The following is a 55,015-nucleotide window of genomic DNA, read 5'->3' as shown; positions in this document are numbered from 1 at the left end:
TCGTTCACAGTGGGAGACAATTCCAGTATAGGGTCAAATGCGGTCGTCTTGCGGCCGGTGCCGGAAAACTGTACGGTAGTCGGCAATCCGGGACGCGTCGTAAGGCGCAACGGGGAAAGAGTCGGCGACAGGCTCGACCATACGCAGCTGCCCGATCCGGTTATCGAAATGTTTAGGGCGATGCAAAAAGAAATAGACGGTCTGAAGTCGGAGCTGAATTGGCTTCGGGAATCGGAGTTTGGAGGGAATACGGAATCATGACGGTATCTATTTATAATTCATTGACGCGTTCGAAAGATAGCTTTCAGCCGCAGGAGCAGGGCAAAGTCAAGATGTATGTTTGCGGGCCGACAGTTTATGATTACATCCATATAGGAAATGCGCGTCCGGTCATCTTTTTTGATGTGGTGCGCCGTTATTTGGAGCATGCGGGCAATAAGGTCGACTATATCGTGAATTTTACCGATGTAGACGACAAGCTGATTCGCAAAGCGGAGGAGCTGGGCACGACGGTTCCGGAGGTGGCGGAGCGTTTTATCGAGGCGTTTAATGCCGATATCGAATCGCTCGGAGTGCGCAAGGCAACGCTGAATCCGCGTGTAACCGAGCATATGGACGAAATTATCGCGTTTGTGGCGGGGCTTGTGGAAAAAGGCTATGCCTATGAAAGCGAAGGTGATGTCTATTTCAGAACGGCTAAGTTCGAGGAATACGGCAAGCTTTCGCATCAAAATATTGAGGAGCTGCAATTCGGCATCCGTGTCGAAATTGGCGACCGCAAAGAAAACCAGGGCGACTTTGTGCTTTGGAAAGGCGCGAAGCCAGGCGAAATCAAATGGGATAGCCCATGGGGACCGGGGCGTCCGGGCTGGCATATCGAATGCTCGGCGATGGCGCGCAAATATTTGGGCGATACGCTCGATATTCACGGCGGCGGGCATGATCTTCAATTCCCGCATCACGAATGCGAGGTTGCTCAATCGGAGTCGCTTACAGGGAAGCCTCTGTCCAACTATTGGATGCACAACGGCTTCGTTAATATCAACAACGAAAAGATGTCCAAATCGCTGGGGAACGGCGTTACGGTGAACGAGCTGGTAAAGAGGATCAAGCCGCAGGCTATCCGCTACTTCATGCTATCGTCTCATTACCGCAGCCCGCTTAACTTTAGCGACGATACGATTGCCCAAGCGGAAAACAGCGTGGAGCGCATCGCGAACTGCTATGCCAACTTGAAGCATCGTTTGGATGCGGTAAAAGCGGCGGGAGGGGAAGCTGCGGCTGGCGATTCCGCTGGACTTAAGGAGAAGCTGTCCGCAATCGAAGCCCAGTTCGCAGCGAAAATGGGGGACGACTTCAATACGCCTGACGCGATTACGGCGCTGTTTGAGCTTGTGGCCGAAGCCAACCTTTATTTGAAAGGCGAAGCTGTTTCCGAGGAAGGGCTTGCTTTGCTTCTTGCGTCGTTTGACCGCATCGACAATGTACTGGGGCTGCTTCCGTCGGCTTTGGGGAACGATCTGCTGGATGAAGAGATCGACGGTCTTATTCAGGAGCGGACGGAAGCCCGCAAATCCAAAAATTGGGCGCGGGCCGATGAAATTCGCGACCTGTTGAACGAAAAAAACATTGTTCTTGAGGATACGCCGCAAGGTATCCGCTGGCGGCGCAAATGACGCGGCCTTTGGATGAGGCGGGACTCGTTCCCGCCAACCCTCTGGCGTTGCACGTTCCGCCGCTCAAAACGGGGCTGATCAATCCCGTCGTGCTGGCGTATATGGGGGATGCCGTGTTTGAGCTGCTGGTGCGGCAATACTTGATTTCGTTGCCGAACAACAAGTCGCACCATCTCCATAAGGAAGCGACCAAGCTGGTGTCGGCGAAGGCTCAGCGGGAGACGCTTGAGCGCTTGCAGCCGCATTTAACGGAGGAGGAGCAGGATATCGTCCGGCGCGGGCGGAACACAAAGTCCGGCGCGCCGCCGAAAAACGCCGATCCCGCCGATTATCGGATGGCCACCGCGCTGGAGTGTTTGGTCGGCCATTTGTATTTTGAAGGCCGGCTGGACCGCATCGGCGAGCTGTTTCAAATCGCTTTGGCGGAGCGCGAACAGTGATAGCCACATAGCGCTTTAAGGCTTAATGGCGAAAAAGAAATTCAACGAGATTACAACATCATTTTGAACAGGAAGCAAGGAGGGCTATTATGTCCATTGAAGAAAACCAGGAAGAGCTTATTGCAGGGAAACATCCTGTACTTGAAGCGCTGCGTTCTGGACGGGAAATTAATAAAATTTGGATTGCCGACGGCGCGCAAAAAAGTTTGACGCAGCCGATTACGGCTGAGGCTAAGAAACAAGGCATTATCGTTCAATTTGTGGACAAGCGCAAGCTGGACGGCATGGCCGCCGGCGTCGCCCATCAAGGCGTTATTGCGCAGGCTGCCGCATTTGAATATGTGGAAGTGGAAGAACTGCTTGATCGGGCGAAAAGCCGCGGCGAAATGCCGTTTATACTGCTGCTGGATGAAATCGAGGACCCGCACAATCTCGGTTCCATTCTTCGTACTGCTGAGTGTACGGGAGCGCATGGCGTCATTATTCCAAAACGGCGTTCCGCGGGGCTTACGGCAACGGTTTTGAAAACGTCGGCCGGGGCGGCCGAGCATGTGCCGGTGGCGCGGGTGACGAATCTGGCTCAAACGATAGACAAGCTGAAGGAAGCGGGCGTATGGGTAGCCGGTACAGACGTCAGCGCCAAGCAGGATGTGTACAAAACAAAGTTTGATATGCCGCTTGCCATCGTCATTGGAAACGAGAGCAAAGGGATGGGGCGCCTAATCAAAGAAAAATGCGATTTTTTAGTGAAGCTTCCGATGCTTGGACAGCTTAACTCCTTGAATGCTTCCGTTGCCGCGGGCGTGCTCATGTACGAGGTTGTCAGACAGCGCCGGAGCGAATAGGCCATGAGCCGGCGCAACGACGTTTTGCTTGTGGATGGCTATAACATAATCGGAGCCTGGCCGGAGCTGGAAAAGTTGAAAGAACATGATCTGGAGGATGCCCGGGACAAGCTGCTGGATATGCTGGCGGATTATCAGGGGTTTACCGGCATGGGAGTATACGTTATTTTTGATGCCCATCAAGTTCCGGGCCTGGGCGCGACATTCAAGCAGCACAAGCTGACTATCGTCTATACGAAAGAGAAGGAAACGGCGGACGAATGCATTGAAAGGCTGTGCAACGAGTTCATTACGAGAAGGCGCAATGTTTATGTGGCAACCTCAGATTTGGTCGAGCAGCACGTCGCGTTCGGCAAAGGCGCGCTGCGCGTATCCGCTCGCGAGCTTCTGATTGACATTGGGCAGAACCGGCGGCAAATCGAGCATACGATCCGAGAGGAAGGGCCAATCAAGCGCAACTCGCTGGACCAAAATATAAGCCTGGATGTCTGGAGTAAGCTGGAAAGGCTTAGACGAGGGGAAAAATAGGAAAAGTGAACTGAAGTGAAGCGCTTACAACTAGTTCCACAAAGTTACATTTTTGCTAGAATATCGATACTTTTTAGGGTTGCGATTGGTTGACGGTGCAAGGTTACATAATGTATACTGACTCTATGTTTAAAGATAAGAAGATATAAGATTCCTCCTGATGGAAGTCTTATATGATCGCGTAGCTGGATTGCCTGATGGTGGGCGGATGCCGGTTGTCTACGCGTGCAATCTTATGAATCTAGCGCGGTGTACGCCTTGCAGGCCGGAGGGATAGTGTGTGAGTATCGACCTCAAAGAATGGAGTACGCTCGAATACGAATGCAGCTCAGATGAGGAAATTGTAGAGGCGGTCCGTAACGGCGACAGCATGGCGCTGGAATATTTGATCAACAAATACAAAAACTTCGTGCGCGCCAAGGCGCGGTCCTATTTTCTAATCGGGGCCGATCGCGAGGATATCGTGCAGGAAGGGATGATCGGCCTGTACAAAGCGATTCGGGATTTCAAGGGCGACAAGCTAGCCAGCTTCAAAGCCTTCGCCGAATTGTGTATCACGAGGCAAATCATTACCGCCATTAAGACGGCTACCAGGCAGAAGCATATTCCCCTTAATTCTTACGTTTCTTTAGATAAACCTATCTATGACGAGGATTCGGACCGAACGCTGCTCGACGTTATTTGCGGAACGAGAGTGTCGGATCCCGAAGAGCTCATCATCAACCAAGAAGAGTTTGTCGGCTTAGAGGACAAGATGTCCGAGATTTTGAGCGATTTGGAGCGCAAGGTTCTGATGCTTTATTTAGACGGGCGTTCTTATCAAGAAATCGCAGTCGATCTGGACAGGCATGTCAAGTCGATTGACAACGCTTTGCAGCGCGTCAAGCGCAAGCTGGAGAAGTATTTGGAAGTTCGGGATTTCGGCGGCTTATAGCCTTTATTCGGCTCATCCTTTTTTGCGAAAATGTTCGATAGAGGTTTTCTGACAACGGACTGTCTTTTCTGTCTGACGTTTTTCAGGCAGTGAAGACAGTCCATTGGTTTTAAAAGAAGAGTTGTCGTCCATACTGGTAGAATCCAAATCCGGATCCGATGCCAAATATTCGCAGGCTGCGCCCCCTATTCATTGATTGACACAGGATAGGCCGTATGATAAAGTGTTTTAGGTAGGCCTAAATTCGAGGTTTTTTTCGTATTGGCGATGGAATCAATGAAAATCATATAGAGCTTCATGATTCGTATTTTTGAGCAGTTCGGGAGGTGTAATTCAATGCGGGTAATTATCACGTTGGCATGCACAAACTGCAAACAAAGAAACTATGCGACGACAAAGAACAAGCGCAATCACCCCGACCGCATCGAGTTGAAGAAGTTTTGCAAGTTCTGTAACGAGCAGACTCCTCATCGCGAGACGCGATAGTCCATTGGAGGTGTGACCGTGGCTTTTTTGGCGAAACTGAAGCAAGGCTTTGGTACAACGTTTAGTTTTTTTGCCGACAGCTGGGCGGAGCTGAAGAAGGTTCGCTGGCCAAGTCGTAAAGAGTTAACTAGCTATTCTCTAATCGTACTTTGTACGGTAGTAGCAGTAACGATTTACTTCTGGCTTCTTGACATCGGGATCTCGGAATTGGTTCAGCTGATTGTCTAAGAAGGGACCAAAGGTGGATTATTGATGGAAAAAAGATGGTATGTCGTGCATACGTACTCCGGCTATGAGAACAAGGTGAAAGCCAACTTGGAGCGCCGGGTTGAATCAATGGGCATGGAAGACAAGATCTTCCGCGTGCTCGTTCCTATGGAGGACGAAGTCGTAGAGAAGGACGGGAAGAAAAAGACCGTTCAACGTAAAGTCTACCCTGGCTACGTTCTTGTAGAAATGGTTCAAACCGATGATTCCTGGTATGTTGTTCGCAATACGCCGGGCGTAACGGGTTTCGTTGGTTCGACAGGATCTGGCTCTAAGCCGACTCCTCTGCTGCCTGATGAAGTGGAACAGATTTTGAAACACATGGGCATGGAAGAGCCGAGGCCGAAGATCGAGTTCGAACTGAAGGAAACGGTACGCGTCAAGGTAGGACCTTTTGCAGATTTTGTCGGTTCAGTAGAAGAAATTTTACTCGACAAGGCAAAACTGAAGGTTCATGTCAATATGTTTGGCAGGGAAACCCCGCTTGAGCTGGATTATACTCAAGTGGAGAAGATATAACTATCTGGTTTCCGGAGCAGGCGCATGAGAATGCGTGTGTATATCAAGGCAAGGAGGTGTGACTCATGGCAAAAAAGGTCATCAAGATGGTCAAGCTTCAAGTTCCAGCAGGTAAAGCGAACCCTGCGCCGCCAATCGGTCCGGCACTAGGTCAAGCAGGCGTTAACATTATGGCGTTCTGTAAAGAGTTCAACGCTCGTACTGCGGATCAGGCAGGTCTGATTATTCCAGTCGTGATCACTGTATTCGAGGACCGTTCCTTCACTTTCGAAACAAAGACTCCGCCGGCAGCAGTATTGCTCCGCGTAGCAGCTGGTATCGAAAAAGGATCTGGCGAACCGAACAAGAAAAAAGTCGCAACGGTTAAACGTGATAAAGTTCGCGAAATCGCTGAGACAAAAATGCAAGATCTAAACGCGGCTTCCGTTGAAGCAGCAATGCGTATGGTTGAAGGTACTGCGCGCAGCATGGGCGTTACTATCGTCGACTAATGCGGATTCGTCCGTTCAGGACGAGGATGCTTGCGATGTCTTCGGACATCTCGCTTTGCGAGGCTTTCGAGCTCTCGCGGGTGGGAGGATCATCCCTTTGAGGGTGTTCCGCTATAACCACATAAGGAGGAACTTACAATGGCTAAACACGGTAAAAAATATGTAGAAGCTGCTAAGCTGATTGACAGCGAAGCAACTTACGAGCCGGCACAAGCGATTGAGCTTGTGAAAAAGGCAGCGACAGCTAAGTTCGACGAGTCCGTCGAAGTAGCGGTTCGTTTGGGTGTAGACCCACGTAAACAAGACCAAGCGGTACGCGGCGTTGTCGTACTTCCGCATGGCACAGGTAAAACTAAACGCGTTCTCGTTTTCGCAAAAGGCGAAAAAGTGAAAGAAGCGGAAGCTGCTGGCGCTGACTATGTTGGCGACGCAGACATGATCAACAAAATCCAACAAGGCTGGTTTGACTTCGACGTTTGCGTAGCAACGCCGGACATGATGGCTGAAGTTGGTAAGCTCGGCCGTATCCTGGGCGGTAAAGGTCTTATGCCTAACCCGAAAGCAGGTACTGTAACGTTTGACGTTGCAAAAGCCGTTCAAGAAATCAAAGCAGGTAAAATCGAGTACCGTCTGGACAAAGCGGGTCAAATCCACGCTCCAATCGGCAAAGTATCGTTCGACGCTGAAAAGCTGAACGAAAACTTGAAAGCTCTGATCGACGCTCTAGTTCGCGCTAAACCAGCTGCAGCTAAAGGCGTTTACCTGAAAAACATTGCTGTTTCTTCCACAATGGGCCCTGGCGCTCGTGTATCGACTGCAACTTTCCGTTAAGTCGAGAAGAAACGCTGCTTAAATTCGAATACGCATACCGTAGACAGTAGGTGCCTGATGAAGGCTTAATTTCCTACCGAGGTGTTATGATAAACGTTTAGGAATGCGGCAGGGCCTTGGCCTTGCTCGCGATCGACAACGACTTCATGGCCTTCGCATCGTCTGCGAAGGCCTTTCTCATGCACCAAAGGAAAGGAATATCTTTCGTATTTACGGGATGTATAATATTACGGGAGGTGTACAGAATGGCTAACGCAAAGATCATCCAAGCGAAACAAGAAGCGGTTGAAGTAATCGCATCGAAGCTTACTTCCAGCTCCAGCACAGTAGTAGCTGACTATCGCGGATTGAACGTTGCGCAAGTAACTGAACTTCGGAAACAGCTCCGCGAAGCGGGCATCGAATTCCAAGTTTTGAAAAACTCGCTCGTTCGCCGCGCTACCGAAGGTACAGAACTTGCGGGACTTAACGATATTCTTACAGGACCTACAGCAATTGCATTCAGCGGCGAAGACGCTGTTGCTCCAGCTAAAATCCTTAATGATTTCGCTAAGAAAAACGACGCATTGAAGCTGAAAGGCGGCATCGTAGAAGGTAAAGTGGTTGGCACAGAGCAAATTAAAGCTCTTGCTGAGCTTCCTTCCCGCGAAGGTTTGCTTTCCATGCTCCTCAGCGTGCTTCAAGCTCCAGTTCGCAACTTCGCGCTTGCGGTTAAAGCAGTTGGAGAGAAGCAAGAAGCTGGCGCTTAATATCGCCTAGCAGCAACAATCGAAGCACGGTAATCCGGCTTCGCTATATTAGCAACACCCAACCAAAACTAAACCATTTTCGGAGGTATATACCATGTCTAAAGAGCAAATCTTGGAAGCAATTAAAGGTATGACTGTTCTTGAACTGAACGATCTTGTTAAAGCAATCGAAGAAGAATTCGGCGTAACTGCTGCAGCTCCAGTTGCAGTTGTAGCTGGCGGCGGCGCTGCTGAAGCTGCTGTTCAAACAGAATTCGACGTTATTTTGACAAGCGCTGGCGCTTCCAAAATCAACGTAATCAAAGTTGTTCGCGAAATCACAGGTCTTGGCCTGAAAGAAGCGAAAGAACTGGTTGACGGCGCTCCAAAACCAATCAAAGAAAAAGTTGGCGAAGACGAAGCTAACGCTGTTAAAGCTAAGCTTGAAGAAGCTGGCGCTAACGTTGAAGTTAAGTAATTTGACTTCACTATATGGCCGATTGGCAGGCTAACATGCAGGCTGCGGCCGACGAACCCCTTGAAACTTGCCGTTTCAAGGGGTTCGTTTCATGTTATGCGTCAATAATGTTAAGGAGGCGAAGGAATGTCAGGTCACTATTATTCCAAAACGCCAAATGTAGACCATAATCGGCAAGACCATAACGATTCGCTGAGAGGGTATGCCATGACTTTTGTCACGGATTCAGGGGTCTTCTCCAAAGCGGGAGTCGATTACGGAAGTCGTGTATTAATAGAAGCAATGGAATTAGGCGAGCGGGATCGGGTTTTGGATGTTGGCTGCGGCTATGGGCCGATCGGTCTGACGGCGGCAAAGCTTTCGAGCGAAGGCCATGTCACGATGATCGATATTAATGAACGCGCCGTGGAGCTGGCAAAGGAAAACGCAAGGAAAAACAAAATCGGCAACGTAACGGTATTGCAAAGCGATTTGTTCGAAGCGGTCAAAGGTAAGCAGTTTGATGCCATTTTGACCAATCCTCCTATTAGAGCGGGGAAGGCGGTCGTTCATCGTATTTTTGAAGAAGGATACGAACAGCTTGCAGAGGGCGGCAGCATGTGGGTTGTCATTCAGAAGAAGCAGGGCGCTTCTTCCGCTATGGACAAGCTGCAGTCTATTTTTGGAGAAGTAGAGGAAGTAACGAAAGATAAAGGCTATCGCATATTGCGGGCGCAAAAAGCAGGTAGAAATGATTTGACTTGACATTTTGAATATGGTAATATTATAAAATGTCAGCATAAAATTGCTTGAAATCTCTTTAGTCAACTAAAATGTCAAGTGCAAATTTTCAGCGCGGCATGCATATTTTTATGGCATTTGACGTATAATGTTTACATTTTGGGCAAAATTACTTGATATGAGGCCATTGCGCCCGCGCTGCGCATGGTAAGCTGCCGGAACATGCTCTTCTTTCGAAAACCATTCGATAAGGGCTTTTCTTTATTTATCTATATAGGCGGCTGTTGCTGCTGGTAGGTACCGCAGTAAGTATCGATGCTGTGAGACAGACATGAGGGGTGAGGTTAAGTTGGCAGGACAACTTGTTCAGTATGGTCGGCGGACGCGGAGAAGCTACGCTAGGATCAACGAGGTGCTGGAAGTCCCGAACCTGATTGAAATCCAACAAAAATCGTACGAGAAATTTTTGGATAGCGACTTAATTGAGTTGTTCCAAGATATCTCGCCGATTTCGGACTTTACGGGCAATCTATCGCTTGAGTTTATTGATTACAACTTGGGCGAACCGAAATATTCGGTGGATGAATCAAAAGAACGCGACGTGACATATGCGGCTCCATTGCGTGTAAAAGTACGTCTGTTCAATAAGGAAACGGGCGAGGTTAAGGAACAAGAAGTGTTCATGGGTGATTTCCCGCTTATGACGGAAACAGGCACGTTTATTATTAACGGCGCCGAACGCGTTATCGTCAGCCAATTGGTTCGCTCCCCAAGTGTGTATTTCAGCACGAAGGTGGATAAGAACGGGAAGAAAACATACACGGCAACAGTTATTCCAAACCGTGGAGCTTGGCTCGAGCTTGAAACCGATGCTAAGGACATCATTTACGTTCGTATCGACCGGACCCGGAAAATACCGGTAACGGTGCTTTTGCGTGCTCTCGGCTTTGGAACAGACGCGGAAATTTTGGATTTGCTCGGCCATGACGAGTATATCCGCAATACGCTGGACAAGGATAGCACGGATTCCACGGAAAAAGCGCTTATCGAGATTTATGAGCGTCTTCGTCCGGGCGAGCCGCCTACTTTGGACAACGCGAAAAGCTTGCTTGTTGCACGCTTCTTCGATCCAAAACGATATGACCTGGCCAATGTCGGCCGTTACAAAATAAACAAAAAGCTTCATATTAAAAATCGCTTGTTCAACCAGCGTCTTGCTGAAAATCTCATCGACCCGTCCACGGGCGAGATTATCGCAGAATCCGGCCAAATGATCGACCGCCGTCTGCTGGATGAAATCCTCGACAAGCTCGAGAGCGATGTAGGCTTTAAGACATACCATGTCGCTAACGGAGTGCTGGATGCAGATAGTATTCCACTACAAGCGATCAGCGTATTCTCTCCGCTTGATGAAAGCAAAGTGATTAAGGTGATTGCCAACGGCATCATCGACAAATCCGTGAAGCATGTTACGCCTGCGGATATCATTGCTTCGATCAACTATTTCATTAATTTGCTGCATGGCGTCGGCAGCACGGACGATATCGACCATTTGGGCAACCGTCGTCTGCGTTCCGTCGGCGAATTGCTGCAAAACCAGTTCCGTATCGGCTTGTCCCGTATGGAGCGTGTCGTACGCGAAAGAATGTCCATTCAGGACGCGAACGCGATTACGCCTCAAGCGTTGATCAACATCCGCCCTGTTATCGCGTCGATTAAAGAGTTTTTTGGCTCGTCACAGCTGTCCCAGTTTATGGACCAAACGAACCCTCTTGCCGAGCTTACGCACAAACGCCGTCTATCGGCACTCGGACCGGGCGGTTTGACGCGTGAGCGCGCGGGCTTTGAAGTACGTGACGTCCATCACTCTCACTATGGCCGTATGTGTCCAATCGAGACGCCGGAGGGACCGAACATCGGTTTGATCAACTCCTTGTCTACGTTTGCGCGCATTAACGAATATGGCTTCATTGAAGCTCCATATCGTTGGGTCGATCCGAAGTCGGGTGTTGTAACCGATCAGATCGCTTACCTGACGGCAGACGAAGAAGACAACTACGTCATTGCGCAAGCGAATGCTAAACTCTCAGAAGAGAGCAAGTTCGCGGAAGCGCAAACGATCGTACGTTACAATAAACAGGCTGACAACATTCTAACAATGCCGAGCGAGCGCGTTGACTACATGGACGTATCGCCTAAGCAGGTAGTGTCGGTTGCGACCGCTCTAATTCCGTTCCTGGAAAATGACGACTCCAACCGCGCCCTCATGGGATCGAACATGCAACGTCAGGCCGTTCCGCTTCTTATTCCAAAGGCGCCGCTTGTCGGCACAGGAATGGAGCATAAGGCTGCCAAAGACTCCGGCGTTTGTATCGTGTCGAAGTACGACGGCATCATCGAGCGTGCGTCTGCAAACGAGATTTGGCTGCGCCGTGTCGAGATGATCGACGGCAAGCCGGTCAGCGGAGATTTGATCAAGCACAAATTGCATAAGTTTACGCGTTCCAACCAAGGCACTTGCATCAATCAGCGTCCGCTGGTTCGCAAAGGCGATGTCATTAAAAAAGGCGACATCATGGCAGACGGACCGTCCACGGAAATGGGCGAGCTGGCTCTTGGCCGCAACGTTGTCGTAGCTTTTATGACATGGGAAGGCTACAACTACGAGGATGCGATTTTGCTCAGCGAGAAACTAGTGAAAGAGGATGTTTACACCTCTATTCATATTGAAGAATATGAGTCCGAAGCTCGTGATACGAAGCTTGGACCGGAAGAAATTACACGCGACATTCCGAACGTAGGCGAAGAAGCGCTTCGCAATCTCGACGAGCGCGGTATTATCCGCGTCGGCGCCGAAATTAGCGCAGGCGACATCCTCGTCGGCAAAGTAACGCCAAAAGGTGTAACGGAGCTTACGGCGGAAGAAAGATTGCTTCATGCGATCTTTGGCGAAAAAGCGCGTGAAGTTCGCGATACGTCGCTGCGCGTGCCGCATGGTACGGACGGTATCGTCGTAGACGTAAAAGTATTTACCCGCGAGAACGGCGACGAGTTGCCTCCTGGCGTAAACCAGTTGGTTCGTGCTTACATCGCACAAAAACGTAAAATTTCCGAAGGCGACAAGATGGCGGGACGCCACGGCAACAAAGGTGTTATCGCCCGTATCATGCCGGAAGAAGACATGCCGTTCCTGCCGGACGGAACACCTGTAGAGGTCGTTCTTAACCCGCTGGGCGTACCTTCCCGGATGAACATCGGTCAGGCGCTTGAGGTTCACCTTGGCATGGCGTGCAAACACCTGGGTCTTCATGCCGCTACTCCTGTATTCGACGGCGCTCGCGAAAACGACGTCTTTGATACGATGGAAGAAGCCGGCATGCAGCGAAATGGTAAAACGGTCCTTTACGATGGACGCACAGGCGAGAACTTCGAACGCGAAGTAACGGTCGGCGTCATGTATATGATCAAACTTGCGCACATGGTTGATGATAAAATTCACGCCCGTTCGACAGGTCCTTACTCTCTCGTTACGCAACAGCCACTCGGCGGTAAAGCCCAGTTCGGCGGACAGCGTTTCGGTGAGATGGAGGTTTGGGCGCTTGAAGCTTACGGCGCTGCCTACACGCTTCAAGAAATTCTTACGGTTAAATCCGATGACGTGGTCGGCCGCGTAAAAACGTACGAATCCATCGTCAAAGGCGAAAACGTACCGGAACCGGGTGTTCCGGAGTCGTTCAAAGTTTTGATCAAAGAGCTTCAAAGCTTGGGTATGGACGTTAAAATCCTGTCCGAGAACGAAGAAGAGATCGAAATGAAAGAAATCGACGATGACGACGAGGCGACAGGCGATAAGCTGAACCTCAATCTAGAAGGCGCAGAAGCAGGCGCCGAATAAGTGATAACAAATGGCTGAGCTTCAGTCGGGTGCCGCTTTTGCAGGGCCGCGGTTGAAGTTCAGCGTTTGATAAGACACAGTCATACATGACGAAGGAGGGTTGCTCCTTGTTGGACGTGAACAACTTCGAGTATATGAAAATTGGTCTGGCTTCGCCGGATAAAATTCGCTCGTGGTCCCGCGGAGAAGTCAAGAAGCCGGAAACCATTAACTACAGAACGCTCAAGCCTGAGAAGGAAGGTCTCTTCTGCGAGAAGATTTTTGGACCGACCAAAGATTGGGAGTGCCATTGCGGCAAATATAAGCGCGTTCGTTACAAAGGCGTAGTTTGCGATCGCTGCGGAGTTGAAGTTACTCGCGCGAAAGTACGCCGTGAGCGTATGGGTCACATCGAGCTTGCCGCTCCTGTATCCCACATCTGGTATTTCAAAGGTATTCCAAGCCGCATGGGTCTTGCGCTGGATATGTCCCCTCGCTCCTTGGAGGAGATTATCTATTTTGCATCTTATGTCGTAACGGACCCTGGCGATACGCCTCTTGAGAAGAAACAGCTTCTTTCCGAGAAGGAATACCGCAGCTACCGTGAAAAATACGGATTTGGATTCCAAGCTGGCATGGGTGCCGAAGCGGTCAAAAAGCTGCTTCAAGACATCGATGTCGAGAAGGAATTGGAGCAGCTGAAGGAAGAGCTTCGTACGGCGCAAGGTCAACGCCGCAACCGTGCGATCAAGCGTCTGGAAGTCATTGAAGCATTCCGCAATTCCGGCAACGCTCCGGAATGGATGATTCTTGATGTGCTGCCGGTTATTCCGCCGGAGCTTCGTCCGATGGTACAGCTGGACGGCGGACGTTTTGCAACATCCGACCTGAACGACCTGTATCGCCGTGTAATTAACCGGAACAACCGTTTGAAGCGTCTTCTTGACCTTGGCGCTCCGGACATTATCGTACAAAACGAGAAACGGATGCTTCAGGAAGCAGTTGATGCCCTGATCGACAACGGCCGTCGCGGCCGTCCAGTTACAGGCCCAGGCAACCGTCCGCTTAAATCTCTCAGCCACATGCTGAAAGGTAAGCAAGGCCGTTTCCGTCAAAACTTGCTCGGTAAACGTGTCGACTATTCCGGTCGTTCCGTTATCGTCGTAGGTCCAAACCTGAAGATGTTCCAATGCGGTCTTCCGAAGGAAATGGCGCTGGAACTGTTCAAGCCTTTTGTTATGAAAGAGCTTGTCAATAAAGGACTCGCCCACAACATTAAGAGCGCGAAACGCAAAGTTGAACGCGTTAGCCCTGAAGTTTGGGACGTTCTTGAAGAAGTGATCAAGGAACATCCGGTATTGCTGAACCGTGCCCCGACGCTGCATAGACTCGGTATCCAAGCATTCGAGCCTATTTTGGTAGAAGGACGCGCGATTAAGCTTCACCCGCTCGTATGTACGGCTTATAATGCCGACTTCGACGGTGACCAGATGGCCGTTCACGTTCCGTTGTCCGCTGAGGCGCAAGCCGAGGCTCGCCTGCTTATGCTGGCGTCGGGCAACATTTTGAACCCTAAAGACGGCAAACCTGTCGTTACGCCTTCCCAGGATATGGTTCTCGGAAGCTACTATTTGACGATGGACAACACGGAAGCAAAAGGAACAGGTTCTGTGTTTGCATCGATCAATGAAGCGATTTCCGCTTACCAGCGCGGCATTGTATCCTTGCATGCTCGTATCTTTATCCCTGTGAAAGTGCTGAAGAAAACAATCTTTACGGATCAGCAGCAAGCTTCGCTTTTGGTCACGACGGTTGGTAAGGTTATCTTCAACGAAATTTTCCCTGAAGATTTCCCTTACATCAACGAAGCGACAAAAATAAACCTGCTGCAAGGTACGCCTGATAAATATTTTGTCTACGAGAAAGGCGCGGATCTTCAGAAGTTTATCGACGATCTCGCAACGCCTGGCGCGGTAGGCAAAGACTACTTGGCGCTGATTATTGCGGAATGCTTCCGTCAATATCACACCACGCTTACTGCGGTTATCCTTGACCGTATCAAGCAGCTCGGCTTTACGTACTCCACAAAAGCAGGTATTACGATCGGCGTATCCGACGTTATCATTCCACCTGAAAAAGTGGAAATTATGAAAGCTTCCGACGAGAAGGTTGCTACCGTTATGAATCAATACCGTCGCGGTTTGATTACAAACGAAGAGCGTTATGACCGGATTATCGGCATCTGGAGTAAATGTAAAGACGAAATTACGGAAATCCTCATGAAATCGATGGATCGTTACAACAACATCATGCTCATGGTGGACTCCAAAGCACGGGGTAACAAATCGCAGATTACGCAGCTTGGCGGAATGCGCGGTCTGATGGCGAATCCATCCGGCCGTATCATCGAGTTGCCGATCAAATCGAACTTCCGTGAAGGCCTGACGGTCCTCGAGTACTTTATCTCGACGCACGGTGCGCGTAAAGGTCTTGCCGATACAGCACTTCGTACAGCTGACTCCGGCTACTTGACTCGTCGTCTGGTAGACGTAGCTCAGGACGTAATCGTCCGCGAAGACGATTGCGGCACAGATAAAGGCTTCTCCGTCAGCAAGATCCAAGACGGTAAAGAGGTTATCGAGGATCTGTACGATCGTATCGAAGGTCGTTATGCGTTCGAAACGGTTCGCAATCCTCAAACCGGCGAAGTTATCGTGAACCGCAGCGAGCTAATCGATGCGGGCAAAGCGGACGCTATCGTAGCGGCTGGCGTAGAGCGCCTGCAAATCCGTTCCGTACTGAGCTGCCGCGCGCGTCATGGCGTGTGCAAAATCTGTTACGGACGCAACCTGGCGACTGGCAAGCACGTTGAGATTGGCGAAGCGGTTGGCATTATCGCGGCGCAATCGATCGGCGAGCCGGGAACACAGCTCACGATGCGTACGTTCCATACCGGCGGCGTTGCCGGAGACGATATTACGCAAGGTCTTCCGCGTATTCAGGAGCTTTTCGAAGCCCGGAATCCGAAGGGCCAAGCGATCATCTCCGAACTCGACGGCGTGATCAAAGAAATTCGCGAAGCGAAAGACCGTCGCGAAATCGAAGTTCAAGGCGAAGCCGAGTCCAAAGTATATGCAGTTACTTACGGCTCGCGTATCCGCGTAGCTCAAGGCCAGCAAATTGAGGCGGGCGACGAGTTGACGGACGGTTCTATCGATCCGAAGGATATGCTTCGCATCAAAGGCATCCGCGGCGTGCAGAACTATATCCTTCAGGAAGTTCAGCGCGTATACCGTAACCAAGGCGTTGAAATCAACGATAAGCACGTTGAGGTTATGATCAAGCAGATGCTTCGCAAAATCCGCATTGTCGATGCTGGTGACACGACGCTGCTGCCGGGCGCATTCGTAGACATTCATGAATACGAAGCAGCCAACAGCGAAGCGATCTTCTCTGGCAAAGAACCTGCGGTTGCGAAACCGGTATTGCTCGGTATTACAAAAGCTTCCCTTGAAACGGATTCGTTCTTGTCCGCAGCTTCCTTCCAGGAGACGACTCGTGTCTTGACGGATGCAGCGATCAAAGGCAAGGTCGACCAACTTCTCGGTCTGAAAGAGAATGTTATTATCGGTAAGCTGATCCCGGCTGGTACGGGTATGCAGCGCTACCGCAACATTCGCTTTGCAGGCATGGAAGAAGCAGCAGCTGAAACGGCTGAGCCGACTGAAGCTTCTGAAGCGGTTGTAGTAGAATAAAGCCCTGTTAAAGCGGCTAGCTATACAACGAAAGGCTCTACCTCACATTTGTGAGGTAGAGCCTTTTTTGATTGATGGAATGCCGGAAGCGGCTGGTTACGACCGGAGTCGAGGCTTTATATAGACTGTAGTCCAGAGGAAGATGAGACCCTTTATGTTAAAATTAGGATGTTTCTAATACAAAAAGAAGGGATGGGAGTGTGTGAAAAGAGGAGAAACCATACGTAAAAAAACATCGAAATGGGCGATGGCCGCACTGGCCGTCACTGTAGCTTGCTCCGTTGCGCTTACCCCTCATGGGACGGCAAAAGCGGCAGCGTCTACCGGGCCGAAGGATGCGAAAGAGGTGGAGGCTTTTGCCGACGCATTTTTTCAAAACCCTGAAATAAAAGACCATATGGCCGGAGGTGCCTTTGTTGTAGTAGCAGACAATAAAGTGCTTCTTAACAAGGGCTATGGTTACGCCGATGTAAAAAGCAAAAAGCCGGTCGTCCCAGACACAACCGTATTTCGAATGGCTTCCGTTGGAAAAGTTTTTACGGCCGCAGCTGTTATGCAGTTAGTGGAAGAGGGAAAAGTTAATTTAGATGAGGATATCCATACTTATTTGGGCGGGGTTAAAATCCCGAATCAGACAGGCGGCAAGCTGACGATGCGCCATCTGCTTAGCCATACATCAGGATTCAATTATACAGACGTAGAGCAAGGCGTAACAAGCGCTCCATCCGACTATACGCTGGGGCAGTACGTTACTGATAATACGCCTACCGTTGTACGCAAGCCGGGGGAGGCTTATCGGTACGACAATATGGCTTATGCCATTGCAGGCTATGTCGTGGAGAAAGTGAGCGGCAAACCTTTTGAGCAATTTGTGAAGGAACGAATTTTTGGACCCCTGCAAATGAAGGGAAGCAGCATTGAGCTAACCGATTCCGCTGCCAAAAACTTGGCCACCAGCTACAAATATAATGACGAGCCTTATGAGCTGTACTACGAATCTCCGCCGGTCAGACCGGAGGGCAGCATGGTGGCGACCAGCTCCGATATCTCTAATTTTATGCTGGCCTACTTAAACGGGGGCAAGCTCGGCGACAGCCAAATTTTGAAGCCGGAAACCGTAAAGGAAATGAGTAAAACGCAAGTGGCGATCAACCCGGTCATTCCTAACTCCACACTCGGCCTAGAAATGGCGGATTACGAAAGCTTCAACGGCCAAAACTTTATTCAAAAGGGCGGGGACGTTCCCGGCTTCCATTCTATGATGTGGTTGCTTCCCGATCAGAAGGTCGGCGCTTTTTTTATCACAAATGACGATGGGGTTGAAGTAAGAGGCAAGCTGGTCAAAGCGTTTATGGATCATTACTATCCTCACAAAGAAGAACCGCGCAAGGTTGTTCCGATGACCAAGCAGCAGTTGTTGCCGTATGAAGGAGTATACAATTACCTTCGCATTCCATTGTACAGATTCACAGTGGAAGCCAAGGACGGCTACTTGTCCGTAAAGGCGCCTTCGGCTCTTGCAGGGCCGGAACCCGTCAAGTTGTTCCCGGTGGGAGACGGACTGTTCCAAGATGAGCAAGGCAGGCTCGGCGCATTTAAGCAAAATGAAGCGGGCCAAGTGGAATACCTTCACTATTTGATGCCTTATTCATGGACGGGGAAAGTGCTGAACAAGCCAACCTATCGTGATGTTCCAAACAATCATCCATATGCGACAGCCATCCAAGAATTATTTTATCTCGGAGCGGATTTAAACCCTAAGGCGGATAAGTTTCAGCCGGATGCCGTTACAACCCGGGCTGAATTTGCAGCCCAAATTACGAAAGCTTTTTCGCTTAAACCATCTGTGCGTTCAGCCGTCTTTAAAGATGTGAAAGGCCATCGTTACGCGGGAGAAGTTCAAACGCTTTTTGATTTAGGCGTCATTCAAGGCAATTCAAAAGACAAATTTCATCCCGATCGTCCTATCAAAAGGGAAGAAGCAGCCGTTCTCATTCATCGTATAATGGTACTTAACCAGTTTCCCGCTGCGGATGCGGACTTAACCGGAAAAACATCGCCTTGGGCGGTGGAAGCGGTAAAAAATGTCGTCGGGTATACATTTTATGGTCCCGATGTTATCCAAAATGAAAAAGGTGTCGATTACCGTTCGAAAGATACGTTATTGCGAAAAGAAGCGGCATTGCTGCTCACAAAATTTACTAATAGTCTAATGTAATTTTATAAACAGATAGAGGTATGCCTTCTCTCTAGAAGCAATATAGAGAGGGGCATGCTTTTTTATATTAAATTTTAGAAAAGGATCAACCAATGGAGCGGTATTGGTGTTTAATAATAGAGAGAACAATCGTTGGCTTTCGTGAATGCGGCCGACGAGCCCGAAACGGAGATGGCGGCCATGATCCAAGGGAATGAAATTGACGAAGTGCTTGATTTTATTAGAAGCAGCATGGGAATTCCGAATGGGGACGAACCGTTTGAGAAAGAGCTGGCAGGGATACGGATCGAGCTTGAGAGACTTCAAAAGATGAATGTGCTGCTGTCTATAAGTCGGGATGAGGAGTGGAAACAGCTAGAGCCAGGGGAGCCGGTTGACGCTGTAGAAGAGAGCCGAGTTTAGGGCCGATTAGGCGTTAATGCGCAGAAAGGCTTTGATATATGAGAGGACGCTATATTTCACGCTTGACATGCGCCTACGCAAAATGATAATATATCGAAGTGTGCCTGACGACTAGGCTTTAGAAATTGTCATGTTCAATTATGAACCGCCTGGGTCTGTGGGCTTAAATACGGGGTAAAATGTCTACCATCATAAAGACATGAATTAAGGAAGGGGGTGGCAACATGCCAACTATTAACCAGCTCGTTCGCAAAGGCCGTCAAGCGAAAGTCGTTAAATCGAAATCGCCAGCCTTGCAAAAAGGTTTCAACGCTCTGAAACGTGAAGCAACTGACATCAGCGCTCCTCAAAAACGCGGTGTGTGCACTCGTGTAGGTACTATGACTCCTAAGAAACCGAACTCCGCGCTTCGTAAATATGCGCGTGTACGTTTGACTAACCGTGTTGAGGTTACTGCGTACATTCCAGGTATCGGTCATAACCTTCAAGAGCACAGCGTCGTTTTGATCCGCGGCGGTCGTGTAAAAGACCTTCCAGGTGTTCGTTACCATATCGTTCGTGGCGCATTGGATACTGCGGGTGTTAACAACCGTAACCAATCCCGTTCGAAATACGGTACGAAGCGTCCTAAAGTTAAGAAGTAAGATAGGGGCTCGAACGAGCCGCTTGCAAACTAGATTAAGCCACTATTAGAAGAAAGGGGGACTTTCTCATGCCACGCAAAGGTCCTGTAACAAAACGCGATGTGCTTCCAGATCCGGTTTATAATAGCAAACTGGTTACTCGTCTGATCAACCGTATTATGGTTGACGGAAAAAGAGGCGTTGCACAAACTCTGTTGTATGATGCTTTCAAACTGATTCAAGAGCGCTCGGGAAATGATCCGATGGAAGTGTTCGAAGCAGCTATGAAAAACATCATGCCAGTTCTTGAGGTTAAAGCTCGCCGTGTAGGCGGCGCTAACTACCAAGTACCAATCGAGGTTAAGCCTGAGCGCCGTACGGCTCTTGCTCTTCGTTGGCTCGTTAACTACTCGCGTAACCGCGGGGAGAAAACAATGGTAGAGCGTCTGGCTGCCGAAATCTTGGATGCATCCAACAACACTGGCGCATCTGTTAAGAAACGTGAAGACACGCACAAAATGGCTGACGCTAACAGAGCGTTTGCTCACTACCGTTGGTAGTATAACCATAAACGAGAGGAGACAATTTCATGTCAAGAGAGTTCTCCTTGAACAATACGCGTAACATCGGGATTATGGCGCATATTGACGCTGGTAAAACCACGACAACTGAACGGATCTTGTTCTTCACAGGCCGTACCCACAAAATCGGCGAGGTGCACGAAGGTGCAGCGACGATGGACTGGATGGAGCAAGAACAAGAGCGCGGTATCACGATTACGTCTGCCGCTACAACCGCTCAATGGAAGGGTAACCGCATTAATATCATCGACACCCCGGGACACGTTGACTTCACAGTTGAAGTTGAACGTTCCCTACGCGTACTGGACGGGGCTGTTGGGGTTTTCAGCGCGAAGGAAGGCGTAGAGCCACAGTCTGAGACTGTATGGCGTCAAGCTGACCGTTACGGCGTTCCACGGATCGCTTACGTTAACAAAATGGATATTATCGGTGCAGACTACCTGAATGTCGTTAAAGACATGCGCGAGCGTCTGCAAGCGAACGCAGTTGCGATCCAGCTCCCTATGGGCGCTGAGTCCGACTTCATCGGCGTTATCGATATCATCGAGCGCGTGGCTTACACGTACAAAGATGATCTCGGCAAAGAGCCAATCGCTGGCGAAATTCCTGATCAATATAAAGACCAAGTAGAAGAGCTTCGCCTTGAGCTGGTAGAGAAAGTTGCCGAGCTTGACGAAGAACTGATGATGAAGTATCTGGAAGGCGAAGAAATTACGATTCCTGAGCTTAAAGCAGTTCTACGCAAAGGCGTTTGCGAAGTTAAAATCTTCCCGGTTGTTGCCGGTTCTTCTTACCGTAACAAAGGCGTTCAGCTGGTTCTGGATGCGGTTGTTGACTTCCTGCCTTCCCCTGTTGACGTACCAGCTATCAAAGGTACGCTTGAAGACGGAGAAGAAGCAGTACGTCCATCTTCCGACACTGAGCCGTTCGCGGCTCTAGCATTCAAAATCATGACTGACCCTTATGTAGGACGTCTGACGTTCTTCCGTGTATACTCCGGTATCCTGAAGTCCGGTTCGTACGTTCTTAACGCAACTAAGGGCAAACGTGAGCGTATCGGCCGTATCCTACAGATGCATGCTAACAGCCGTCAAGAAATTTCCGAAGTTTACTCCGGTGATATCGCGGCTGCAGTTGGTCTGAAAGATACGACTACAGGCGACACGCTGTGCGACGAGAAGTTCCCAATCGTTCTTGAATCGATGAACTTCCCTGAGCCGGTTATCCAAATCGCGATCGAGCCTAAGACGAAAGCAGACCAAGACAAACTTGGCGTTGCGATCTCCAAGCTTGCCGAAGAGGATCCAACTTTCCGCGCTTACACGGATGAAGAAACGAACCAAACGATCATCGCAGGTATGGGTGAGCTTCACCTTGAAATTCTCGTTGACCGTATGTTCCGTGAATTCAAAGTTGAAACGAACGTAGGTAAACCTCAGGTTGCTTACCGTGAAACTTTCCGTCAAGCAGCTAAAGTTGAAGGTAAATTCGTTCGTCAATCCGGCGGTAAAGGCCAGTTCGGTCATTGTTGGGTTGAATTCGAACCACAAGAAGCTGGCGCAGGTTTCACCTTCGAAAGCAAAGTTGTCGGTGGTGCGATTCCGCGTGAATTTATTTCTCCAATCCAAGCTGGTATCGAAGAGTCCATGAAAAACGGCGTTATCGCCGGCTTCCCACTCGTTGATATCAAAGCAACCGTAGTCGATGGTTCTTACCATGACGTTGACTCCTCGGAGATGGCGTTTAAGATTGCTGGTTCCTTGGCTCTTAAAGCAGCAAAAGAAAAATGTAAGCCAGTTCTTCTTGAGCCAATCATGAAAGTTGAAGTTACGGTTCCTGAAGAGTACATGGGCGACGTTATGGGTATGTTGAACTCCCGTCGTGGTCGTATCGAAGGTATGGATTCCCGCGCAGGCGCGCAAATTATCCGTGCTAAGGTACCTCTCTCCGAGATGTTCGGTTACTCCACAACTCTTCGTTCCGGTACACAAGGCCGCGGAGTATTCTCGATGGAGCTTTCTCACTACGAAGAAGTTCCTAAGTCGATCTCCGAAGAAATTATCGCTAAGCACAAAGGCGAATAATTCATTTTCATTTGCAACAAAAGTTTGTACTTGGCCGTCATCAGTTGTGCTCGCACTTGCGGTGCCGGCCTAAACATAAAATTAATTGATATTGAGGAGGATTCAGTTCAATGGCTAAGCAAAAATTTGAACGTAATAAACCGCATGTTAACATCGGTACAATCGGTCACGTTGACCATGGCAAAACTACTCTTACAGCTGCTATCACAACTGTACTTTCCAAAAAATACGGCGGTGTAGCTACAGCATTTGACCAAATCGACAAAGCTCCAGAAGAGCGCGAGCGCGGTATCACGATCTCGACAGCTCACGTTGAGTATGAGACGCCTAACCGTCACTACGCTCACGTTGACTGCCCAGGTCACGCCGACTACGTTAAAAACATGATCACTGGTGCTGCACAAATGGACGGAGCTATCTTGGTAGTATCCGCTACTGACGGCCCAATGCCACAAACTCGTGAGCACATCTTGCTGTCCAAGCAAGTTGGCGTTCCTTACATCGTTGTATTCCTGAACAAATGCGACATGGTTGAAGACGAAGAGCTTCTTGAGCTAGTTGAAATGGAAGTTCGCGACCTTCTTTCCGAGTATGAGTTCCCAGGCGATGACACTCCAATCATCCGTGGTTCCGCTCGTGAAGCTTTGCAAAACCCAGAAGGAGACTGGGCTGGTAAAATTATCGAATTGTTCGACCAAATCGATACTTTCATCCCAACTCCAGAGCGCGACACAGCTAAGCCTTTCCTTATGCCTGTCGAGGACGTATTCACAATCACTGGCCGTGGTACAGTTGCTACAGGTCGCGTAGAGCGTGGCGTTATCAAAGTAGGCGACGAGATCGAAATTATCGGTCTTGCTGAAGAGTCCCGCAAATCCGTAGTAACAGGCGTAGAAATGTTCCGCAAATTGCTTGACTCCGCTCAAGCTGGCGACAACGTTGGCGCATTGCTTCGTGGTGTTGACCGCAGCAACATCGAGCGTGGTCAAGTTTTGGCTAAACCGGGTTCCGTTAAGCCACACACGAACTTTACAGCTCAAATCTACGTTCTGACTAAAGAAGAGGGTGGCCGTCACAAGCCTTTCTTCACTGGCTACCGTCCACAATTCTATTTCCGTACAACTGACGTAACAGGTATCATCAACCTGCCTGAAGGTACTGAAATGGTTATGCCTGGCGACAACATCACAGTTACTGTTGAACTGATCGCTCCAATCGCAGTTGAAGAAGGAACTCGCTTCTCCATCCGTGAAGGCGGCCGTACAGTAGGCGCTGGCGCTGTTGCAACTATCCAAAAATAATGCCATGCGGCTTTGAGCCGCATAGCGTGCAAAACCCTCACTTCGGTGAGGGTTTTTTGCATTCTTTTGCAAGGAATAGGCTTAACGGAATTTAACAAATAAATATGCATTGACTGTATGCCGCATGTCCAATTAAGATAAAAGCTAAAGATGAAAAAGTTATTCTGTTGCTTTTTTGCGACGTGAATCTGTCATGTCTTTTTGCTTTAATGACCAAAAGCGATAAAGCTTCGACGTGACACGGGTTTACAGGGGCAAAAGAACGGTTAACAAAAGATGAGAGGGGTTATTGATATGAAAAAGAAGTTTTGGCTTGGTCTGGCGTTAGCTTCCTTAATGGTTGTAACGGCGGCTTGCGGCGGCAATAGCGGCAAAACGGAGCCGTCGAGCAGCAGTCAGCCGACAGCCGGCGGAGATGTTCCAGAGGGCAAAACGTATACGATCGGTATTTCGCAAATTGTAGAGCATCCGTCTCTGGATGCGACACGCCAAGGCTTTTTGGCCGCGTTGAAAGATGCCGGCTTCGAAGAAGGAAAAAACTTAAAGATCGATTACAACAATGCGCAAGGCGATCCAAACAACTTTAAAGCCATCGCCGAAAAAATCGCATCGGACAAGCCTGACTTGGCTTTTGGCATCGCCACTCCAAATACACAGGTGCTTGTAGATGAAATTAAAGACTTCCCTGTATTGTTTGCAGCGGTAACGGACCCTGTCGATGCTAAGATTGTACCGAAGTTGGAGGCGCCTGGCGGCAACGTAACAGGAGCTTCGGATACGAATCCGGATGCGATTGTACAAACGATGGACTTTATTGCAAAAGAGTTCCCTAACGTCAAAAATGTCGGCATGGTTATCGACGAGTCTCAAGATAATGCCGTCATCATGAGCAAAGTCGCCGAAGAAGCACTTGCCAAACATAATATCAAATTGGTGAAAGCTCCTGTTGCCAACAACTCGGATATTCAACAAGCAGCTGAATCGCTTATTGGCCGGGTAGAAGCGATTTATATCACTCTGGACAATACAGTAGTTGAAGGTGTTGAAGCGGTCATTGATGTTGCCAATGAAAACGATATTCCGTTTTTCTCCGCTGACCGCGATACGGTGGAAAAAGGGGCATTCGCTACAGTCGGCTTTAGATACTACGACCATGGTTATGAAGCTGGGCAAATGGCCGTTGAAATTTTGAAAGGGAAAAACCCTGGAGAAATGAATGTCACAAAGCCGCAAAAGCTGGACTTCATTCTTAACCTAAAAGCTGCAGCAGAACAAGGCATTACCGTAACGGACGCTATGAAAGCTTATGTAAAGGATCCAGCAAACAATATTATTCAATAAAAGAAAGATGTACGAATACAATTGGGGTGATCGGGCATCCGATTCACCCCTTTACTATGAGAAAGGGAGGCGATTCATTTGCTGGAATCGATGATTGGAGCTGTTGAAAGCGGATTGTTGTATGCACTCATGGCTCTTGGCGTATACATCACCTTTCGCATACTGGATTTCCCCGATTTGACGGTTGACGGAAGTTTTACGACGGGAGCGGCTATCGGCACAATGATGACCATTAACGGGAGTCCACCGTGGCTCGCTGTTGTTTATGCTTTTATTGGGGGCGGCCTTGCGGGGATGTGTACCGGCTTGCTTCATACGAAAGGGAAAATTAATGGATTGTTGTCCGGCATTATTATGATGATTGCTCTGTATTCCATCAATTTGCGCATTATGGGCAAACCATCCGTATCTTTAAGAAATGAACCAAACTTATTTGAAAATGTTTCTGAACTGGCTGTCGGCATTGGTTTAGTTGTTTTTGTTTCAGTTTTGCTGGTGTTGTTTTTCAAAACAAATCTAGGGTTAAGCTTGCGAGCGACTGGAGACAATAGCCGGATGATTCGCAGCTTTGGAGCTAATACCGATACAACGACCATTATGGGCGTAGCGCTTTCGAACGCGTTGGTTGCTTGCTCCGGTGCTTTAATCGCATTTTCGAACAATGCAGCCAACAATAACATGGGGATAGGCATGATTGTGGTGGGGCTGGCATCCGTTATTATCGGCGAAGCCGTTGTGGGCTCCAAAACGATATTAAGAGCCGTTATAGCCGTTGTTTTTGGCGTTATTATATATAGAGTCATTTATGCGCTTGCACTGCGCGTGCCTGGGCTTGATTCGCAAGATATGAAGTTGATTACGGCGATTATCATTATTTGCGCTTTGGTCATCCCGACGATTCGTAGAACATGGGCACAAAAAGCAATGGCCAAAAAGAGAACCCAAGAAGTTATGGCTTCCCTTCAAGCGAACGGAGGTGAGCGGTAATGTTGAAGATTGAAGATGTTTCGAAGCTGTTCAACCCCGGAACCGTCGATGAAAAAATCGCTTTGTTGAATGCAAATCTTCAAATGAAGGAAGGCGACTTTGTTACGGTTATCGGAAGCAACGGGGCGGGCAAATCGACTTTAATGAATATTATTTCCGGAGTTCTAAAACCCGATGCTGGCAAAATTCACATTGACGGAAACGATGTCGGTCAGCTTTCCGATTACAAACGGAGCCAATGGATCGGACGGGTGTTTCAAGATCCGATGGCCGGCACTGCGCCGCGCATGACGATTGAAGAAAACTTGGCTATCGCCTATAAGCGTGGGAAAAGCCGCGGATTTTCTTTAGGTGTAACCGTTAAAACGCGCAAAGTATTTCGTGAAGAGCTGTCACGGCTTGGCATCGGTCTTGAAAATCGGATGGGAGCAAAAGTTGGCCTTCTGTCCGGCGGAGAGCGGCAAGCGCTAAGCTTGCTGATGGCGACATTTACGCGTCCGCAAATTTTGCTGCTGGATGAGCATACGGCGGCGCTCGACCCGGCTCGTGCGGAGCTGGTCACGACGCTGACGGAAAATATCGTTCGGGAGCTGAATTTGACTACGTTAATGGTTACCCATAACATGGAGCAGGCGATTCGTCTCGGCAACCGTCTCATTATGATGGATAAAGGGAAGATCATTCTTCAAGTGAACGAAAACCGCAAAAAGGATTTAACGGTTGAGCGCTTGCTTGGCGAGTTCGAGCAGATTAGCGGCAAGAAGATGGCTGATGACCGGGTAGTGCTAGGCTAGACAGTCGCGGGGCTGCGTGCTTGGTTAAAATGAAGGGATGACAATGCGGGGCTGCGCGCTTGCGAGAAGGTATGGCCTTCGGCCGCTGTTAAACATCGCGTTCCTTCTTAATTGGACTAACAGGGTGGAACACGACGTTTAAAGGCGGACGTAAACTCCTTCGGCCATACCTTCTCTCCAGCACTCCGCTACGCTTGTTCAATAGGTGCAAACGATGCTAACTCCTAGCCTCGGTTATAGGATCTATATAATAGAAGAAACACATTAGCTGGCATGATTTGCACATGTGCAGACCAGTCGAATGGAGTGTAAAAAAAGCCAATCCCCGCGCGGGATTCGGCTTTTTTTATTTTTATGCGTGGGATAAAAGGTTTTAGTTGCAATTGCCCGCCCAATCCGATATAATATTGACTGTTGGTCTGACGTTGCGTTGATGTGAGAGGTTGCCGACACACCCGGCTCCTTTGCCATGGGGCTTGTGGCGGGTTATTCTCACGGAGTATGTCCGATTAAAAAATTGGGCGATAGAAGGAGGGACTTATATGGCAAAGCAAAAGATTCGTATCCGCTTGAAAGCATACGATCACAGAATTCTTGACCAATCCGCTGAGAAAATCGTGGAAACTGCAAAACGTTCCGGTGCAGGCGTATCCGGGCCGATTCCGTTGCCGACGGAAAAGCAAATCATCACTATTCTCCGTGCGGTGCACAAGTACAAGGATTCCCGTGAGCAATTCGAAATGCGCACACACAAGCGCCTTATCGATATTGTGAATCCTACGCCGCAAACCGTTGATGCGCTTATGCGTCTGGATCTGCCGTCCGGTGTAGATATCGAAATCAAACTGTAAGAAACCGTATATACGATCATAGTGAGGAAATGAGGTGTCAACATGAAAGGTATCTTAGGGAAAAAACTTGGAATGACTCAAGTATTTACTCCTGAAGGTAACGTAGTACCAGTAACGGTAATCGAAGCTGGACCTAACGTTGTTCTTCAGAAAAAGAACGTAGAAACTGACGGCTATGAAGCTGTTCAACTTGGTTTCTCCGATAAGAAAGAAAAGAGATCGAACAAGCCAGAGATCGGCCACGCTAAGAAAGCTGGAGCGACTCCTAAGCGCTACGTTCGTGAAATTCGCGGGATTAACCTTGGTGAGTACGAAGTTGGCCAGGAAGTTAAAGCTGACTTGTTCGCAGAGGGCGAATTCGTTGACGTAACAGGTATTTCGAAAGGTAAAGGCTTTGCCGGCGTTATCAAACGTTGGGGACAAAGCACTGGACCAATGTCTCACGGTTCCCGTTACCACCGCGGACCAGGTTCCATGGGTTCCATTCAAGCGAACCGCGTACCAAAAGGCAAACGCCTTCCAGGTCACATGGGCCACGAGACAATCACGATTCAAAAACTTGAAGTTATCCGTGTAGACGCAGAACGCAACGTCATTCTGGTCAAAGGTTCCGTACCGGGCCCTAAAAACGGCTTCGTTAAAGTAAAACAAACTATTAAGAACTAATTGCTCTTGAAGAAAGGAGGAACACGAAATGCCTAAAGTAACAGTATTTAACGTGAGCGGTTCGCAAGTTGGCGAATTGGAATTAGCGGATAGCGTATTCGGTATCGAGCCTAATGCTCATGTTATGCATAGCGCTGTTGTTTTGCAGCAAGCTGCAGAACGTCAAGGAACGCACAAAACAAAAGGACGCTCCGAAGTACGCGGCGGCGGACGTAAGCCTTGGAAACAAAAAGGCACAGGCCGTGCACGTCAAGGCAGCATTCGCTCCCCGCAATGGGTTGGCGGCGGTACAGTATTTGGTCCAACGCCACGCAGCTACGGTTTCAAATTGCCTAAGAAAGTTCGTCGTTTGGCTATCAAATCCGCTTTGTCTTCCAAAGTGATTGCGAACAGCATCATCGTTTTGGATCAACTGACATTCGCGGCTCCTAAGACGAAAGAATTCAAAGTTATCCTGAACAACCTGAAAGCTGACCGCAAGGCTTTGGTTGTTACAGCTAACTATGAGGATAATGTAGCATTGTCCGCTCGCAACATCCCTGGCGTGAAGTTCGTCGCAGCTGACGGCATCAATGTTCGCGATGTGCTTGTATACGACAAGCTGATTATCACTAAAGAAGCAGTAGAGAAAGTACAGGAGGTGCTTGCGTAATGAAAAATCCACGCGATATTATCAAGCGCCCGGTTATTACGGAACGTACGAGCGATTATATGGCTGCCAAACGTTATGTGTTTGAAGTAGACCTTCGCGCGAACAAAACCGAAATCAAACAAGCTATTGAACAAATCTTTAACGTAAAAGTAACCGGCGTTAACACAATGCGTGTAGCGGGTAAACCTAAACGTTATGGTAAACATAGCGGTTATAGACCTGACTGGAAAAAAGCAATCGTTCAATTGAGCGATGACAGCAAAGAACTTGAGTTCTTTGAAACGTCTGTATAGAAAAGGAGGGAATACAAGTGCCAATCAAAAAGTACAAACCGACCTCTCCTGCTCGTCGTAATATGTCCGTATCCACTTTTGAGGAAATCACGACAAGCACACCGGAGAAATCGTTGCTTGCTCCGCTTTTCAAAAAAGCAGGCCGCAACAACCAAGGTAAAATTACGGTTCGTCACCACGGCGGCGGACACAAACGTAAATATCGTATCATTGATTTCAAACGTAACAAGGACGGCATTGTAGGTAACGTTGCAACGATCGAATACGATCCAAACCGTACATCCAACATCGCTCTAATCCACTACGTTGACGGCGCGAAAGCTTACATCATCGCACCGAAAGGCCTTAAAGTAGGCGATCAAGTCGTATCTGGACCAGACGCGGACATCAAAATCGGCAACGCATTGCCGCTTAAAAACATCCCTGTCGGTACAGTTATCCACAACATCGAGTTGAAACCAGGCAAAGGCGGCCAATTGGTTCGCGCTGCAGGTACTGAAGCTCAATTGCTGGGTAAAGAAACTGACTATGTATCGGTACGTTTAAGCTCTGGCGAAGTTCGCCGCATCCTGAACACTTGCCGTGCAACAATCGGTTCCGTTGGCAACGAAGATCACGAACTCGTGAAAATCGGTAAAGCCGGCCGTTCCCGTTGGCTTGGCAAACGTCCTGAAGTCCGCGGCGTAGTAATGAACCCGAACGATCACCCACACGGTGGTGGTGAAGGCCGTGCTCCAATCGGACGCAAGTCGCCTTTGTCTCCTTGGGGCAAACCGACTCTGGGCTACAAAACTCGCAAGAAAAAGAAAGCATCGAGCCAGTACATTATTCGTCGTCGCACGAAGTAATCGTTGCTTGATACAATCCGCGTGATGGTGTCATCACGCTAGCGTTTATGCGAAGGGAGGATTACACATGGGTCGCAGTTTGAAGAAAGGTCCGTTCATCGACGGTTACCTGCTTAAGAAAGTCGAGGATCTGAACGAAACGAACAAAAAGGTCGTTATTAAAACTTGGTCCCGTCGCTCGACCATTTTCCCGCAATTCATCGGCCACACTTTTGCAGTATACGATGGTCGCAAGCACGTGCCGGTATATGTGACTGAGGACATGGTTGGACATAAGCTTGGCGAGTTCGCGCCGACGCGTACGTACAAAGGCCATGCCAGCGATGACAAAAAAACGGGCAGACGTTAATTTGCCCTTAACCATTTTTTCAATGAACGAGAGGAGGTTCCCACATGCCAGAAGCTAAAGCGCACGCTAAATTCGTACGTATCGCTCCTCGCAAAGCACAGCTCGTAGCGGACTTGATTCGCGGCAAGCAAGTTGGCGAAGCGATTGCGATTTTGCGTCATACGCCTAAGTCGGCTTCCCCGATTATCGAGAAGCTGCTTAACTCCGCGATTGCGAATGCTGAGCACAACTATCAGCTAGACGTGAACAAATTGGTCGTATCGCAAGTGTTTGCGAACCAAGGACCAACAATGAAACGTTTCCGTCCTCGTGCAATGGGACGCGCAAGCCGCATCAACAAAAGAACCAGCCACATCACTTTGGTGGTATCTGAAAAATAAGGAGGGATAACGTGTGGGTCAAAAGGTAAATCCAGTCGGCCTTCGTGTCGGGATTATCCGTGATTGGGAATCCAAATGGTACGCTGGCAAAGACTTTGGCGATCTTCTTCTAGAAGACGTAAGAATCCGTGAATACTTGAAAAACAAGCTGAAAGATGCAGCTGTTTCCCATATCGAAATCGAGCGCGCGGCTAACCGCGTAAACGTGACGATCCAAACGGCTAAGCCGGGTATGGTTATCGGCAAGGGCGGTTCCGAAGTAGAAAACCTGCGTACGGAGCTTGGCAAGATTTCTAAAGGCAAAAAAGTTCACATCAACATCTCTGAAATCAAACAAGCCGATCTGGACGCTATCTTGGTAGCTGAAAGCATCGCACAACAATTGGAGCGTCGCGTATCTTTCCGCCGCGCACTGAAACAAGCGATCCAACGCTCGATGAGAGCTGGCGCTAAAGGAATCAAAACTGCGGTTAGCGGACGCCTTGGCGGCGCTGAGATCGCACGTACGGAAGGTTATAGCGAAGGTACAGTACCTCTTCATACGCTTCGCGCAGACATTGACTACGGAACAGCAGAAGCTCATACAACTTACGGCCGTATCGGCGTAAAAGTATGGATCTACCGTGGCGAAGTCCTTCCTACGAAGAAGAAAGCTCCCCAGGAAGGAGGCAACTAATCATGTTGGTACCTAAACGTGTAAAACACCGTAAGCAACAACGCGGTAATATGAAAGGTCGCGCTAAAGGCGGCACTACAGTAGTATTCGGTGAATACGGCCTCCAAGCGCTTGAGCCATCATGGATTACGAACCGTCAAATCGAAGCGGCTCGTATCGCGATGACGCGTTATATCAAGCGTGGCGGTAAAGTTTGGATCAAGATCTTCCCTGACAAGCCAATTACTCAAAAGCCTCTTGAGGTTCGTATGGGTAGCGGTAAAGGTAACGTTGAGAAATGGGTTGCTGTTGTTAAGCCGGGCAAAATTATGTTCGAGCTAGCTGGCGTACCTGAAGAAGTAGCTCGTGAAGCAATGCGTCTTGCGGCTCACAAACTGCCTGTCAAAACGAAGTTCGTGAAACGCGAAGAAGTGGGTGGTGAAGCAAATGAAGGCTAGTGAATTTCGCAACCTAACCTCTGCTGAGATTGAACAACAGATCGCTGGTTTCAAAGAAGAGCTGTTCAACCTTCGTTTCCAATTGGCTACTGGCCAGCTGGACAACCCGACTCGGATTCGTGACGTGCGTAAGGAAATAGCTCGTGCTAAAACCGTTTTGCGTGAAAGAGAACTCGGAATCAGCAGCTAATAAATCCTTGCCAAGAAAAGTACGATCACGGATGAAGGAAGGAGGAAGAACATGAGCGAACGCAATGCCCGCAAAGTTCAAATCGGCAAAGTCGTAAGCGACAAAATGGACAAAACAATCGTGGTGGCTGTAGAAACTTACAAAAAACATGATTTGTACCATAAACGCATCAAATACACGAAGAAATACAAAGCGCACGATGAAAACAACCAAGCGAAAATCGGCGACATCGTAAAAATCATGGAGACTCGTCCACTATCCAAAGACAAGCGCTTCAGACTGGTAGAAGTTGTTGAAGTAGCGGTTGTTCTGTAATGAGCATGCAGTAACCTAGCATTTTTTCCGAAAGGAGGACGTCAGAAATGATTCAACCATTTACACGTTTGAGAGTTGCCGACAACTCCGGCGCTAAGGAATTGATGTGTATCCGCGTTTTGGGCGGCACTGGCCGTCGCGTTGGTCACATCGGCGATCTGATCGTTTGCTCCGTCAAACAAGCAACACCAGGCGGCGTTGTCAAAAAGGGTGACGTAGTAAAAGCGGTTATCGTTCGTACTAAACGTTCCGTTCGTCGTAAAGACGGTTCCTACATCTCGTTCGACGAGAATGCAGCGGTAATCGTTAAAGAAGATAAGAGCCCGCGTGGTACACGTATTTTCGGACCAGTTGCTCGTGAGCTTCGCGATAAAGATTTCATGAAAATCGTATCGCTTGCACCGGAAGTAATTTAATTGATCAACCAGATAAAACCTGAAAGCTTAAGTGAGCGGGAGGTGTAACAAATGCCAAGGCTGAAAAAAGTATTGGAATCCCACAATAACAAGCTGCACGTGAAGAAAGATGACAAAGTTATGGTCATTAGTGGCCAAGACAAAGGCAAAAAAGGCCGCGTCATCGCAGCTTATCCGCGTGAAAATCGCGTACTTGTAGAGGGCATCAACATGGTGAAGAAGCATACGCGTCCTTCCCAAGCTAATCCGCAAGGCGGGATCATCGAGCAAGAGGCTCCAATCCATGTGTCGAACGTTATGCACCTTGATCCTAAGGATAACGATAAAGTAACTCGCATCGGATATAAGGTGCTCGACAACGGCAAAAAAGTACGGATCGCTAAAAGATCTGGAGCACAGATCGACTAATTGTTAAAGTAGGAAAGGAGGTCCATGATCAATGACAGCAAGATTGAAAGGTCGCTTTCTTAATGAAATTACTCCTGCTCTGATGCAGAAGTTCAACTATACTTCGGTTATGCAAGTACCGAAAATTGAGAAAGTTGTAATCAACATGGGTGTTGGCGAAGCGGTTTCCAACTCCAAAATTCTCGATGTTGCAGTTGAAGAGCTGCGTATCATCACCGGTCAAAAACCGGTTGTCACTCGCGCGAAAAAGTCCATCGCGGGCTTCAAGCTTCGTGAGAACATGCCGATTGGGGTTAAGGTTACACTGCGCGGCGAGCGTATGTACCACTTCCTAGACAAGCTGTTCAACATCTCGCTTCCACGTGTACGTGACTTCCGCGGTGTATCGACTAAAGCATTCGACGGACGTGGCAACTACACGCTGGGCCTTAAAGAGCAATTGATCTTCCCAGAGATCGAATACGATAAAGTTGATAAAGTTCGTGGTATGGACATCGTCATCGTGACGACGGCAAAAACGGACGAAGAATCTCGTGAATTGCTGACCCAAATGGGCATGCCGTTCACGAAGTAATCCACTTTTAGGAGGTGTAATACCCAGTGGCAAAAACTTCGATGAAAGTGAAGCAACAACGCACACCTAAGTTCAAAGTGCGCGCGTACACGCGCTGTGAGCGTTGCGGCCGTCCGCACTCTGTTTTGCAAAAGTTTAAAATTTGCCGGATTTGTTTCCGCGAATTAGCATACAAAGGCCAGATACCTGGCGTTAAAAAAGCAAGCTGGTAATCAAGCCTAGTTCGGGAAGGAGGTTCACATAAATGGTTATGTCTGATCCGATTGCAGATATGCTGACTCGTATTCGTAACGCGAATATCGTTCGTCACGAAACGGTTGAAATGCCTGCTTCGAAAGTGAAGAAGCAAATCGCTGAAATTTTGAAGCGCGAGGGTTTTATCCGCGACGCTGAATATATCGAAGACAACAAACAAGGGATTATCCGTATCTTCTTGAAATACGGCCCTAACCAAGAGCGCGTAATCACTGGTCTTAAGCGTATCTCGAAGCCTGGCCTTCGTGTATACACTCAATCCACTGAGATCCCTCGCGTACTTGGCGGACTTGGAATCGCGATTATTTCCACGTCCAAAGGCGTTATGACAGACAAAGAAGCTCGCCAAGTTAAATCCGGCGGCGAAGTCGTCTGCTACGTTTGGTAATATAAGTTAGAAAGACAGGAGGTGTAACAATGTCCCGTATTGGTCGTAAACCAATCCAAGTACCTGCTGGAGTTTCCATCAACTTGGACAACACAGTTATTACTGTAAAAGGACCTAAAGGTACGCTTTCCCGTGAACTTCACAAAGACATGAAAGTGAACGTAGCGGAAAACGAAATCGTAGTCGAACGTCCTTCCGACAATAAATTGCATCGTTCCCTTCACGGAACGACGCGTAGCGTTATCGCAAACATGGTGACAGGCGTTACTGAAGGCTTCGTAAGAAACCTTGAACTAGTAGGCGTAGGTTACCGTGCAAGCAAATCCGGCGAAAAAATCGTGCTTAACGTTGGTTACTCTCACCCGGTTGAGATTGCTCCCGAGAGCAACATCGAGTTTGAAGTTCCAGCTAACACGAAAATTATCGTTCGCGGTATCGACAAAGAGCGCGTAGGCGCTGTTGCCGCTCAAATCCGTTCCGTACGTGAGCCTGAGCCTTACAAAGGCAAAGGAATCAAGTATGAAGGCGAGCGCATCATCCGCAAAGAAGGTAAAGCTGGTAAGAAGAAATAAGGAACCTGAGGCGTTCCTTGCTATAGCTTCCTAAGGCATAAGGAAAGGAGTGAACCCAAGCATGATTACGAAAGGCGACAAAAACAAGGCTCGTCTGAAAAGACACCTTCGTGTTCGTAAGAAAATTAACGGAACAGCAGCACGTCCGCGTCTGTCTGTATTCCGCTCCTCCAAGCACATGTACGCACAATTGATCGACGACGTAGCAGGCGTAACATTGGCATCCGCGTCCACAAAGGACAAAGAGCTAGTTGATGCTATCGGAAACGGCGGCAACGCTGAAGCTGCTGCTAAAGTTGGTGAATTGATCGCGAAACGCGCTCAGGCAAAAGGTGTAACTGAGGTCGTATTCGACCGCGGCGGTTACTTGTATCACGGCAGAATTCAGGCGCTAGCTACTGCAGCTCGCGAAGCAGGCCTGAACTTCTAATCATTTAATAAGGAGGTAAATCGACTTGCGTGTAGATCCTAATACGTTAGAACTGACTGAAAAAGTTGTTCATATCAACCGTGTTGCTAAAGTTGTAAAAGGCGGACGCCGTTTCAGCTTCAGCGCACTTGTAGTAGTAGGCGACGGTAAAGGCTACGTTGGCGCAGGGATCGGTAAAGCGGGCGAAGTACCTGATGCGATTCGCAAAGGTATTGAAGACGCTAAGAAAAACCTGATCCACGTACCACTCGTTGGAACTACTATCCCGCATCTTGTCCTCGGACATTTTGGCGCAGGTGAAGTCCTTCTGAAGCCAGCTTCCGAAGGTACTGGTGTAATCGCAGGCGGCCCGGTTCGTGCAGTGCTCGAACTTGCTGGCGTAGGCGACATTTTAACGAAATCTCTTGGTTCTTCGAACTCCCTGAACATGGTAAACGCGACGCTTGAAGGTCTTTCCCGTTTGAAACGTGCGGAAGATGTTGCTAAGCTTCGTGGAAAAACAGTCGAAGAGCTGTTAGGTTAAGGAGGGACATACGATGGCAAAATTGCAAATCACCCTCGTTCGCAGTTTGATTGGCCGCAACGAGAAACAACGTGCAACGGTTGAATCGCTCGGCCTTCGCAAAATTCGTCAATCGGTCGTTCTTAACGACAGCCCGGCTATCCGCGGCATGGTTAACCATGTCGGCCACTTGGTCAAAGTTGAAGAAGTTTAAGGCATAGCTCGGATATTCACGAAATCTATAAGGAGGTGCACGAACGATGAAATTGCATGAGTTAGCACCAGCACCGGGTTCTACCCAGGCGCCTAAGCGCAAAGGTCGCGGTATCGGCTCCGGCAACGGCAAAACTGCCGGCAAGGGCCACAAAGGTCAAAACGCTCGCTCCGGCGGCGGCGTTCGTCCAGGATTCGAGGGCGGACAAAACCCATTGTACCGTCGCGTTCCGAAACGCGGCTTTAACAACCCTTTCCGTACCGAATATGCGATCGTCAACATTGAAGAGCTAAACAGCTTTGCAGCAGGTACAGAAGTTACACCAGCGGTTCTCCTTGAGCAAGGTATTGTAAAAAATCCTTTGGCAGGAATCAAAATCTTGGGTAACGGCGAGTTAAATGTAGCTCTAACTGTAAAAGCGAAAAAGTTCTCTCAATCTGCGGTAGAGAAGATCCAGGCTGCCGGCGGTAAAACCGAGGTGATCTAATTGTTCACAACCGTGTCCAACATATGGAAAGTGACGGATCTGAGAACAAGGATCCTCTTCACGCTTTTCATACTATTCATTTACCGGATCGGTTCCTTTATCCCGGTTCCGGGCGTCAATAAAGATGTATTCAAAAATATGAATTCGGCAGGCGCCGACTTGTTCGGCCTGCTGAATACTTTCTCCGGCGGAGCGCTTTTCCAATTCTCCATCTTCGCAATCGGGATTACGCCTTACATTACAGCTTCCATTATCGTGCAGCTGTTGTCGATGGACGTTATTCCTAAATTTGCGGAGTGGGCGAAGGAAGGCGAAAACGGCAAGCGCAAGCTTGCTCAAATTACGCGTTACGGTACAATCATTCTAGGTTTGGTGCAAGGTTTTGCTACCGCGATCGGCTTTAACCGTTCTTTCGGCCTAGAAATGATCCCTGGCGCAACCTTCGTAGATTACTTGGTCATTGCTATCATCCTGACTGCTGGTACAGCTTTCTTGATGTGGCTAGGCGAGCAAATTACGGAAAGAGGCATCGGCAACGGTATCTCGATCCTCATCTTCGCAGCGATTGTAGCCGGTATTCCTGGTCACATCCGTACGATCTATGAAAGCCAATTCGTTGGCGCTCAAGATCAAATGTTCTTGAACATTGCGAAAGTGGTCGTAATCGCGATCTTCATTATCGCGATCATCGTTGGCGTTATCTTCATTCAGCAAGGGGTTCGGAAAATTCCGGTTCAATACGCAAAACGTGTTGTCGGACGCAAAATGTACGGTGGACAATCGACGCATATTCCGATGAAGGTTAACGGTGCAGGCGTTATACCGGTTATCTTCGCGGTATCGCTCATTATGTTCCCGATTACGATTGCGAACTTCTGGTCCACACACACTTGGGCGAAATGGATTATCGAAAATATGAACTATGACAAGCCGCTTGGCATGGTCTTGTACGTATTGCTGATTATCGGTTTCACCTTCTTCTACACATTCGTGCAAATTAATCCGGTGCAAATGGCGGATCAGATGAAGAAGAATGGCGGATACATTCCGGGCATTCGTCCTGGCAAACCGACATCGTCTTACCTAACTCGCGTTATGTCGCGGATTACTCTGACGGGTGCGATTTTCCTTGCGCTAATCTCTATTCTTCCAGTGTTCTTCGGAGCACTAGCAGGATTGCCGAAGTCGGTACAACTTGGCGGCACTTCCTTGCTGATCGTTGTCGGCGTTGCGCTTGACACGATGAAGCAAATTGAGAGCCAGTTGATCAAACGCCATTACAAAGGGTTTATCAATAAATAACATTAGGTTCGAATGCGGGCTGCAGGCGCGGTTTCCGCGGGTAGCCCGAACGGACCTATTGTGTTTAAAGTGAGGATCACGGTAATGAACATTTTATTCATGGGCCCTCCTGGAGCCGGCAAAGGAACACAAGCCGAGCGCATCGTAGAAGAATTCAACATACCTCATATTTCAACGGGTGACGCATTCCGCCTTGCCATGAAACAAGGCACGCCGCTCGGTTTGAAAGCAAAAGAGTATGTAGACCAAGGTTTGCTTGTTCCGGATGAAATTACAAATGGCATCGTGAAAGAGCGTCTATCTCTTGAAGATTGCCAAAAGGGATTCCTGCTTGACGGTTTCCCGCGTACGCTGCAACAAGCCGAAGCGCTTGATGTTATGCTTACGGAACTAGATCGCGGCATCCACCATGTCGTGAACTTAAAGGTTGACCGCGGATTGCTGCTTGCCCGTTTAACTGGCAGACGCATCTGCAAATCTTGCGGTAGCACTTACCATGTCATGTTCAACCCTCCGAAAGTCGAAGGCGTTTGCGATAAAGACGCTGGAGAGCTGTATCAGCGCTCCGACGACACAGAGGAAAAAGTGGGAACGCGTCTGGACGAATACACGTCCAAAACGGCTCCTCTTCTTGAATACTACAGCGGTAAGGATCTCCTGCGCGAAGTCGACGGCGAGAAGGATATTGATGTAGTGACATCCGATATCGTTTCCTGCTTGAAAGGTACGTTGTAATGATCATTTGCAAATCCGAATCGGAGCTGCGACTAATGAGGGAAGCCGGACGAATCGTTGCGGAAACGCACCGACTTATGGCGGCAGCGGTTAAACCGGGCGTTACGACCGGCGAGCTCGACGAAATGGCGGAAAAGTATATTAGAAGCCAAGGCGCAGTTCCCTCGTTTAAAGGTTACAATGGATTTCCTTCCAGCATTTGCGCTTCTGTAAATGACGAGCTGGTACACGGCTTCCCTGGATCTCGCAAGTTGAATGAAGGCGATATTATTAGCATTGATATCGGTGCGCAGTATGAAGGCTTCCATGGAGATTCCGCCTGGACCTATGCGGTCGGGAAGGTGTCGGACGAAGTTCAGAAGCTGCTGGATGTAACGGAGGAGTCGCTTTACGCGGGTCTTGCGCTCATTAAGCCTGATGTTCGTCTCTATACAATATCGCACGCCATCCAAAAGGTTATTGAAGCGGCAGGCTTCTCGGTAGTACGGGAATACGTAGGGCACGGAATCGGCGCGGACTTGCATGAGGAACCGCAAATACCGAACTACGGCATACCGGACAGAGGGCCGCGGCTAAAGCCGGGCATGGTGCTTGCTATCGAGCCAATGGTTAATATCGGTGAACGATATGTCCGTACGCTCGAAGACGATTGGACAGTCGTAACGCGGGACGGTTCATGGTGCGCTCACTTTGAGCACACGGTAGCTGTCACGGAGGACGGCTTTGAGATCTTGACCATTTTGCCGCAGCAGCCTGACGTATAATGATGGATGCGCGTCCCGAAATCGGTCAGATTGTCAAAGTGCTTCGAGGCAAAGACGAAGAAAGCCTTGCCGTAGTTGTCGCCATCATTGACGAGCGATTCGTCCTGATTGCCGACGGCGACAAGAAAAAATTCGATTCGCCAAAGAAAAAGAACGTTCTGCATCTTCAGTTACAGCCTGCCATCAGTCACGAAGTAACAAACAGCTTGCAAGAGACTGGCAGGGTGACCAATGCCAAGTTACGTTATGCAATTCAGAAGTTTGCGTATGCGAAAGGAGAATGACGGTTGGCTAAGGAAGACGTCATTGAGGTCGAAGGCACGGTCATTGAGCCGTTGCCGAATGCCATGTTCAAGGTGGAGCTGGAGAACGGTCATCAAATTCTCGCCCATGTTTCCGGAAAGCTCAGAATGCATTTTATCCGCATCTTGACAGGAGACAAAGTGGTCATTCAGTTATCGCCTTATGATTTATCAAGAGGGCGCATCACCTATCGGAAGTAGGCCGTGGCTTACGGCTTGCCCACGAAAGATTCGGGAGGTAATCACAATGAAGGTTAGACCTTCGGTTAAGCCGATTTGCGAGAAATGTAAAGTCATTCGTCGCAAAGGCAACGTTATGGTGATTTGTGAAAATCCGAAACACAAACAAAAACAAGGATAAAAGGAGGGAAATATAGCCCATGGCACGTATAGCTGGTGTAGATATTCCGCGCGACAAGCGCGTTGAAATCGCCCTGACGTATATTTTCGGTATCGGCAAAACGACATCCCAGAAAATTCTGGCAACAACTGAAGTTAATCCGGACACTCGCGTTCGCGATCTGACTGAGGATGAGCTGGCTCGTTTGCGCGAAGCCATTGACAAAAGCGTTAAAGTGGAAGGCGACCTTCGTCGTGAAATTTCGCTTAACATCAAACGTCTAACTGAGATCGGCTGCTACCGTGGTCTTCGTCACCGTCGCGGTCTTCCTGTTCGCGGTCAACGTACGAAAACAAACGCGCGCACACGCAAAGGTCCTCGTCGGACTGTAGCGAACAAGAAGAAATAAGAAGGGAGGATAATGATCAATGGCTAAACCAAAAAAAGTCGTTCGCACGAAACGTCGCGACCGGAAAAATATTGATAGCGGCGTGGCTCATATCCGTTCCACGTTCAACAACACGATCGTTACGATCACCGACCCGCACGGTAACGCAATCTCATGGGCTAGCTCCGGCAACCTTGGTTTCAAGGGTTCCCGCAAAAGCACCCCGTTTGCCGCTCAAATGGCTGCTGAATCCGCTGCAAAAGCTGCAATGGAGCACGGCATGAGAACGGTTGAAGTTATGGTTAAAGGACCTGGCGCTGGCCGTGAAGCTGCGATTCGTTCGTTGCAAGCTGCTGGTCTGGAAGTTAACCTGATCAAGGACGTAACTCCAGTTCCTCATAACGGATGCCGTCCGCCAAAACGTCGTCGCGTATAGTCTGATCCACGGTGGTATCAAATAACAACAACTTGTGAATAATGGTTGTGAAGGTTTGGCATACTACGAGGTTTGACATAATCAACGACTAGGTAACGGAGCGACGTTTGAAGGAGGGTACTATTGTGATTGAGATCGAAAAGCCGAAAATCGAAACCGTAGAACTGAACGATGCAGGAACCTACGGACGTTTCGTGGTCGAGCCGCTGGAACGCGGATACGGCACGACGCTTGGAAATTCGCTTCGCCGAATTCTGTTGTCGTCTTTGCCTGGTGCAGCTGTGACGTCGGTGCAAATTGACGGCGTACTGCATGAATTTTCTACGGTTCCAGGAGTGATTGAGGACGTAACGGAAATCATCCTGAACCTGAAAGGCCTGTCGCTTAAAATCCACTCCGATGAAGAGAAGGTGCTGGAGATCGATGCGGACGGGGAAGGCAACGTAACAGCGGGCGACATTCGAGCTGATAGCGATGTTGAGATTTTAAGCCCTGATCTTCACATTGCGACCTTGGCCTCCGGAGCGCGACTCCATATGCGGATTTTTGCTAATCGGGGACGCGGTTACGTGCAAGCGGACCGGAACAAGAGCGACGATCAACCGATTGGCGTCATTCCTGTCGATTCCATTTACACGCCCATTACTCGCGTTAATTACAGCGTAGAAAATACACGCGTTGGCCAAGTCACTAACTATGACAAGCTGACGCTTGAAGTATGGACGGATGGCAGTATTCGCCCCGAAGAGGCTGTAAGCCTCGGCGCTAAAATATTGACCGAGCACTTGGACTTGTTCGTTGGATTAACGGATGAAGCCAAAGATGCGGAGATCATGGTTGAGAAGGAAGAAGATAAGAAAGAAAAAGTTCTAGAGATGACCATCGAGGAACTGGATCTTTCAGTACGTTCATATAACTGCTTGAAACGTGCGGGCATTAACACTGTTCAAGAGCTGATTACGAAATCCGAAGAGGACATGATGAAGGTTCGTAACTTGGGCCGCAAGTCGCTTGAGGAAGTTCAAGAGAAGCTTGAAGAATTGGGTCTTGGCCTCCGTATGGAAGAATAGCAGTCACACAACCAGGTAAGACAACAGAGCAAGGGAGGGGAAAACAAGATGGCATATCAAAAATTGGGACGTGACGCAAGTGCGCGGAAAGCATTGTTCCGTGACCTCGTTACTGATCTGTTCCTTTATGAGCGTATTCAAACGACTGAAGCAAAAGCGAAAGAGGTTCGCTCTATCGCTGAAAAGCTGATCACTAAAGCTAAAAAAGGTGATCTTCATGCTCGTCGTCAAGTAGCAGCTTTTGTACGTCGCGAAACCGTTAACGGTGAGCAAGACGCAATCCAAAAGCTGTTCTCCGAGCTGGCTCCTCGTTACTCGGAGCGCGCAGGCGGATACACGCGTATCCTTAAGCTAGGTCCTCGTCGCGGTGATTCCGCGCCTATGGTTTACCTTGAGCTGGTTGACCGCGCGTAAGATGCACACAAGCAAAAAAGGTGGACTCTGATGAGGCCACCTTTTTTTTATTTGGAACTGGGGGAGACAGCGTGCGCAACATTGGCGTAAAAGTAAGCTATGACGGCACCCATTTTAACGGCTTTCAATCGCAGCCCTACGGCAGAACCGTACAGGATGAAATTGAAAAGGCGCTCAAGCATTTGACGGGAGAAACCATTGTTATTATCGGTTCGGGCCGGACGGACGCGGGCGTTCATGCTATGGGCCAAGTGTTTAACTTTTTAACGGAGTCGTCTATACCGACGGAGCGTTGGGCTATTGCTCTTAATACGAGACTGCCTAAAGATATTATTATTTTGGAAGCATGGGACGTAGCCGAGGGTTTTCATTCCCGGCGTTCGGCGAAACGAAAGACGTATCGGTATACGATTGATACAGGAAAGTTTCCCGATGTGTTTGGCCGCTCATACCGTTTCCATCATCCCACTAAGCTGGATGTGGAGGAGATGGAGAAGGGGTTGTCTTATTTAATCGGAACGCATGATTTTACCTCTTATACGTCTATACATTCTACAAAGCCTCACCATATTCGCACGATTTATGAAGCTTATTTCGTGAGGGAGGGAGCTGCTCTTCACATGTATGTAACAGGCAATGGGTTCCTTTACAATATGGTTCGTATCATTATGGGTACGCTGTTATTTGTGGGCCAAGGAAAGTTGACGGCCGAAAATATGAAGCTCATTTTGGAGGGCAAGTCCAGGGCGCTTGCTGGTCCGACGGCAATGGCGCACGGCCTGACGCTCGTTGAGGTGAATTACGATGATGGGCATTAAATCCAGGCGATACCGATTCAATGGATGGTTACCAATCAAAATAGGCTCTCCGCAAGTCGTTGCCCGACTTTGAGGAGAGCCTATTCATATAAGGATTACTTTAAAGTAAAGTTACCCGAACCGGTACGTACATAAAGCTCCGTCTTACCCGATCCGAAAGCGCCGATCAGACGATCGCCGTCTTCGTCTTTATCCTCGAAGGAAAACCCGCTTTTTCTAATTTTTCCGTATCCCGATCCGGCTTTGAAGTCCACAGCTAGAGATTCTGGATCTTGATCAAGCTCAACCGTGACGTTGCCGCTTTTTGTTTTGAGATTTGCATCCTCAAGCAAATGTTCCGCCTCGATCAAAATATTGCCGGAGCTCGTTTCGGCCTCATACTCAGCGTTGCCTTCAAGTGCCTTGATGTTGCCGCTAGTCGTGATCAGTGTTAATTGATCGGCTTTAAATTGCTCGATAGACACATTGCCGCTGGTCGACTTCAGGTTGGTGCTCCGGCTTACCGCTTCTTCCAGCTTAATATTGCCGCTTATTGTTTTTGCTGTCAGCTCTGTAGCCTCCAGAACCTTGGCATGGATACTGCCGGAAGTCGTTTTAAGCGAAAGCGTACCTGCTTCTAATTGATCGGCTGTTATATTGCCGCTTACGGTCGACACAGCCACTTCCTCCCATTGTCTTTCGGGCAGCTCAATATTGATTTTGACTGACGACCAGCCCAAAAACCAACCGTTTCGGGAAGTAGAGCCGATATGCAAAGTATCGCCTTCTCGTTTGTTCTCGAGCTTATAGTTGTCTTTCACAGTTTTGCTTACGGTGCCTTCCATCCGCACGACGGCTTGATCCGATGATCCCCGCGAGAGGATTATATCTAAACTTTTGTCATAAATAGCGATTCGTTTGATGTCATCCAAATCGTATGACTGCTCTTCATATATTTTTTTAGATACTAAGTTTTTGACCGTTTCATAAGGCGTCCCTTCATCGGCATTAATCACGTAGGTCACCCCAATAATCCCCACTATTACTAAAATACCGCCCACCAGTTGTCTGACTCGTCTCACTTCATCCACTCCCATTTTCTTTCTGTCGTTTAGCGCTCATCGTCCATAGTTCTTTATTTAAATTCATTTTAGCAAGCATCGGGCAACCAAAAAACGTACTGCTGAATGAATTTCCCCTCGGTCTCTGGACGGAGATGGAGTAAAGAAAAAGAAAAAGAAAAAGAAAAAAGCCGCTGTGTCGCCCCAACGGCTTTCTTCTTGAGTTTGAATTATTTTAAAACAAAGTCGCCTGAACCCACACTTACTTTTAGTTTGATTTCACCTGCTCCAAAGGTACCTGTAAAGTTATCCGTATTCGCCTCTCCACCGGTATAAACAAAACCATCCTTTTGAATGACGCCCTCACCTGAGCCCGCATCGAAATGAACGGCTAAGGAGGAGGGAGTTTCAACTAATTCGACAATGACGTCGCCGCTGGTCGTCTTAAGCTCCGTATCATGTTTAAGATTGTCAGCCTGTAGATGAATATCGCCTGAGCGCACGCTGCCTTTCAGTTGCGAGAGACCGTCAAATAAGGCCACATCACCGCTGCTCGCTTCAAAGTTGATCCCTTCAGCTTTATAATCCTTAACCGTAATATCTCCGCTGTCCGCACCAAGCTCAACGGTTTTGGCTTCTACTTGTTCGAAATGAAGATCGCCGCTATTGGCAGTTGCTTTCAGCGAGGAGAGGGAGGTAAGGCCGCTAGCTGCAATGTCCCCCGAATCGGCATGCCATGCGGCTTCGTTGAATGTGAGCCCCTCCGCCGTAATATCTCCGCTGTCAACATTGACCTCAATTCGATTATAGGTTTTGTCCGGAAGCTCGATCGTCAGCTTTATTCTAGACCATCCGAAGCCGACCCCAAAACCGCGTTTTCCTTCGAGGGCTACTTCAAGTGTATCGCCTTTTGGCTCCGCGGTTAATTTTAAATGTTTGAGCAGAGCTTTGGTTGCACTTCCTTCCAGTGTGGCGGATGCTTCTGTGCCGCCGTTCACTCGTACAATATGGACATCGATGCTGTCGGATTTGACGGATAGGTTGGTAATCGCCGCAGCATCGACGGTCTGGCGTTCATTGACTTCAGTAGTAAAAAAGGAAGTCATTCCTTCCAAAGGCGATTTCCCCCCTGTGGCAATTACATAAGTCAGTCCAACAATCCCTATCAAAATAAGGACGGTTCCAAGTTTCGATCGTTTGTTCATATTTGTTCTCTCCTTATGTATGAGTTCGAATCGGGCAGCTTCAGGGTAAACCTGACAGCTGCTCGCGTCGCTTTATTGTATCAAGGTTTGGTGAATGATGGAACAGACCGTTGATGTACGAAATGGCAGGACTTTGGTCCAGAATTCGAGAGCTGTAAAGTTAAGAAGAAATTGAAATATGACTTGCATATAGGCGCTAAATATAGTAGTATATAACTTGTGCTTTCTTAGTGGCTATCCCACGGCCCCGACTAAGAACGGCCACAACAAGCAAGGTTCTAACATGAATAACAAACCAACGGAAACGTTGTTATAAAAACGATTATTGTAACAGAATTAAGGAGGATCATCCATGCGTACCACCTATATGGCTAAGCCAAATGAAGTTGAGCGTAAATGGTTCGTCATCGATGCGGCAGGCAAAACGCTCGGACGTCTGGCTAGCGAAGCTGCAAGCCTAATCCGTGGCAAACACAAGCCGCAATTTACGCCACATGTTGACACAGGCGATTTCGTTATCGTGATCAACGCTGAGAAAATTGTTTTGACAGGCAAAAAATTGACTGACAAAATGTACTACCGTCACTCGATGTACACTGGTGGTTTGAAAGTTACCCCGGCACAAGAGATGATCAAAAACAAGCCTGAGCGCGTGATTGAGTTCGCGGTACACGGCATGTTGCCTAAGAACCGTCTTGGCAACAAAATGAAGCTTAAATTGAAAGTTTATGCAGGTGCGGAACATCCACATCAAGCCCAAAACCCTGAAGTCTACGAGCTTCGCGGGTAATAAAGAGGAGGACATGTTTCATGGCTCAAGTGCAATACTATGGAACTGGTCGTCGTAAACACTCTGTTGCACGTGTACGTCTTGTGCCGGGTGAAGGACGAATCATTGTTAATAAACGCGATTTGAATGAATATTTCGGTTTGGAAACACTCAAACTGATCGTAAAACAACCGCTTAACCTGACTGACACATTGTCCAAATACGATGTGCTGGTTATCGCTAACGGCGGCGGTATTTCCGGTCAAGCTGGCGCTATCCGTCACGGTATCTCCCGTGCTCTGCTTAAAGCAGACCCTGAGTTCCGTCCGGCTTTGAAGCGTGCAGGCTTCCTAACTCGTGATCCGCGTATGAAAGAACGTAAAAAATACGGTCTTAAAGCGGCTCGTCGCGCTCCACAGTTCTCGAAACGTTAATCAACGTTCAAAAACGCTTTCTTCGTTTATCGGAGGAGGCGTTTTTTTTGTATTCCGTTTCGCGCTAGTTTGTGGAATAATAGAATAGACTATACAAATTGTTCCAATGTTAACGGCTGTTAAATCCGTAAGATTTAATTAAAAGTTATCATTGAACAAAACGGCTGAAAGGCATATAATCTATAATACAGACTACTTTACTAGGAATTGATTAACGGAGGTCATTCGTATGAATCTGTTTGAGAAGGAAGCACTTATCGCGCAGAAAGCTGTTGAACTGGAGAACGCAACACCGGAAGAAATTATTCGTTTTGCCGTGGAGACATTTCCGAACATTACTTTTGCGTGCAGCTTCGGCGCAGAGGATGTTGTTTTGGTTGATATGCTGCAAAAGGTAAGCCCAACAACAGATATTTTCTATCTGGATACGGACTTTCATTTCAAAGAGACTTACGAAACGCGTGACCGTTTAGCTCAGCGCTATCCGGGCATTCCTTTTGTTGAAGTAAAACCGGAAATAACGCCTGAAGAGCAGGCGGCACAATTTGGCGATGAGTTATGGAAAACAGATGCGAATAAATGCTGCGGCATTCGAAAAGTAGACCCGCTCACGAAAATTTTGTCCAAATATGAGGCATGGATTACTGGAATTCGCCGCGATCAGGCGCCGACTCGTGCCAATGCCAAAAAAATCGAATACGATGTGAAATTCGGACTTGTGAAGTTTAATCCGATTGCGCACTGGACAACCGAGGATGTATGGAATTACATTCGCGAAAACGATGTCGTTTATAATTCGCTGCATGATAATTATTATCCAAGCATCGGCTGTGAACATTGCACGCGTCAGGTTATGCCAGGAGAAGATCCTCGCGCAGGACGCTGGTCGGGCCAAGAAAAAACAGAATGCGGGCTTCATAAATAAGAAGATCATTTTAGGAGGCATTTTTCGATTATGAGTCAAATCTTACCTCATGGCGGCGTGCTGGTTAACCGGATCGCCGAAGGCGCGGAACGTGAAACGCTTCTGCAGGAAGCAAAAGGCTTTACCTCGATTACAATTAACGCATGGGCGATTTCTGACCTTGATTTGATCGGCGTCGGAGCATTTTCCCCGCTTACGGGCTTCTTGAACGAAGAGGACTACAAGTCGGTAGTGGAAAACATGAGACTCGCGAATGGAACGGTATGGAGCATTCCGATTACTTTGGCTGTAGACGAGGCTAAAGCGGCTGAGCTAAGCGTCGGAGCACGCGCGTCACTAGTTGGCGAAGATGGCGTCGTATACGGGATCATTAATGTCGAGAGCATTTACCAAGCGGATCAGAAGCTGGAAGCGGTCAAAGTGTTCAAAACGGACGATTTGGAGCATCCGGGTGTACAAAAGCTGCTTGAGCGTCCCTCCACATACGTGGGAGGCTCGATTACGGTATTGAACCGTCCTGAGCCGGAGAAATTCCAGGAGTTTTATTTCGACCCGTCGGAAACGCGCCGTATCTTTGCAGAGAAGGGCTGGAAGAGTGTAGTTGGCTTCCAAACGCGCAATCCGGTTCATCGGGCACATGAATATATTCAGAAAACGGCTATGGAAATTGTCGATGCGCTGTTCCTGAATCCATTGGTGGGCGAAACGAAGTCGGATGACGTTCCGGCGAACGTTCGTATGAAAAGCTATCTGGCTCTTTTGGAAAACTATTACCCTGAGAATCGTGTATTTTTGGGTGTATTCCCGGCAGCTATGCGTTATGCAGGGCCGCGCGAAGCGATTTTTCATGCGCTTGTCCGTAAAAACTACGGCTGCACGCATTTTATCGTTGGACGAGATCATGCCGGCGTAGGCGATTATTACGGAACTTACGAAGCTCAAGACTTGCTCAAATCGATTCCAGCTTCCGATCTTGGCATTACGCCGCTTTATTTTGAGCATAGCTTCTATTGCACGACTTGCGGCAACATGGCGACTACAAAAACATGCCCGCATGACAAAACGTCTCATTTGACGCTATCCGGTACAAAGGTTCGTGCTTTGCTTCGTGACGGAGTATGCCCGCCGCCTGAATTCTCTCGTCCGGAAGTGGCGAAAATTTTGATCGAAGGCATGTCGCAGCCTGTAGGCTAAGGCGATTTGGCATTCGCCATCCTTTTCCCGAAACATAATTAACCATCTCGTCCCATATACATGAATGTGCGGATAGAGCTTATCCTATTTAACATGGATTAGCTTAAGCCGCACGTTCAGTCTTATGGAAGACGAGGTGGTTTTTTTGATGCGCCGAAGGAAGCGACATATTGTAATATGGATGACTTACAAGGGGGCGCTGCGCGCAGCAGTCGCGGTTCTTGTTGTAGTTTGTACCTTCCTGCTGCTTAAGCAAGGAATGCCTGCCGTTCATACTTGGTCGTATTGGGCGTTGCCGCTATCCGGGAAAACGATTGCCATTGACGCGGGACATGGGGGAGCGGATGGAGGGGCCGTAAGCAAACAAGGCGTCATTGAAAAAGATTTGAACCTTGCGATCGCTTTGCATTTGCGAGATTATTTGCAGCAGGGGGGCGCGATAGTTGTGCTTACTCGTGAAGGCGATTACGATTTGGCAAGCGGTGACACAAAAGCGTACAGCAAGCGAAAAACCGAGGATTTGGTTCGTCGGGCCGCTCTTTTGAATGAAAGCGGGGCATCCGCTATGGTTAGCATCCATATGAACAGTATTCCTCAGTCGAAATGGTCCGGCGCTCAGACGTTTTATCATCCCGGCAATCATCCGGACAACCGTGTGCTCGCGGCTTTTATACAAGATGAAATCAAACGGAATTTAGAAAATACAACTAGAATTACGAGTACGGTAAAAGACGTTTATTTGATGAAAACGGTCAAAGAGATTCCAGCGGCGCTGGTAGAGGTGGGTTTCCTATCGAATCCGGGAGAAGCAAGCCGTCTTGCCGATACGGAGTATCAGAGAAAAGTGGCTGCATCTATCTATCAAGGCATATTGCGGTACATGTCGGGGGAAAAGCTAAGCGGAGGCGAACTCCAGCAATTAGAGTTGCAAAATGGACAGTAGAGCTGAGGCAAGGGGGAAGAGCGCTCCTTTACATAGCCGAATCTCAGTGCTAACTTTAAACACCTTTCTCGCGGGTGGAAAATGGACGTCCTGTGCTATAATGGAGAGGCATCGCTTTGAATTCATAAAGGTGGGACACATATTATGTTGACACGCGAACAAGCAATTGATGCCATCGAATCTGTGATGGCTGGGCAATATCGCTCGGAAGGCGTCAGCTTCCGAGATGTTATGGTGAGAGACCGTCAAGTATCGCTGACGGTTCTAGGAGCGAGCGCGGCGGTTAAGCCCGCGCTTGAGGCCTCGCTTCGCGAGGCGCTGGCGCCACTAGGCGCCGAAACCGTGCATAGCCGGTTTCGGGACGAGGCGCCAGCTTCGGCGGGCGGCGCAGAGCCAGCGCCCGCCACTTCAGGCGGCGGCGAATCCGGAGCCGCCGCAAGCGGCCCCGTACAAGGCCACGGGGCCGATCTTTCCAGCCCGCTGCTGAATGCGGGCAGCGGGACCGAGTTTATCGCCGTCGCCAGCGGCAAGGGCGGCGTCGGAAAATCGACGGTGACCGTCAATTTGGCGGTCGCCTTAGCCCGCAGGGGCAAGCGTGTCGGCATCATCGACGCCGACATCTACGGTTTTAGCGTGCCCGATATGATGGGCATCGAGGAAAGACCGGAAATCGTGAACGATAGAGTAATTCCGATTGAGCGGTTTGGCGTCAAAGTCATCTCCATGGGATTTTTTGTGGAAGACAACAGTCCGATCGTATGGCGCGGCCCAATGCTTGGAAAAATGCTAAGAAACTTTTTCCAGGAAATCGAATGGGGCGAACTGGATTATATGCTGCTCGATCTTCCTCCTGGGACGGGTGACGTAGCGCTTGACGTTCATCAGATCATTCCGCAAAGCAAAGAAATTATCGTGACGACTCCTCATGCGACAGCAGCGTTTGTTGCGGCTAGAGCGGGGGCGATGGCCATCAAGACAAACCATGATATTATAGGCGTTGTTGAAAATATGTCCCATTTTGTATCCAAATCCGGAGAGATTGAATATGTATTCGGCAGAGGCGGCGGCGGCCGACTGGCAGAGACGCTTCATTGTGATCTGCTGGCCCAAATTCCTTTGGGTGCGCCGGACAACCATCCGCTTGAACCGGACTTTTCTCCTTCCGTTTATAGTGCCGATACGGAAACAGGCAAGCTTTATTTGGAGCTTGCTGACAGCGTTATAGAGCGCTGCCAGAAATAATAGGCAAGCCCGAACCGCCAGTTCAACATCTTCATGTTGATCTGTACGGCTCGGGCTTCTTTTTGCTGCATCTGTCTGCTGCATAAGTTTTTCTGCTTAACTACTCGCTCTGCTGCTCTTCCTCGCCTTGACCACCCTCGCCGCCTTCGCCACCAGAGCCGCCGCCCTCTTTTTGTTTTTTCACTTTTTCGTCGGGTTTAGGTTGAAGCTCCTCTTGTACCGCGGATTTCATCAAATCGAGCACTTCAAGCCGGAAAAGAGGATTTTGCATCGATTCCTGCATTAGAGACATAACTTCCTTCCGGTATTGAGCGCTCTTCAGCACATCCAAAATGAGCTTCTCCATTTCCGGGTTTTTCATCGTTTTTACTAATTCCTGCTGGTACGTTGGATCTTTAATGAGCTGCTTGTGGATTTCCTTGTTGTCTTTATTAACGGCTTTTGCAAACTCCCCGGCGAAACGGGTGTCCGTCATCAGCTTTTTAATGACCTTGTCATAATCCGGCGAACTAATAACATCTTTGATGGCCAGACGAACTTCCTCCTGATCCTGTACGGAGAGCAATTTGGAGGACTGAGCGGAATAGCCGGAAAGCTGCTGTGACGATTCCTGCAGCGCCTTTTGCGCATCTTCCGTCTTCAGTATGTCAATAACCATCGATTTCATATCCTTGTAGCTGATTTGCTGCGTATTTCCCGACGGCTCGGCCCCGCAGCTGCTCAGTAATAAAGCAAATGCCATAAGAGCTATCCATAAAGTCCACCGTTTGCGCATGTCCTGCTGGCTCCCTTCTGTGTCCATGCTTGACTGGACATAGCTTTCGCCACTCCAATCCGCGAATGTCGGACGCATGTTGCGTACCGATGCATGATTGTTTCTATTATGTGCATTGTTCACCGTTTTATCATGGACGAGCATTAGCTTTTTGTTACGATCGTGGTAAAATAAAGGGAAAACCTTTTTAGGGGGATATATCGCGTGAATTTACGGAAATGGTTTTTTTTGTTTTGGAGTACCATGGCGATTGGAGCGTTAGTTTGCGTTCTTTGCGGCTTAGTTATGCTTCTGACAGATCAGGAGTTCGGCTTTTTGGGCATGGAGGCAACAGGATTTAACGCCATGACGATGGCCATTTCGGGGCTTATGATCGGGGCATTCAGTCAAATGGGGTTCTTTGCTTATCTGACCTTGAACTATATTGCGCTAAGCGTATTTCGCAAAAAATATTTATGGAATGCCCTGCAAGGCTACACGACCTTGTTTGCCGTATTTGGACTGGGCTATGTTTTGTATGAGGAAAAAACAAACAATTGGTTTTTCTGGGTACTGCCGTTAATTTTGCTCGTGGCTTCTTTGCTTGTTACTTGGCTTAAGGTTAAACAGACAAATAAAACGGCTTTTATTCCAACCATGTTTTTGATGTTTGTTGTAACCTTTGTTGAGGCATGGCCAGCTTTGCAAGGGGATACGAACGTAGCTGCGATCGTATTTATGATGGTTCCTCTGTTCGTCTGCAACGCCTACCAAAACATGATGATGCACCGTCTGCTCAAAAGAGAAACGGCCGGCTCCGCAGCGGTAACTGCAAAGTCGGCCGGTTAAATTTAAGAATTTGTAGCGGCGTCTGATTGCGGAACGGGGGCAGTGCTGGACTGTTTGTCCTGAACGGCGCTGCCTTCCGTCTCCGTTTGGGAAATTAAGCTGGATACGCTCACGAATTCGTAACCGTCTCCCCTTAATTGAGAAATAATTGCCGGCAAAGCCTCGTTTGTTTGAGTAACGGTATCGCTGGCGTGCATAAGGATAATATCGCCGGGATGGGTGCGCGTCACGACGCGGTTAACGATTTTGTCGGTGCCGATATTCATCCAATCCATGGAGTCGGTATCCCATTGAATGACCTTATATTGAAGCTCCTCCGCGATGCGAAGGACACGTTTGTCAAAGTCGCCGTTCGGAAGACGAATCAAATTGGGTTGTTTGCCGGTAAGATCGGACAATATCGTGTGGGCCGTCGTAATTTGCTTGCGAATATCTTCGTCGCTTAATTTGCTGTAGAAATCATGCTTATGGCCGTGGCTTCCGATTTCATATCCGGCCTCTTGTATTTTTTTGACCAAATCGGGATGCGACTGACTCCACGCCGACGACAAGAAGAAGGTTGCTTGCTTGATGTCGTTTGCTTTCAACGTTTCCAAAATAGGCTCGGCACGCTTGTCTCCCCAACTGATGTCGAAGGTAAGGGCGACAACCTTTTTGTCGGTAGGAACGCTGTAGATGGCAGCAGGCTGCTGCGGCGCAAAAACCGTAATGTTGTCGCGCTCGGCGTAAATGACTCCAATAGAGAAAACAAGTGCAATGCAGATGAAAAAATACCGTTTCAGCTTCTTACCATTCATCACATAAAACATATTCATGGGGAAAAGCGCTCCTCTCTTCGCTTCGCCCCGTGCCGAGGCGTCAGCATTTTTACACTAGTAGTACAATCTATGCTCGTACAACGGAGATATTCGTTCTTTTCCGAGAGAAGTTAGGTTTATCATGTATTTTAAAATGAGCGGGGTGTTCAATTGTTTAAAGGGCGCGCAATTATTCAGCATTTGAAAGATATGAGGCGTTACATCGCCTTTTCATTTATATTGTTTTTTGCCGGTATCATCGTAGGCGGGACTAATCCTGCTTTCAAGGCATTTTTGGAGGGGCAACTAACAGGACTCCAGCAATTGGCGAATCTTGTGGATAATACGAACAATCCAACTTTGACGATGATGATCGTGATTTTTCTCAACAATGCGATAAAGTCGATATTAATTATGTATTTGGGCGCCTTTTTTGGCGTGCTTCCTATTTTCTTTCTCGTGCTTAACGGAATGATTATTGGCTATCTGCTTCAAACGATTGCCGATAATCCGGCGGCTCCATCCGTATTTGAAGTTGTGTTCAAAGGATTATTGCCGCATGGCATTATCGAAATCCCGGCAATAGTGATCGCTTGCGCATACGGGATCAAATTTGGCGGATTAACGCTGCGTGCATCAGGAAGCTTGTTGTTCGCGAGACAGAAGCTTGGCGGGATCGGGAAAGAGCTTGAATTTTTTATGATTCGGACTGTTCCAATGATGGTGATTTTAACGGTTTCACTGCTTTTGGCTTCGGTTATTGAAAGTACAATTACAGTTTGGTTGTTAGGGAAGTAATAATATTTCCAAAATTTGAGCATAACAGTAAGGCGGTGTCCATGCGCATTTGCGATGGAGCCGCCTTTTTGTTCGTCTCAGGACGGTCTATATGCGCTATATATTTCCAAAGGAGGCCGCTACGGTTATGCTCGGTATATTGTTTAATGACAAGGAATGCAAAGAATTGGATTACGTCTTGCGGAAAGAGCTTGATGAAATGCTGCTTGATTTGGGTGACTCTAGATTGGATGGCGATATTAAAGGAGCCATTACTCGCCGATATAAAGTCATTTTCAGAATGTACGCGCGCATTGCATCGCCAAAAGAATTGTCGCGTTATGCTCTGAACGTTAGAAACTATCGTTAGTTTTGGAGGTATTGGAAATAGTAAGAATCATTTGAATAAAAGCACTACAACAATAATATAAAAAGGGGTTGCATTTATTTGGACCCCTGTGATATATTAAGTCTCGCCGCTTTTGCGAGTAGACATTGATTGAAAAAGACAAACTTAAAAAAAATGTCGAACATCGAAAAAAAGTACTTGCAATGAGATAGGCACCTGTGATACATTATAAAGGTCGCCGCTGAGACATCGGCGCGATAACGAAAGAAACAAATTGTTCTTTGAAAACTGAACAACGAGCGAAACTGCCCTGTTAATTCTGAAAAGAATTAATGGAATAAAATGAAGACGAAAGTCTTCAA

70 protein-coding genes and 1 other annotated feature (1 of these 71 cut by a window edge) are annotated in these 55,015 nt (G+C 48.5%); of the genes, 66 read left to right on the top strand and 4 right to left on the bottom strand.

What is annotated here, in order from left to right; all coding sequences use genetic code 11:
• From cysE to truA, 57 genes are all read left to right on the top strand, one after another.
• Positions 1 to 261 carry the 3' portion of a serine O-acetyltransferase gene (cysE, locus tag ACFQZE_RS22990; RefSeq protein ID WP_379361520.1) on the top strand. The gene continues 402 nt to the left of window position 1, outside the view, so the window shows 261 of its 663 coding nt (coding positions 403-663); its start codon lies beyond the left edge, outside the window; the stop codon is at positions 259 to 261.
• Positions 258 to 1,676: a cysteine--tRNA ligase gene (gene cysS / locus ACFQZE_RS22985; protein WP_379361518.1), complete on the top strand. Its 1,419-nt coding sequence runs from the start codon at positions 258 to 260 to the stop codon at positions 1,674 to 1,676. The genes cysE and cysS overlap by 4 nt, the downstream gene beginning before the upstream one ends.
• Positions 1,673 to 2,116 carry a Mini-ribonuclease 3 gene (locus ACFQZE_RS22980; protein WP_379361516.1) on the top strand — a complete coding sequence of 148 codons (444 nt, stop codon included), beginning with the start codon at positions 1,673 to 1,675 and terminating at the stop codon, positions 2,114 to 2,116. The genes cysS and ACFQZE_RS22980 overlap by 4 nt, the downstream gene beginning before the upstream one ends.
• An 89-nt stretch (positions 2,117 to 2,205) precedes the next feature.
• Complete coding sequence (gene rlmB, locus ACFQZE_RS22975) at positions 2,206 to 2,961, top strand: 23S rRNA (guanosine(2251)-2'-O)-methyltransferase RlmB (RefSeq protein WP_379361514.1); 756 nt, start codon at positions 2,206 to 2,208, stop codon at positions 2,959 to 2,961.
• A 3-nt stretch (positions 2,962 to 2,964) separates the two neighbouring features.
• Positions 2,965 to 3,489, top strand: coding sequence for an NYN domain-containing protein (locus ACFQZE_RS22970; RefSeq protein WP_379361512.1), 525 nt, complete (start codon positions 2,965 to 2,967; stop codon positions 3,487 to 3,489).
• A 280-nt stretch (positions 3,490 to 3,769) separates the two neighbouring features.
• Positions 3,770 to 4,423, top strand: coding sequence for an RNA polymerase sporulation sigma factor SigH (gene sigH / locus ACFQZE_RS22965; RefSeq protein WP_379361510.1), 654 nt, complete (start codon positions 3,770 to 3,772; stop codon positions 4,421 to 4,423).
• Between the two features lie 336 nt (positions 4,424 to 4,759).
• Positions 4,760 to 4,909: a 50S ribosomal protein L33 gene (gene rpmG / locus ACFQZE_RS22960; protein ID WP_082967189.1), complete on the top strand. Its 150-nt coding sequence runs from the start codon at positions 4,760 to 4,762 to the stop codon at positions 4,907 to 4,909.
• Positions 4,910 to 4,927: 18 nt separating this feature from the next.
• Entirely contained in the window at positions 4,928 to 5,137 is a 210-nt protein-coding gene (gene secE / locus ACFQZE_RS22955) for a preprotein translocase subunit SecE (protein ID WP_379361508.1), read from the top strand.
• Positions 5,138 to 5,161: 24 nt separating this feature from the next.
• Positions 5,162 to 5,695 (top strand): transcription termination/antitermination protein NusG, encoded by a 534-nt coding sequence (gene nusG, locus ACFQZE_RS22950; RefSeq protein ID WP_379361506.1) that lies wholly within the window; start codon positions 5,162 to 5,164, stop codon positions 5,693 to 5,695.
• A gap of 65 nt (positions 5,696 to 5,760) precedes the next feature.
• Positions 5,761 to 6,186 (top strand): 50S ribosomal protein L11, encoded by a 426-nt coding sequence (rplK, locus tag ACFQZE_RS22945; protein WP_068679396.1) that lies wholly within the window; start codon positions 5,761 to 5,763, stop codon positions 6,184 to 6,186.
• 138 nt (positions 6,187 to 6,324) lie between these two features.
• Positions 6,325 to 7,017 carry a 50S ribosomal protein L1 gene (gene rplA, locus ACFQZE_RS22940; RefSeq protein ID WP_379361503.1) on the top strand — a complete coding sequence of 231 codons (693 nt, stop codon included), beginning with the start codon at positions 6,325 to 6,327 and terminating at the stop codon, positions 7,015 to 7,017.
• Between the two features lie 19 nt (positions 7,018 to 7,036).
• Positions 7,037 to 7,205: a sequence feature (ribosomal protein L10 leader region), on the top strand.
• Between the two features lie 57 nt (positions 7,206 to 7,262).
• A complete protein-coding gene (rplJ, locus tag ACFQZE_RS22935) occupies positions 7,263 to 7,766 on the top strand; it encodes a 50S ribosomal protein L10 (protein WP_379361501.1) in 504 nt (167 codons plus the stop codon).
• A 94-nt stretch (positions 7,767 to 7,860) separates the two neighbouring features.
• Positions 7,861 to 8,223 (top strand): 50S ribosomal protein L7/L12, encoded by a 363-nt coding sequence (gene rplL / locus ACFQZE_RS22930; RefSeq protein WP_379361499.1) that lies wholly within the window; start codon positions 7,861 to 7,863, stop codon positions 8,221 to 8,223.
• 126 nt (positions 8,224 to 8,349) lie between these two features.
• Positions 8,350 to 8,967: a class I SAM-dependent methyltransferase gene (locus tag ACFQZE_RS22925; protein WP_379361497.1), complete on the top strand. Its 618-nt coding sequence runs from the start codon at positions 8,350 to 8,352 to the stop codon at positions 8,965 to 8,967.
• A gap of 307 nt (positions 8,968 to 9,274) precedes the next feature.
• Positions 9,275 to 12,838: a DNA-directed RNA polymerase subunit beta gene (gene rpoB, locus ACFQZE_RS22920; RefSeq protein WP_379361495.1), complete on the top strand. Its 3,564-nt coding sequence runs from the start codon at positions 9,275 to 9,277 to the stop codon at positions 12,836 to 12,838.
• Positions 12,839 to 12,945: 107 nt separating this feature from the next.
• On the top strand, positions 12,946 to 16,572 hold the full coding sequence (rpoC, locus tag ACFQZE_RS22915) for a DNA-directed RNA polymerase subunit beta' (protein ID WP_379361493.1): 3,627 nt from the start codon (positions 12,946 to 12,948) through the stop codon (positions 16,570 to 16,572).
• A 202-nt stretch (positions 16,573 to 16,774) separates the two neighbouring features.
• On the top strand, positions 16,775 to 18,790 hold the full coding sequence (locus ACFQZE_RS22910; RefSeq protein WP_379361491.1) for a serine hydrolase domain-containing protein: 2,016 nt from the start codon (positions 16,775 to 16,777) through the stop codon (positions 18,788 to 18,790).
• A 132-nt stretch (positions 18,791 to 18,922) separates the two neighbouring features.
• Entirely contained in the window at positions 18,923 to 19,192 is a 270-nt protein-coding gene (locus ACFQZE_RS22905) for a hypothetical protein (protein WP_379361489.1), read from the top strand.
• Between the two features lie 224 nt (positions 19,193 to 19,416).
• On the top strand, positions 19,417 to 19,836 hold the full coding sequence (gene rpsL, locus ACFQZE_RS22900) for a 30S ribosomal protein S12 (protein WP_120114499.1): 420 nt from the start codon (positions 19,417 to 19,419) through the stop codon (positions 19,834 to 19,836).
• Between the two features lie 68 nt (positions 19,837 to 19,904).
• The gene (gene rpsG / locus ACFQZE_RS22895; RefSeq protein ID WP_379361486.1) at positions 19,905 to 20,375 is read left to right on the top strand and encodes a 30S ribosomal protein S7; all 471 of its coding nucleotides are present in this window, start codon (positions 19,905 to 19,907) and stop codon (positions 20,373 to 20,375) included.
• Positions 20,376 to 20,404: 29 nt separating this feature from the next.
• Positions 20,405 to 22,480: an elongation factor G gene (gene fusA, locus ACFQZE_RS22890; protein WP_379361484.1), complete on the top strand. Its 2,076-nt coding sequence runs from the start codon at positions 20,405 to 20,407 to the stop codon at positions 22,478 to 22,480.
• 110 nt (positions 22,481 to 22,590) lie between these two features.
• The gene (tuf, locus tag ACFQZE_RS22885; protein WP_379361482.1) at positions 22,591 to 23,781 is read left to right on the top strand and encodes an elongation factor Tu; all 1,191 of its coding nucleotides are present in this window, start codon (positions 22,591 to 22,593) and stop codon (positions 23,779 to 23,781) included.
• 294 nt (positions 23,782 to 24,075) lie between these two features.
• On the top strand, positions 24,076 to 25,122 hold the full coding sequence (locus ACFQZE_RS22880; RefSeq protein WP_379361480.1) for an ABC transporter substrate-binding protein: 1,047 nt from the start codon (positions 24,076 to 24,078) through the stop codon (positions 25,120 to 25,122).
• A 78-nt stretch (positions 25,123 to 25,200) separates the two neighbouring features.
• Positions 25,201 to 26,109, top strand: coding sequence for an ABC transporter permease (locus ACFQZE_RS22875; protein ID WP_379361478.1), 909 nt, complete (start codon positions 25,201 to 25,203; stop codon positions 26,107 to 26,109).
• Positions 26,109 to 26,903 (top strand): ABC transporter ATP-binding protein, encoded by a 795-nt coding sequence (locus ACFQZE_RS22870; protein ID WP_379361476.1) that lies wholly within the window; start codon positions 26,109 to 26,111, stop codon positions 26,901 to 26,903. The genes ACFQZE_RS22875 and ACFQZE_RS22870 overlap by 1 nt, the downstream gene beginning before the upstream one ends.
• Positions 26,904 to 27,445: 542 nt before the next feature.
• Complete coding sequence (rpsJ, locus tag ACFQZE_RS22865) at positions 27,446 to 27,754, top strand: 30S ribosomal protein S10 (RefSeq protein WP_005544556.1); 309 nt, start codon at positions 27,446 to 27,448, stop codon at positions 27,752 to 27,754.
• A gap of 42 nt (positions 27,755 to 27,796) precedes the next feature.
• Positions 27,797 to 28,420, top strand: coding sequence for a 50S ribosomal protein L3 (rplC, locus tag ACFQZE_RS22860; protein ID WP_379361474.1), 624 nt, complete (start codon positions 27,797 to 27,799; stop codon positions 28,418 to 28,420).
• A gap of 28 nt (positions 28,421 to 28,448) precedes the next feature.
• Positions 28,449 to 29,072, top strand: a complete 624-nt coding sequence (gene rplD, locus ACFQZE_RS22855; protein WP_379361472.1) for a 50S ribosomal protein L4 — start codon at positions 28,449 to 28,451, stop codon at positions 29,070 to 29,072.
• Positions 29,072 to 29,365, top strand: a complete 294-nt coding sequence (gene rplW, locus ACFQZE_RS22850) for a 50S ribosomal protein L23 (protein ID WP_379361470.1) — start codon at positions 29,072 to 29,074, stop codon at positions 29,363 to 29,365. Before rplD ends, rplW begins: the two co-directional genes overlap by 1 nt.
• Positions 29,366 to 29,382: 17 nt before the next feature.
• Entirely contained in the window at positions 29,383 to 30,213 is an 831-nt protein-coding gene (rplB, locus tag ACFQZE_RS22845; protein WP_379361468.1) for a 50S ribosomal protein L2, read from the top strand.
• Positions 30,214 to 30,280: 67 nt separating this feature from the next.
• Positions 30,281 to 30,562 carry a 30S ribosomal protein S19 gene (gene rpsS / locus ACFQZE_RS22840; protein ID WP_068679361.1) on the top strand — a complete coding sequence of 94 codons (282 nt, stop codon included), beginning with the start codon at positions 30,281 to 30,283 and terminating at the stop codon, positions 30,560 to 30,562.
• Positions 30,563 to 30,606: 44 nt separating this feature from the next.
• Entirely contained in the window at positions 30,607 to 30,942 is a 336-nt protein-coding gene (gene rplV / locus ACFQZE_RS22835) for a 50S ribosomal protein L22 (RefSeq protein ID WP_257451695.1), read from the top strand.
• A gap of 13 nt (positions 30,943 to 30,955) precedes the next feature.
• Complete coding sequence (gene rpsC, locus ACFQZE_RS22830) at positions 30,956 to 31,618, top strand: 30S ribosomal protein S3 (protein ID WP_379361465.1); 663 nt, start codon at positions 30,956 to 30,958, stop codon at positions 31,616 to 31,618.
• Positions 31,619 to 31,620: 2 nt separating this feature from the next.
• Complete coding sequence (rplP, locus tag ACFQZE_RS22825; protein ID WP_119602796.1) at positions 31,621 to 32,055, top strand: 50S ribosomal protein L16; 435 nt, start codon at positions 31,621 to 31,623, stop codon at positions 32,053 to 32,055.
• Positions 32,045 to 32,245, top strand: a complete 201-nt coding sequence (gene rpmC / locus ACFQZE_RS22820; protein ID WP_119602795.1) for a 50S ribosomal protein L29 — start codon at positions 32,045 to 32,047, stop codon at positions 32,243 to 32,245. The genes rplP and rpmC overlap by 11 nt, the downstream gene beginning before the upstream one ends.
• 51 nt (positions 32,246 to 32,296) lie before the next feature.
• Positions 32,297 to 32,560 (top strand): 30S ribosomal protein S17, encoded by a 264-nt coding sequence (gene rpsQ, locus ACFQZE_RS22815; RefSeq protein WP_379361462.1) that lies wholly within the window; start codon positions 32,297 to 32,299, stop codon positions 32,558 to 32,560.
• Between the two features lie 47 nt (positions 32,561 to 32,607).
• Entirely contained in the window at positions 32,608 to 32,976 is a 369-nt protein-coding gene (gene rplN / locus ACFQZE_RS22810) for a 50S ribosomal protein L14 (protein ID WP_379361460.1), read from the top strand.
• Between the two features lie 51 nt (positions 32,977 to 33,027).
• Positions 33,028 to 33,384: a 50S ribosomal protein L24 gene (gene rplX, locus ACFQZE_RS22805; RefSeq protein WP_379361457.1), complete on the top strand. Its 357-nt coding sequence runs from the start codon at positions 33,028 to 33,030 to the stop codon at positions 33,382 to 33,384.
• Positions 33,385 to 33,415: 31 nt separating this feature from the next.
• Entirely contained in the window at positions 33,416 to 33,958 is a 543-nt protein-coding gene (rplE, locus tag ACFQZE_RS22800) for a 50S ribosomal protein L5 (RefSeq protein WP_379361455.1), read from the top strand.
• A 26-nt stretch (positions 33,959 to 33,984) separates the two neighbouring features.
• A complete protein-coding gene (locus ACFQZE_RS22795; RefSeq protein ID WP_013312154.1) occupies positions 33,985 to 34,170 on the top strand; it encodes a type Z 30S ribosomal protein S14 in 186 nt (61 codons plus the stop codon).
• Between the two features lie 32 nt (positions 34,171 to 34,202).
• A complete protein-coding gene (rpsH, locus tag ACFQZE_RS22790; protein ID WP_379361453.1) occupies positions 34,203 to 34,601 on the top strand; it encodes a 30S ribosomal protein S8 in 399 nt (132 codons plus the stop codon).
• 29 nt (positions 34,602 to 34,630) lie between these two features.
• Positions 34,631 to 35,173 (top strand): 50S ribosomal protein L6, encoded by a 543-nt coding sequence (gene rplF / locus ACFQZE_RS22785; RefSeq protein ID WP_379361451.1) that lies wholly within the window; start codon positions 34,631 to 34,633, stop codon positions 35,171 to 35,173.
• Between the two features lie 61 nt (positions 35,174 to 35,234).
• A complete protein-coding gene (rplR, locus tag ACFQZE_RS22780) occupies positions 35,235 to 35,603 on the top strand; it encodes a 50S ribosomal protein L18 (RefSeq protein WP_379361449.1) in 369 nt (122 codons plus the stop codon).
• 25 nt (positions 35,604 to 35,628) lie between these two features.
• Positions 35,629 to 36,126, top strand: coding sequence for a 30S ribosomal protein S5 (gene rpsE, locus ACFQZE_RS22775; protein WP_068679339.1), 498 nt, complete (start codon positions 35,629 to 35,631; stop codon positions 36,124 to 36,126).
• A gap of 13 nt (positions 36,127 to 36,139) precedes the next feature.
• The gene (gene rpmD, locus ACFQZE_RS22770) at positions 36,140 to 36,319 is read left to right on the top strand and encodes a 50S ribosomal protein L30 (protein WP_379361446.1); all 180 of its coding nucleotides are present in this window, start codon (positions 36,140 to 36,142) and stop codon (positions 36,317 to 36,319) included.
• Positions 36,320 to 36,365: 46 nt separating this feature from the next.
• Positions 36,366 to 36,806 (top strand): 50S ribosomal protein L15, encoded by a 441-nt coding sequence (rplO, locus tag ACFQZE_RS22765; RefSeq protein WP_379361443.1) that lies wholly within the window; start codon positions 36,366 to 36,368, stop codon positions 36,804 to 36,806.
• Entirely contained in the window at positions 36,807 to 38,108 is a 1,302-nt protein-coding gene (secY, locus tag ACFQZE_RS22760; RefSeq protein WP_379361441.1) for a preprotein translocase subunit SecY, read from the top strand.
• A gap of 84 nt (positions 38,109 to 38,192) precedes the next feature.
• Positions 38,193 to 38,843, top strand: coding sequence for an adenylate kinase (locus ACFQZE_RS22755; protein WP_379361439.1), 651 nt, complete (start codon positions 38,193 to 38,195; stop codon positions 38,841 to 38,843).
• Positions 38,843 to 39,607, top strand: coding sequence for a type I methionyl aminopeptidase (gene map / locus ACFQZE_RS22750; RefSeq protein WP_379361437.1), 765 nt, complete (start codon positions 38,843 to 38,845; stop codon positions 39,605 to 39,607). Before ACFQZE_RS22755 ends, map begins: the two co-directional genes overlap by 1 nt.
• A 2-nt stretch (positions 39,608 to 39,609) precedes the next feature.
• The gene (locus ACFQZE_RS22745) at positions 39,610 to 39,891 is read left to right on the top strand and encodes a hypothetical protein (protein ID WP_379361572.1); all 282 of its coding nucleotides are present in this window, start codon (positions 39,610 to 39,612) and stop codon (positions 39,889 to 39,891) included.
• Between the two features lie 3 nt (positions 39,892 to 39,894).
• Positions 39,895 to 40,110: a translation initiation factor IF-1 gene (gene infA / locus ACFQZE_RS22740; RefSeq protein WP_015847200.1), complete on the top strand. Its 216-nt coding sequence runs from the start codon at positions 39,895 to 39,897 to the stop codon at positions 40,108 to 40,110.
• Positions 40,111 to 40,156: 46 nt separating this feature from the next.
• Positions 40,157 to 40,270: a 50S ribosomal protein L36 gene (gene rpmJ, locus ACFQZE_RS22735; protein WP_003333770.1), complete on the top strand. Its 114-nt coding sequence runs from the start codon at positions 40,157 to 40,159 to the stop codon at positions 40,268 to 40,270.
• Between the two features lie 19 nt (positions 40,271 to 40,289).
• Complete coding sequence (gene rpsM / locus ACFQZE_RS22730; RefSeq protein ID WP_379361435.1) at positions 40,290 to 40,658, top strand: 30S ribosomal protein S13; 369 nt, start codon at positions 40,290 to 40,292, stop codon at positions 40,656 to 40,658.
• A 19-nt stretch (positions 40,659 to 40,677) separates the two neighbouring features.
• On the top strand, positions 40,678 to 41,073 hold the full coding sequence (gene rpsK, locus ACFQZE_RS22725; RefSeq protein ID WP_116050217.1) for a 30S ribosomal protein S11: 396 nt from the start codon (positions 40,678 to 40,680) through the stop codon (positions 41,071 to 41,073).
• 125 nt (positions 41,074 to 41,198) lie between these two features.
• Positions 41,199 to 42,143 carry a DNA-directed RNA polymerase subunit alpha gene (locus tag ACFQZE_RS22720; protein ID WP_379361432.1) on the top strand — a complete coding sequence of 315 codons (945 nt, stop codon included), beginning with the start codon at positions 41,199 to 41,201 and terminating at the stop codon, positions 42,141 to 42,143.
• A gap of 48 nt (positions 42,144 to 42,191) precedes the next feature.
• Entirely contained in the window at positions 42,192 to 42,557 is a 366-nt protein-coding gene (gene rplQ, locus ACFQZE_RS22715; protein WP_379361430.1) for a 50S ribosomal protein L17, read from the top strand.
• Positions 42,558 to 42,628: 71 nt separating this feature from the next.
• Complete coding sequence (gene truA, locus ACFQZE_RS22710; RefSeq protein ID WP_379361428.1) at positions 42,629 to 43,375, top strand: tRNA pseudouridine(38-40) synthase TruA; 747 nt, start codon at positions 42,629 to 42,631, stop codon at positions 43,373 to 43,375.
• 95 nt (positions 43,376 to 43,470) lie between these two features.
• Here truA and ACFQZE_RS22705 read toward each other — a convergent pair whose 3' ends face one another.
• On the bottom strand, positions 43,471 to 44,436 hold the full coding sequence (locus ACFQZE_RS22705) for a DUF4097 family beta strand repeat-containing protein (protein WP_379361426.1): 966 nt from the start codon (positions 44,434 to 44,436) through the stop codon (positions 43,471 to 43,473).
• 209 nt (positions 44,437 to 44,645) lie between these two features.
• Positions 44,646 to 45,620 (bottom strand): DUF4097 family beta strand repeat-containing protein, encoded by a 975-nt coding sequence (locus ACFQZE_RS22700; protein WP_379361424.1) that lies wholly within the window; start codon positions 45,618 to 45,620, stop codon positions 44,646 to 44,648.
• A 352-nt stretch (positions 45,621 to 45,972) separates the two neighbouring features.
• Here ACFQZE_RS22700 and rplM point away from each other — a divergent pair, with 352 nt between their 5' ends.
• From rplM to ACFQZE_RS22670, 6 genes are all read left to right on the top strand, one after another.
• Positions 45,973 to 46,410 (top strand): 50S ribosomal protein L13, encoded by a 438-nt coding sequence (gene rplM / locus ACFQZE_RS22695; protein WP_379361422.1) that lies wholly within the window; start codon positions 45,973 to 45,975, stop codon positions 46,408 to 46,410.
• Between the two features lie 20 nt (positions 46,411 to 46,430).
• On the top strand, positions 46,431 to 46,823 hold the full coding sequence (gene rpsI, locus ACFQZE_RS22690; RefSeq protein WP_068679314.1) for a 30S ribosomal protein S9: 393 nt from the start codon (positions 46,431 to 46,433) through the stop codon (positions 46,821 to 46,823).
• Positions 46,824 to 47,052: 229 nt separating this feature from the next.
• Positions 47,053 to 47,748, top strand: a complete 696-nt coding sequence (locus ACFQZE_RS22685) for a phosphoadenylyl-sulfate reductase (protein ID WP_379361419.1) — start codon at positions 47,053 to 47,055, stop codon at positions 47,746 to 47,748.
• 30 nt (positions 47,749 to 47,778) lie between these two features.
• A complete protein-coding gene (gene sat / locus ACFQZE_RS22680; RefSeq protein ID WP_379361416.1) occupies positions 47,779 to 48,942 on the top strand; it encodes a sulfate adenylyltransferase in 1,164 nt (387 codons plus the stop codon).
• Between the two features lie 148 nt (positions 48,943 to 49,090).
• The gene (gene cwlD / locus ACFQZE_RS22675; protein ID WP_379361414.1) at positions 49,091 to 49,885 is read left to right on the top strand and encodes an N-acetylmuramoyl-L-alanine amidase CwlD; all 795 of its coding nucleotides are present in this window, start codon (positions 49,091 to 49,093) and stop codon (positions 49,883 to 49,885) included.
• 144 nt (positions 49,886 to 50,029) lie between these two features.
• Positions 50,030 to 51,127, top strand: a complete 1,098-nt coding sequence (locus tag ACFQZE_RS22670) for an Mrp/NBP35 family ATP-binding protein (protein ID WP_379361412.1) — start codon at positions 50,030 to 50,032, stop codon at positions 51,125 to 51,127.
• Positions 51,128 to 51,227: 100 nt separating this feature from the next.
• Here ACFQZE_RS22670 and gerD read toward each other — a convergent pair whose 3' ends face one another.
• Complete coding sequence (gene gerD / locus ACFQZE_RS22665; protein WP_379361409.1) at positions 51,228 to 51,902, bottom strand: spore germination lipoprotein GerD; 675 nt, start codon at positions 51,900 to 51,902, stop codon at positions 51,228 to 51,230.
• Between the two features lie 204 nt (positions 51,903 to 52,106).
• On the opposite strand from gerD, the gene ACFQZE_RS22660 reads away from it, so the two are divergent.
• Complete coding sequence (locus tag ACFQZE_RS22660; RefSeq protein WP_379361407.1) at positions 52,107 to 52,730, top strand: KinB-signaling pathway activation protein; 624 nt, start codon at positions 52,107 to 52,109, stop codon at positions 52,728 to 52,730.
• 2 nt (positions 52,731 to 52,732) lie between these two features.
• Here the strand turns inward: ACFQZE_RS22660 and pdaB are convergent, their stop codons facing one another.
• Positions 52,733 to 53,545, bottom strand: a complete 813-nt coding sequence (gene pdaB, locus ACFQZE_RS22655; RefSeq protein ID WP_379361405.1) for a polysaccharide deacetylase family sporulation protein PdaB — start codon at positions 53,543 to 53,545, stop codon at positions 52,733 to 52,735.
• A gap of 153 nt (positions 53,546 to 53,698) precedes the next feature.
• On the opposite strand from pdaB, the gene ACFQZE_RS22650 reads away from it, so the two are divergent.
• Together ACFQZE_RS22650 and ACFQZE_RS22645 are read left to right on the top strand one after the other, a co-directional pair.
• The gene (locus ACFQZE_RS22650) at positions 53,699 to 54,325 is read left to right on the top strand and encodes a stage II sporulation protein M (RefSeq protein WP_379361402.1); all 627 of its coding nucleotides are present in this window, start codon (positions 53,699 to 53,701) and stop codon (positions 54,323 to 54,325) included.
• 127 nt (positions 54,326 to 54,452) lie between these two features.
• On the top strand, positions 54,453 to 54,674 hold the full coding sequence (locus ACFQZE_RS22645) for a hypothetical protein (RefSeq protein ID WP_379361400.1): 222 nt from the start codon (positions 54,453 to 54,455) through the stop codon (positions 54,672 to 54,674).
• Positions 54,675 to 55,015: the final 341 nt, after the last annotated feature.

The organism is Paenibacillus sp. GCM10027627 (assembly GCF_042675505.1).
Taxonomy (GTDB): domain Bacteria; phylum Bacillota; class Bacilli; order Paenibacillales; family Paenibacillaceae; genus Pristimantibacillus.
The sequence above is the reverse complement of the archived record's forward strand: the minus strand, read 5'-3'. Positions and strand labels throughout refer to the sequence as shown.

What these genes read in the sequence shown, in the direction of transcription:
- rplO (WP_379361443.1), top strand. Translation starts at nt 36,366, where the DNA reads ATGAAATTGCATGAGTTAGCACCAGCACCGGGTTCTACCCAGGCGCCT.
- rplX (WP_379361457.1), top strand. Translation starts at nt 33,028, where the DNA reads ATGCCAAGGCTGAAAAAAGTATTGGAATCCCACAATAACAAGCTGCAC.
- rplD (WP_379361472.1), top strand. Translation starts at nt 28,449, where the DNA reads ATGCCTAAAGTAACAGTATTTAACGTGAGCGGTTCGCAAGTTGGCGAA.
- rpsM (WP_379361435.1), top strand. Translation starts at nt 40,290, where the DNA reads ATGGCACGTATAGCTGGTGTAGATATTCCGCGCGACAAGCGCGTTGAA.
- rplE (WP_379361455.1), top strand. Translation starts at nt 33,416, where the DNA reads ATGACAGCAAGATTGAAAGGTCGCTTTCTTAATGAAATTACTCCTGCT.
- rpsG (WP_379361486.1), top strand. Translation starts at nt 19,905, where the DNA reads ATGCCACGCAAAGGTCCTGTAACAAAACGCGATGTGCTTCCAGATCCG.
- ACFQZE_RS22745 (WP_379361572.1), top strand. Translation starts at nt 39,610, where the DNA reads ATGGATGCGCGTCCCGAAATCGGTCAGATTGTCAAAGTGCTTCGAGGC.
- rpsI (WP_068679314.1), top strand. Translation starts at nt 46,431, where the DNA reads ATGGCTCAAGTGCAATACTATGGAACTGGTCGTCGTAAACACTCTGTT.
- ACFQZE_RS22980 (WP_379361516.1), top strand. Translation starts at nt 1,673, where the DNA reads ATGACGCGGCCTTTGGATGAGGCGGGACTCGTTCCCGCCAACCCTCTG.
- rplJ (WP_379361501.1), top strand. Translation starts at nt 7,263, where the DNA reads ATGGCTAACGCAAAGATCATCCAAGCGAAACAAGAAGCGGTTGAAGTA.
- ACFQZE_RS22970 (WP_379361512.1), top strand. Translation starts at nt 2,965, where the DNA reads ATGAGCCGGCGCAACGACGTTTTGCTTGTGGATGGCTATAACATAATC.
- rplQ (WP_379361430.1), top strand. Translation starts at nt 42,192, where the DNA reads ATGGCATATCAAAAATTGGGACGTGACGCAAGTGCGCGGAAAGCATTG.
- ACFQZE_RS22670 (WP_379361412.1), top strand. Translation starts at nt 50,030, where the DNA reads ATGTTGACACGCGAACAAGCAATTGATGCCATCGAATCTGTGATGGCT.
- rplR (WP_379361449.1), top strand. Translation starts at nt 35,235, where the DNA reads ATGATTACGAAAGGCGACAAAAACAAGGCTCGTCTGAAAAGACACCTT.
- rpsS (WP_068679361.1), top strand. Translation starts at nt 30,281, where the DNA reads ATGGGTCGCAGTTTGAAGAAAGGTCCGTTCATCGACGGTTACCTGCTT.
- rplL (WP_379361499.1), top strand. Translation starts at nt 7,861, where the DNA reads ATGTCTAAAGAGCAAATCTTGGAAGCAATTAAAGGTATGACTGTTCTT.
- ACFQZE_RS22880 (WP_379361480.1), top strand. Translation starts at nt 24,076, where the DNA reads ATGAAAAAGAAGTTTTGGCTTGGTCTGGCGTTAGCTTCCTTAATGGTT.
- map (WP_379361437.1), top strand. Translation starts at nt 38,843, where the DNA reads ATGATCATTTGCAAATCCGAATCGGAGCTGCGACTAATGAGGGAAGCC.
- rplM (WP_379361422.1), top strand. Translation starts at nt 45,973, where the DNA reads ATGCGTACCACCTATATGGCTAAGCCAAATGAAGTTGAGCGTAAATGG.
- rpsH (WP_379361453.1), top strand. Translation starts at nt 34,203, where the DNA reads ATGGTTATGTCTGATCCGATTGCAGATATGCTGACTCGTATTCGTAAC.
- rpmJ (WP_003333770.1), top strand. Translation starts at nt 40,157, where the DNA reads ATGAAGGTTAGACCTTCGGTTAAGCCGATTTGCGAGAAATGTAAAGTC.
- gerD (WP_379361409.1), bottom strand. Translation starts at nt 51,902, where the DNA reads ATGCGCAAACGGTGGACTTTATGGATAGCTCTTATGGCATTTGCTTTA.
- ACFQZE_RS22645 (WP_379361400.1), top strand. Translation starts at nt 54,453, where the DNA reads ATGCTCGGTATATTGTTTAATGACAAGGAATGCAAAGAATTGGATTAC.
- rpoB (WP_379361495.1), top strand. Translation starts at nt 9,275, where the DNA reads ATGAGGGGTGAGGTTAAGTTGGCAGGACAACTTGTTCAGTATGGTCGG.
- rpmC (WP_119602795.1), top strand. Translation starts at nt 32,045, where the DNA reads ATGAAGGCTAGTGAATTTCGCAACCTAACCTCTGCTGAGATTGAACAA.
- rpsQ (WP_379361462.1), top strand. Translation starts at nt 32,297, where the DNA reads ATGAGCGAACGCAATGCCCGCAAAGTTCAAATCGGCAAAGTCGTAAGC.
- rplV (WP_257451695.1), top strand. Translation starts at nt 30,607, where the DNA reads ATGCCAGAAGCTAAAGCGCACGCTAAATTCGTACGTATCGCTCCTCGC.
- cysS (WP_379361518.1), top strand. Translation starts at nt 258, where the DNA reads ATGACGGTATCTATTTATAATTCATTGACGCGTTCGAAAGATAGCTTT.
- nusG (WP_379361506.1), top strand. Translation starts at nt 5,162, where the DNA reads ATGGAAAAAAGATGGTATGTCGTGCATACGTACTCCGGCTATGAGAAC.
- rplW (WP_379361470.1), top strand. Translation starts at nt 29,072, where the DNA reads ATGAAAAATCCACGCGATATTATCAAGCGCCCGGTTATTACGGAACGT.
- rplN (WP_379361460.1), top strand. Translation starts at nt 32,608, where the DNA reads ATGATTCAACCATTTACACGTTTGAGAGTTGCCGACAACTCCGGCGCT.
- ACFQZE_RS22755 (WP_379361439.1), top strand. Translation starts at nt 38,193, where the DNA reads ATGAACATTTTATTCATGGGCCCTCCTGGAGCCGGCAAAGGAACACAA.
- ACFQZE_RS22870 (WP_379361476.1), top strand. Translation starts at nt 26,109, where the DNA reads ATGTTGAAGATTGAAGATGTTTCGAAGCTGTTCAACCCCGGAACCGTC.
- rplP (WP_119602796.1), top strand. Translation starts at nt 31,621, where the DNA reads ATGTTGGTACCTAAACGTGTAAAACACCGTAAGCAACAACGCGGTAAT.
- sat (WP_379361416.1), top strand. Translation starts at nt 47,779, where the DNA reads ATGAGTCAAATCTTACCTCATGGCGGCGTGCTGGTTAACCGGATCGCC.
- rplC (WP_379361474.1), top strand. Translation starts at nt 27,797, where the DNA reads ATGAAAGGTATCTTAGGGAAAAAACTTGGAATGACTCAAGTATTTACT.
- rpmD (WP_379361446.1), top strand. Translation starts at nt 36,140, where the DNA reads ATGGCAAAATTGCAAATCACCCTCGTTCGCAGTTTGATTGGCCGCAAC.
- rlmB (WP_379361514.1), top strand. Translation starts at nt 2,206, where the DNA reads ATGTCCATTGAAGAAAACCAGGAAGAGCTTATTGCAGGGAAACATCCT.
- rpsL (WP_120114499.1), top strand. Translation starts at nt 19,417, where the DNA reads ATGCCAACTATTAACCAGCTCGTTCGCAAAGGCCGTCAAGCGAAAGTC.
- rpsJ (WP_005544556.1), top strand. Translation starts at nt 27,446, where the DNA reads ATGGCAAAGCAAAAGATTCGTATCCGCTTGAAAGCATACGATCACAGA.
- rplK (WP_068679396.1), top strand. Translation starts at nt 5,761, where the DNA reads ATGGCAAAAAAGGTCATCAAGATGGTCAAGCTTCAAGTTCCAGCAGGT.
- rplF (WP_379361451.1), top strand. Translation starts at nt 34,631, where the DNA reads ATGTCCCGTATTGGTCGTAAACCAATCCAAGTACCTGCTGGAGTTTCC.
- rpmG (WP_082967189.1), top strand. Translation starts at nt 4,760, where the DNA reads ATGCGGGTAATTATCACGTTGGCATGCACAAACTGCAAACAAAGAAAC.
- pdaB (WP_379361405.1), bottom strand. Translation starts at nt 53,545, where the DNA reads ATGAATATGTTTTATGTGATGAATGGTAAGAAGCTGAAACGGTATTTT.
- ACFQZE_RS22925 (WP_379361497.1), top strand. Translation starts at nt 8,350, where the DNA reads ATGTCAGGTCACTATTATTCCAAAACGCCAAATGTAGACCATAATCGG.
- rpsK (WP_116050217.1), top strand. Translation starts at nt 40,678, where the DNA reads ATGGCTAAACCAAAAAAAGTCGTTCGCACGAAACGTCGCGACCGGAAA.
- fusA (WP_379361484.1), top strand. Translation starts at nt 20,405, where the DNA reads ATGTCAAGAGAGTTCTCCTTGAACAATACGCGTAACATCGGGATTATG.
- ACFQZE_RS22685 (WP_379361419.1), top strand. Translation starts at nt 47,053, where the DNA reads ATGAATCTGTTTGAGAAGGAAGCACTTATCGCGCAGAAAGCTGTTGAA.
- tuf (WP_379361482.1), top strand. Translation starts at nt 22,591, where the DNA reads ATGGCTAAGCAAAAATTTGAACGTAATAAACCGCATGTTAACATCGGT.
- ACFQZE_RS22700 (WP_379361424.1), bottom strand. Translation starts at nt 45,620, where the DNA reads ATGAACAAACGATCGAAACTTGGAACCGTCCTTATTTTGATAGGGATT.
- cwlD (WP_379361414.1), top strand. Translation starts at nt 49,091, where the DNA reads ATGCGCCGAAGGAAGCGACATATTGTAATATGGATGACTTACAAGGGG.
- rplA (WP_379361503.1), top strand. Translation starts at nt 6,325, where the DNA reads ATGGCTAAACACGGTAAAAAATATGTAGAAGCTGCTAAGCTGATTGAC.